The sequence below is a fragment of the Terrisporobacter mayombei genome, from assembly GCF_020748465.1.
GTDB lineage: Bacteria > Bacillota > Clostridia > Peptostreptococcales > Peptostreptococcaceae > Terrisporobacter > Terrisporobacter mayombei.
The window spans coordinates 57,672-115,342 of the sequence record NZ_JAHZMP010000001.1; the positions used below are offsets into that span (position 1 = coordinate 57,672).

Below are 57,671 nucleotides of genomic sequence, written 5' to 3' on the forward strand. Positions count from 1 at the left end.
TTTCCTCTCTATCACTAGGACTTTCAAGTTTTAGCATTTTGTTTTTTACTTCATTATAAAACTTAAATCTATTTCTATCTTTTGATAATGATACTAATATATCAAGTCCTCCCATTCTCACATCTTCCTTAGACGACTTTAAAAGTCTATCTATGGATTCATTTAAATAATCATCATCAGCTTTCATCATCAAAACTGTAACATTTGCTCTTATCTCACCTGTTTTTCTAGTGTAGAATTTTTCTAATTTTTCAAAGTCCTCTTTTTCCAGATCCAACTTCTTTAAAGTTTTAAATGCTTTATTAAACGTATAGGGATCTCTATCGCCTACAATAGAAATTAAAGCTTCTCTTTGTTTTTTATTTTGTGGGTTTTTAAGTAATAAATCCACAAACTTGTCTCTTTCATAAGAATCTATATTTTTTATAATTGAACAACATTCATTTATTAACTTTTCATCATTTAATATATAAGTAATATTACAAATTATATAAGCTAGTGTAGACTTAGATAACTCTATTTTTTCATAAGGAAAACTTTCTTTTGCATAAACTTCTTTGGATTTTTTCATATTTTTAAATATTTTATATAAAATATTATACTGAGATCTTGCTTCTTCTTCATTTTTAAATAATTTATTTAAATAAGTCTTTCTATCTTCATCAGATAAATATTTACTTATTCCTTTTTCACGCTTTGTAAAGAAATAATATACACTGGAAATTTCACCTTTATAAAAGTCTAAGTAAGATGCAATTAACTTCAAATTATGAGAATATTTTTTGACTATTTTCTTACTACATTCATAGTTATATTCGCATAACTGTATCATTCTTAAATAATGAGAAATCCCTATTAATTTTTCTTCATCTCCATCTTCCATGAGTTCATTTGCAAATTTGAAAACATCTTTTAAATCATAAAACCCCATGGCCCAAAGTCCCACCATAAACTCTATAGCGTCTTTACTTTCTAAAAGTTCTTTAATAACGTTTTCATCTTTCAGTGACTTTAGCATAAGTGAACATATCTTAGGTACTACCCTATGTACATTTTCTTCTTCGTAAAGTCCTATCCATGTACAAACTGCACGTTTCACCGAAGAAAACCTTATCAAATCATTTTCATCAATTATTTCTAAAAGATAAATAAATGACTCACTTACACCACAATCCATGTTTTCACAAATTGCTTGTCTAACACCTTCTTGAAGTCTTGCTGCAAGTAAAAAATCTCCAATAAGTTTGTGCATCTTTTTATTATCACTTTTTATAATCCCTCTAATTATATCAACACTTACTATGTAAGTATTATTTTCAGAAAGTATTACTTCTTCTAATGTATTTTCCAATTCTTCATTATTAAAATCTAAAGTGGCGGCTATTAAATCATCTACCTTTAAATTGTCTTTTAAAAACTCTCTTACACCATCGCTTACTTCATTTTTAATTATATCTATCAAAGGATACTCTACGAATGAGAATTTACTAAAATTACACATTATACGAAATACTTCACCAATCTTTGGTCCATAATCGCTAATTCTCATACTTATTCTGTAATAACTATCACCCAGTTGAAATTTATTTAACTTATCAATTATATGAAGGAATTTATCTTGTAACTTCTCTTCCACAAACAAATCAAGTATTATCTTATTTTCATCTCTAAATATATCACTTGGTTTTTCATAAATATTATTTTTGAATTTTTCTATGATAGTACTTTCTAAATTATCGTCACTTCTACTACTCCAATACTCAGTACAATAGGAATTATATATTCGTCTGCAAATCTTTTGATGTTTTTTATCCATATTTGCTATTTTTTTATTAATTTCTTCTTTATGTTGCTTTCTTATTTTATCTGATTGTTCCATATTATCACCACATTCCTCCACTTAACATTGTCATTTTTATAAAAGTTATATTGCTATTTTCTTTTAAATTTATTTTTTCATCTAAGTTTTTTAGCTCTTCATCCTCTAGAAATATCCTCACTATTTCATCTTCAAAGGACAACAAAGCATTTTCAATGGCACTTTGTAAGTCAGGAAGTCTATCATCAAAGTCACTATTGTTTGCTACTTTTCCTACCTGTGCTTTATCCTTTATTTCGTTTAACTCTAAGTAATCTATTAATTTTTCTTTTTCCTCAACGTAATTTTTTACTGAAGTTTTCACTACTTCTGTTATTAATTCCCTCGTAGTTTTTGGAGTATTTTCCAAATGAAACTCTTTTTTTTCTATTTTTTTATTTCTACCCCCAATTTTCTTTAAATTTACATAAATAACCATTTCCTCATATCCCTCTCCTTGCTTTCAAATCTCTTTCTTTCATATAATCTCATATTTATAAGCATTACTTAATTACAATTTTACTATATAGTAACAGTTTCTAAAACACTATTTTACAACTATTTTAAATCAACAAAAAAAAGGATAGAAAGATAACTTAATAGTTTCTTCTATCCTTTTATAACAACATTATTAGCTTTACTTTTTTAATAATTTATCATAGCAATAGAATGGTTTTTCTTTTCCTAGAAAACTCATTTCTCCCACAAGATTAAAGCCACATTTTTTAAACAAAGAATTCATTTTTGTATTTGTTGAATAAGTATCTGTTTTTAAATATACAACATTATTTTCTAGGGCTAATTCTTCTGCAAAATTCATTAACTTGGTAGCTACTCCCTGCTGTCTATGATTAGTGTTAACTGCCATTCTGTGTATTACCATGGCTTTATTTTTAGATCCCCAGCTTAAATCTTCATATTCTATTGGCTCTATATAGTTAATACAGATGAACCCTTTTATTTGACCATCTTCATCTTGTACATATAAATCTCCACTTTCTACATCTTCTGTAAAATCTTTAGCTTGAGGATAATTTTCATCCCATTGAGTATTATTGTAAGTTTTCATTTCTTTCACTGTTGATTTTATTATATCCATTATATTATTTACATCATTTAAACTAGCTTTTCTTATCATTTTAAATTCTCCCTCTTACCTTTTTTTATTTTTCCAATCTTCTTCTATATTTTTGCTCATTCTTTTTACTAACTTATTTACTACTATTTTTTCTTCTTTTGCAAATCCCTCTAAACAGACTTCTATATTTTTGTTTTCTTCTTCAATTATCAGATTGTATACTTCAAGCGACTTTTCTGTAAGAAACAATTTATATCCTCTTTTATCTGTTTCGTCTTGTTTCTTATCTACATATCCAGCTTCAATTAATTTTTGAACTGCTTTTGTTGTTGTAGTTTTATCTACTTTTAACATGTTTGATAAGTCTACAAAGTTAATGCCAGGATTCTCACATATCCTAGTCAAAAAAATAAACTGCCCTTTTTGTAATTTTAGCTCTTTGTATTTTATATCACTTATAGAATGTATTGCTCTAGATAAACTACCTATTTCTCTTAGTATGTCATTAGTTAATTTTTCTATTTTGTTCATCCTCCTCAAATTAGTTGAAAATTCAACTAATTACATTATACAAGGATATAGTTGAACTTTCAACTATATCCTTCGTAAATTTATTAACATATGTGTTTTTAAAATTTATTATTTTACTTATATAAATCTAATTCATAATAAGATAAATTTGCTCCAAAATGTTCTTGCATCCCTTTATATTGAAATCCAACTTTTTCAATAACATTACGAGACTTTCTATTATCAGGATATGCTATTGCTATTAACTTTTTTAAGTCAGTCTTGGTTTTAGCAAATTCAATTGCAGCTTTTGCAGATTCAGTAGCATAACCATTTCCCCAACTTGTTGGATCAAAAGCATATAGTAATTCTACGTCCTTAGTATTATCAATATTTTTTAATCCGCAATGTCCAATAAGATCATTGTTCTCTTTATTTATTACAGCCCATACACCATAATTGTTCTGTATCCAGTGATTTCCAATGACTTCAATCGTTTTTTTAACATCATCGTAACTTTTTCTTTTCCCTGTTCCTAACCACTTGGTAACCTGCTCTTGTTTTAAAATATTATAATAATTATTCAAATCATCTTTACTAAATCTTCTTAAAATTAATCTTTTTGTATGAATCTCATTTACTTTTTCAATACACATTTTAATTCACCTTCCATACTGTTATATAATTTTAATAACTAGAATTTTACTCTTTTATGCATTGGATGATTTTCTTTAAACTGAACTAAATCCCATAAGTTACCGTACAAATCTTTGAAAACAGCAACAGTTCCATATTCCTGTTCTTTAGGATCTCTAACAAATTCTATTCCTAACTTTATCATTTCATTATAATCACGCCAAAAATCATCAGTTCCTAAGAAAAGAAAAACTCTTCCCCCAGCTTGATTTCCTATAAAAGGCTCTTGTTCCTCTTTTGATGCTTTTGCAAGTAAAATTGTCGTTCCATTTGAACCAAGTGGAGATACTACTACCCATCTTTTATCTTGCTCAGGTTGGTATGTATCTTCTATTAATGTAAAATGAAGTTTTTGAGTATAAAATTCTATTGCTTCATCATAGTCTTTTACAACTAAAGCAATATGCACTATTGATTGAATCATTTTCTAATCCTCCTTCTTAAGCTATAAACAATTAATAACTTCTTAATTATATATTATATTAGAATAATTATTTTTTCACATTAAGTTATTCTTTTGATATATATTAATCTTTTTCATTAATTAATAATAGCAACTACTTTGGAATGTCCCAAAATAGTTGCTACTTTTAATTTTTTATACAACTTCTTTATACTTATTTTTCATCTTAATTAAGAATATGCTACTTATAATAAACACCACTAATTCAGTTATTACAAAAGAATACCAAATACCATCCATTTTAAAGATAATACTTAAAAATAAAACAGTAGGGATAAGGATTAAAGCACTTCTTAAAATAGATATAGTCATACCTTGTTTTGCATTTGATATTGAACTAAAGAATGCAGAAGATACTATATTAATTCCAGCAAATAAGTAACCTAAAAAGTATATTTTCATTCCTTGTGAAGCTATAATCATAAGTTTCATGTTGTGTTCACTATTAAATATAGCCACAATTTGATTTGTAAAAATATAAACAGTTGTATAAATTAAAACCGCAAATATTATAGTAGTTGTCATCGAGTAGCGTAAAATACGATTTACCAACATCATATCTCCCTTACCATAATACTCACTAGACAAGGGTTGGATTCCCTGAGATATTCCTGTAAATATGGATGTAGCAATAAGTGCCACATTTGCTACTATACCATATGCTGCTACACCTGTGTTTCCATCAATTCTTAGTATAATTAGATTAAATGTTATTAAAGATATTGCTGACGTCAGTTCTCCAATAAGTGATGAAAGTCCTAATGTCATAATATGATATATCTTTGAAAATAATATTTTACTTTTTACAAAATGAATGTTTTGATTTTTCTTAATAAAATGTATTGATAATATACATAAACTTATTATTGGTGAAAGTGATGTTGCCAATGCTGCCCCAAAAATCCCCATTGAAAAAGGAAACATAAAAACATAATCTAAAATTATATTTGCCAAACTACTAGTAAGCATGGCTATCATTGATAATTTAGGATTATTGTCATTACGAATAAAAGCCAGCAAAATATTGTTACAAATAAAAAATGGCGCAAATAACATTATGGTAGCCAAATAAGTCTTCGTCAATGAAAGTGTTGCTTCATCTGCACCTAGCAATGTACTTAATTCTTTTGCAAAGAAAGCACCTAACAATACAAATATAATAGACATTATTCCACCCAAATATAATGACTGAGTAAATGATGTATTATTACTGATCTTTTGTTGTTCATTAATCGAATAGTCAGTTGCGCCACCAATACCTATCATCAGTCCAATACCCTGTATAATACTAAAAACAGGTATTGAAAAGTTTAGTGATGCAAGACCTACAGTTCCAAGAGACTTGGAAACAAACAATGTGTCTGCAAGAATATAACATGAAATACCTATCATTCCCATAACATTTAAACTAACATACTTCATAAATTTAATTTTTAATTCTTTCATATTGCCTCCTAATAAAAAAGTATCAAAGCACTCCTTCTAAGACCTACGGAGAACCTTGATACATTCTTATACTCACCCGGTGGTGAATAATTATGATATTTTATTTTACTAATAAATTTATTAATTCTTTTGAAATTTCTTCATATCTTTCATCTTACAAAACTACATTATTGATATTTCTTTATTATTAACATCCATAATTGAAATCTTATATGTTCCACCTAAATTATCTTGAACTGTTTTTGCCAAGTCTTCTAAGGCATTTTCAAATTCTTTTACTCTATTTTCATCAACTAGTTCTATACACAAAAAAGCATTTTTTGTATTTTCTGTTATCATAGTTCTTACTGATTCACGCCAATTCCAACATCTACAAATGGTACCTTCATCATCTTTATATATTATTTCTCCTTCATATGGTGGTGTACTTTCATTTGAGCCTAAAGTAACAAATTTTTCACTACCAACTGCTTTGGTTAATCTTACATCTCCAGAAAATGTATCTATATCTTCACCTCCACAAGGCAGGGCATATTTTAGTGATATAGAATTATAAATATCAACTAAAGGATTTATTGTACCTATATGATATCCATTATAAACTATTTTTAATAATGCTTCTATAGAGGTTCTCACCACCTTTTTAGTTTTAAATTTTTTAAAAGCATCTCTCCATACTTTTATAACTTCATTGCTACTAAATTCCTCATTTGATAAATATTTTAAAGATTCTATTTCTGAATGTATAATCATCTCTTTATATTTAATTTCATCTTTTATACTGTTATCAATATTATAACAAGTTATTATACCTATCTTTGCATTTGGAAATAAATCACAAAAATCTTTTTCAATTATAAATTTTTTCATGAAATTATTCCTCCTTAAAAATAGTAATAAAAAAAGCCATAGGAATATTATTAAAAATATCTCCCAGGCTTTTATCCTTCCGTGTACACAATAACTGTGCGTTTTCTCTCGGACCAGCCAGTCATAAACTGCGGAACCCTAGAAAACTAAAATATAAAATTGAATTATATTGAAATCTTATCACAATATTAATATTAAATCAATTATATTTTTTTCATATATTAACATTAAGAGAAAACTATGAAATTTGTAATCTATCTCTATTAGTTTTTAAATACTGCTTATTTGTAATAATAAATCTAATAAATATTATTAATGTTATAGCTGTTAAAATTGTACCTACAACAAAGTTCATTTTAATATCAAAACTTGTTATAACAATTATTTTCTCATTTAAACTTCCATTAAAATAACTTATACTTGTAAAAATTCCTGCTAATAAATTGTTTACAACATGAACTGCCATTGGCACTAATAAGTTATTATATTTTATGTATAATAAACAACAAGCTACACCAAAGACTATAGCTCCTAATACACCTAAAAACTCATGCCCAATACCAAAAATCGAAGATGATATAATTGCAGAAATAATAAAGCTAAATCTCATATTTAATCTTTTAAAAACAATTCTTCTAAAAATTATTTCCTCTAAAAGAGGGGCTATTATTACTATAGAAATTAGGAATATTAACAATTCTGTATTATTAGTTGGGTTTCCAAAAGTATCATTTGCCACCTCTAAAGCTTTATTTTTATCAGTAATTGATACAAATCCTAAACTTAAATTAGAAAGGCCTATTGATAAAAATATCTGAGTTGCTACTACTATTATTATTTCTTTTATACTAGCAACTTTCTTAAAGTTATTAAACCTTTCTTTTGCTAATTTTATACCTACTCTACCTGATATTAAGGTAACCAGCAATACTGATAAAGATAAAATAAATGACAATTGTAAATCATTCATTTCTGGTATACCTTTTAAAAATGAATATATTATTACACCAAATGTAACTAAAAATGTAGTTCCAAGATAAATCAAAATCATTTTCCAAATTTTAATTTCTTTCATTATTTTCCCCCTATGCCTCTTACTTTTAAAATAATTTCTTGTAAGTTACTTTCACACCATAATTTTACTATAAAATATATTCTCATTCTACTTTATAAATATATCTTAAGATAATTTATTCTTATAATTTCTGTCTAATAATAAAAAGGATAGTACAATAACTTTAAAAATTTAAGTTATCACAACTATCCTTTTATTTGTAACCGTTTACATTTATGGGTCTATTCTATTCTTCGTTTACATTTATAAAGTCTATCCTATTTTTTCAGTTCCAAAATCCTTTACTCTTAATTTATCAAAATAATTATATATAGGTAAACCTAGTAAAGTTACTATAATACTACCAATTGCCAATGCTCTATTAAATGAACCTGCAAAAAATAATTGATTAATTAGTACAAATAATCCTCCACACATTGCAATAATAGGTATTAAAGGATACATTGGCACTTTATAAGGTCTATGTAAATTTGGGTTATTTTTTCTAAGTTTTATCACTCCATAAAAAGTTAACACATAGAAAGCCCACACAGAAAACATTGCTAAATCTGTAAGTAAATTAAATTGACCTGATATTGAGTACACAATTGAAATTGCTATGATAACACCTATTGAATATGAAGGAGTATCTTGTTTGTTAAGTTTTTTTATAAATTTACTTCCTGGCACCAATTCTTTCACACCTAAAGTGTATAAAGGTCTTGAACCAGTTAAAATATATCCATTAGCACATCCAAATAATGATATTAATATACCACATGTTATTAATTTCCCACCTGTTGGTCCTAGAATAACTTCGGCAACTGCAGAAGCTGGAGCGTCATAAGTTGCTAATTCACTTGCTGGCAATACACAAAGATATGATATATTTATTATAACATATACTGCCATTACAACAGATAAACCACCAACAATAGCCCTTGGTAAATCTTTACCTGGATTTTTCATTTCACCAGCTATAGCCCCTACGTTTATCCATCCATCATAAGCAAATAATACAGCTATCATAAGTTGGCCCATTATGCTCATAGGAGATAATCCTTCTCCAATCATTGGAGTCATTATAGATGCTGAAGATGGATTTCCTTTAACAAAACCTAATACGATTAATATAACTAGAGGTATTAGTTTGCAGACTGTAGATACTGTTTGTATTATACCACTAGTTTTTGAACCTAAATTATTCATAAAACCTAAAAATACCATTACACCTATTGTAAAAGGTAAACTTAATGAAGGATTAGCAAATAAATAAGCAACTTGCTGTCCAAACATTACTGATATAGCTGCTATCATTGCTGGAAAAAACAATAAACTTTGCATCCATCCAGTTAAAAAACCTAATTTTTCCCCATAAATTTCTTCTATGTATACCATCATACCACCTGTTTTAGGTATTGCTGCTGATATTTCAGCTGCCGTTAACCCACCAGCTATTGTAAGTACACCGGCTAATATCCAGGCTAAAATTCCCAGTCCCGGAGCTCCCCCTGTTAAGGTATAAACTGCTTGGGATTTAAAAAATACTCCACCTCCAATAACCGTACCAATAACTGTCGATAGTGCTGCTGACAGACCTAGATTTTTTTGTAAATTTTGTTCCATAACTATTCCTCCCTTTTTAATTGCAAACAATAATTATAATCACACCATATTTGCCATAGCTATAAAAAACATTACTTGATTATTGTAGTACAAAAAAACGTTTTCGCAATACTTTTAAAATTAATCAAAATTTTCACACATTTTTAAATTGATACATTTTTTGATAGTTTGTTTTCATATCATTCGTAATAATAAAAAAAATAGCAGTGATAACTTTAATAATTTAAGTTATCACTACTATTTTTTCGCTTGAAGTAGCTTTTATTTAATTTATACTATTTTTTTAGATCCGTGACCCTTTTCTTTTAATTTATTAAAATAATTATATATAGGTAAACCTAGTAAAGTTATTACAATACTACCAATTGCCATTCCTCTATTAAATGAACCTGCAAAGAATAATTGGTTTATAATTACAAATAATCCACCACTCATTGCAAGAATAGGTATAAAAGGATACATTGGTACTTTGTAAGGTCTATGTAAATTGGGGTTATCTTTTCTAAGTTTTATTACTCCATAAAAAGTTAATACATAGAAGGCCCATACAGAAAACATAGCTAAATCTGTCAGTAAATTAAATTGCCCTGATAAAGAGTATATAATTGAAATTACAACTATAACACCTATTGCATATGCAGGAGTATCTTGTTTATTAAGTTTTTTTATAAATTTATTTCCAGGTATTAATTCTTTAACACCTAAAGTATATAAAGATCTTGAACCAGTTAAAATATATCCGTTAACACATCCAAATAATGATATTAATATACCACACGTAATTAGTTTTCCTCCTATTGGCCCTAGAATAACTTCAGCTACTGCAGAGGCTGGAGATTCAAAAGTTGCTAGTGTGTTTGCAGGTAATACACAAAGATAAGCTATATTTATTATAATATATACTGACATTACAGCTGTTAATCCACCAACTATCGCTCTTGGTAAATCTTTTCCTGGGTTTTTCATTTCACCTGCTATCGCTCCAACGTTCATCCATCCATCATAAGCAAATAATACAGCTATCATAAGTTGTCCAACTATTCCCATAGGAGATACTCCTTCTCCTACCATTGGAGTCATTATAGATGCTGAAGATGGATTTCCTTTTACGAATCCTAATATCATTAGTATAATCAGAGGTATTAATTTACAAATTGTTGATACTGTTTGTATTACACCACTAGTTTTTGAACCAAGGTTGTTCATAAAAGCTAAAAACACTATTACACCTATTGTAAAAGGTAAGCTTAGTGATGGATTTCCAAATAAGTAAGCAACTTGTTGTCCAAACATTACTGATAAGGCCGCTATCATTGCTGGGAAAAATAATACACTCTGCATCCACCCAGTTAAAAATCCTAATTTTTCACCATAAATTTCTTCTATGTATACCATCATACCACCTGTTTTAGGTATTGCTGCTGATACTTCGGCTGCTGTTAATCCTCCAGCTATTGTAAGTATCCCTGCCAAGATCCATGATAGAATTCCAAGACCCGGAGCTCCTCCAGTCAAAGTATAAACTGCCTGAGGTTTAAAAAATACTCCTGCTCCTATAACCATACCAATAACTGTTGATAACGCTGCTGAAAGTCCTAAATTCTTTTGTAAATTTTGTCCCATAATTTTGCCTCCCTTTTCACATGCAAATAATATTAGTTATGATTTTGCGTTCATTTTCATAAGTATGAAAAAATCATTCCTTGATTATTGTAATACAAAAAAACGTTTTCGCAATACTTTTTAAAATAAATTATTATTTTTATGTATTTAAAAATATTTATTATAGGTAATTTAGTTTTTAACTTAATTATCTAAGATATTTTTCCATGGAATATATAATTTTCTTTAATTTATTGTTAAATAGATGACAACCGTTTTAATGTTTTATCCTATTTTGAAAAGTCAGTATTTATTTAATATACTAAATTTTTAGAATATTAAAACCTTTTAATTGCAACATTTATAAGTACTACAGGCTAAATTTTAACCATGTTTATCATATCTTTTTTATGATTTTGTAAGTCTTAGAAATCAATTTTTCGTTAATTATTTTTTTATCACATGATTTTTGAAATAAAAAAGCTAGGAAGGAATATATCCAACCTAGCCATTTTTACTTTTTCAACTCATTGCAAGCTTTTAATATTTTATCTATATTTTCTTTTGTATAATCAAAATCTCCATCTATAGCTAATACCCTATCTTCATATAAAATAATACGTTCCTTATTTTCGCCTATAAATAATTTCTTTGCACCCCAGTTTTTAAGCTCTTGTGAATTATTATCTTCTTTATATAAACTGTACTCATTTAATTCATTATAAATACTATCAAAACTTTTATTTAAAACCCACTTATTATCACTGAAAAAATACTCTATATCCAAGCGCCCTTTTACTAGTCGATCAGTATAGTACTTTTTGTCAATAGGATGATAAACAATCTGCTTCAAATAAATATCTTCTGCAAATATTGTTTTTCTTACATCTAATGAATTATCAATTTCACCTTCAATTTTATCATTTAGTTCTGTTAAATTTAAATTTAGGTTAACATTTGGCACCTTGTCTTTTGATAAAACGTTGGCACCTATTGTGATACTTAACCCTATAATAAATAAAGATAATAAAGTAATTGACACTACTTTTTCACACTTCATTTTTCTTTTTACTAGCTTTATTGGTATTATATACTCACTTTTATCACCTTGTATACTAACTCTATGTTTAAATAAATAATTTATTTCTCCAATGCATATTATTAAAAATATTATAATAAATAAATTAGCAAAACATAACATAAAAATTTTCCAGTAGCTTGTTACTGTATAGTAAAAGTCTACGTTGTAATTTAAATTAATACTTTTAATAAAAATTAGATACATTATAACAAATATAGAGCTAAAAGATAATTCATTTTTCATAAAGGTTTGAAAATACTTTCCATTTGGTTCTTCTTTTTCAAATATTATATTTTCACTATTTTCACTTTTTAGTTGCCATCCATAGTCCTTCTTTTGTTTTATATATCTTTCAATAGGATTTCTTTTTTTACCTCTTATCATTTCGTCTTTCACCCTAACATGATTAAAAATTTATTTGAAAATATGTTACTTTTGAGGTTGAAATAAATTCAGACCTGATAAGAAACAAATTAAAGCAGATGCTCCTATTCTCAGCCAATCCATAGAAAGCCAGAACTCCCCACCTAATACCACATCTGGAGATGTATTAAACTCATCTGCAAAAATGCTTAAATTCAAAAATAATTTACATGATATTATTAAACAAATAAGACTTAGTACAAATATACTCCCATTTATAAATTTATTATTTTTCATTCCTATTAATCCCCCTTAATAACTTCGAAACTATTTTTTAATTCTTATTAGATTTTATAGTATCCAAGATACTAAGTATTTAAATTTATCACTTTCTTTATCATTTAACACTTTAAACTCACCTTTAAGCCCTTTTTCTTTAGCACTTAAGTGAAAATGACATAGCGCAATACCCATATCAATTTTGCTCATTTCTATTTTACCTTCATTATATATATGGAAATTATCATTTTCCTTTACTATCCTCCAAGGCTGTTTGTTAACAGCAGATGGAGCTAATCTTACATTCTCCAAAACTTCACCAAAATCCCCTGCTTCTTCATAAGCAAGTGGCGTATCAAAATTATTCTTGAAAAATATTTCATTAAATGCTTTTCTTTTATCTGTATTACTACCAAATACTTTAGCAATAAAGGATTTCTTATCAGCTTCAACACCCACTGGAGATACTATTGGTAAAACTTCGTTATTTTTTAAATCTATGGCATTTGCAAATTTACCTTTATTAAAAGTTCCTCCTAGCCACACAGTTCCTAAATTTAGTGAGGTAGTGTATAATACAACTTTTTCAAATAAGTATCCTAAATCATAAAGTCCCATTTCACTTTTGTCATAAGCTGCTGTTAAGTAATAAGTAGCTCCTTTTATAACTCCATATGTTCCTAATTTAGTTTCATTGTCATCTTTTTCAATTAAATTGACTCTTATTTTCCCACCAAAGATTCCTTCACTATTATTAATTTCTTTTAAGTAAGATTCTATTTTTTCAATAATATCCTTCGATAATTCTATATCTTTGTAAGTTCTTACTGAATGTCTAGCTTTTATTATTTCTGTAATTGATTTATTAAAAGTATTATTCAAATTTATCCTCCTTTAGTCATCATGTAAGTTAACTACCATGATTCCTTCAACATTCTAAATTCTTTATAAACAGTATTACCAATTTTATATTCAAATGAATCTTTTTTATTAAAACCATATTTCTCATAAAGCTTCATGGCTACTTCGTTGTCTATTTCTACACTTGTATATAAATTTTCCTTTGGATATTTATTATGAAAAAACTCTAAAAACTTTTCCAGAGCTTTTGATCCATAGCCTTTGTTTTGAAAATTAATATCTATCATAAATCTAGAAAATGACCATCCTTCTAGTTCTTTGTCATAATCATATAATATAAATCCCACCATTTCTTCATTATTATAAATACCTATAGGATATAACTTTTCTTCATAAAAAGCTTGCACCAGAGAAACTGCATTACTTGCAACATAATTCTTTTGATGATCCCCTACCTTTAGATTTATACAAGTATTGTAATTTGATTTATCTATTTCTTTAAAATTAATATTCATATATTCTCCCCATAAAAACATTTTAATTTTCATATACATGTGTTTTTTTAGAATTTCTAAGTATCATAAGCCCTTGTATATAATCACAAGTAACTTTATTTTCTTTACTTCCATTAAATAAGTATTCCTTATGATAAAATGGACTTTTTTCTCTTGAAAGTTCAATAAACTTATCAGATTTAATATTATCAAAATAAGAATAATTGAAAAAATTCTTTGATGGAAAATTGCCTTCTTTGTTTTCATAAACGCATAACAAAGAATAAACTTTATTTTTTACTGGGGATGACTTACCATTGAGCAATGTGCCAAATCTTACTTCTTCCATAGTAAGAAAATCACTATTTATATAATCTTGATATATATGCTCACTTCCAAATTGTCCAAAGAATTTATCTCCTTTTTTTAGTGAATATATAAATGAAAAGTTCTTCATCATTACCTTATCACGCATATCTTCGCCTCCGCCAATTTGATACAAGTTCTTTATTCCATTTTCAAAATATATAAATTTGTCACCGAAATATTTTTCACAAGATTTTTTATCTTCTTCATAAGCCATTTTCAGGTATTTAGCAGACCCTGTATTTTCCTCTTTTAGAAGGTAAATTGATCTTTGAAGGGATTTTGGCACAGGTTTATTTTTATCTATTAAAGTTTTTATACCTTTTATTGCAGCCAATAAGTCGTGTTCCACATCAACGCCATACACATTTATTTTAGAATCTTCATCTAATTGTAAGTTGTATTTATATAGCCATTTATAAAATTCATATTTTTCTTTAGTATAGGCCATTGTACCTTTTAGTTGATTCATAAAAGATTTTAAATAATCTTCATTCCCACTTTGTATATACGCATTTAATAAAAGTACATTACAAAAACCTGCCTCTTCCATTATGTTTTTAACTCCAGCTTTCTTATTTAAGTATGTAAAAAATTCTTTTTTAAACTTATCACTTTTTTCCATGGTGTGAGTTTCACCAGAAAGAAATATTTCATAATTACTTGTATTTATTAAATCAAATGAATAGTTTTCTTTTATATATTGATTTATTCTTATACTTTTATAAAAAACACTTGTCAATATTACTACAATAATGACCAACACTATCATTAGTATTTTTATAAATTTCTTCATTGCTATTTCCCCCGTATTTTAATATAACTTATTCTAATTGTAGCACAAAGAAAAAAATGAAAATTCTATAATGCTAAGAAAATTTAACACTTCTATAATAAAGAAAGTAGTATAATTTTTTTATAATTCATAGTCCCTGTTAATTTGTAGGAAAAATTCCTACATTATGGAATAATGAAATTAAAAGAATTTTGATAAAAATGGAGGAATATAATATTTATGAAATCACCTGGTATGATGTCCATAGTTTTAGGAATAATAATTATTATTTTTACATCAGTAGAATACTATAAAGAAAAAACTGAAAAAATAAATTTATTTGTAGATATAGGAACCGGTATTTTTATTGTAATCCTTGGATTATTGCTATTACTTAATATAATTCCTATCGAATACATATCATTTATTGTTTTTCCAGCAATGATTATATATTTTCTTATTGATCAGAAGATTAAGTAAATTAATGATTTATTACAGAATTCTATTACAAAAATAAGCCTATATCTTACATTAAGATATAGGCTTATTTTACTTCTATTTCACCAATAAACCACAACTCTCCTTCATAGCATAAATCATCTTCATAAATCTCTTCTTTTTTAGGAAATTCTGAGGTTAATTCTATTATGTTATTTTCCATATCCTTAAATTTACGGCTTTGTCCTCTTATCTTTTTTTTATGTGATTTATCTGGATAAATATGATCCATTATAAGTCCTCCTTCGTTTCTGTCTAAAATTTGGTGTAATTATATTATAAGCAATGATTTATTTATTCTTCAGTGACAACACTTCTTGCACACAAAGAGGGATAAACATTATTAATGATAAAATCATTACAATTCCATAAATCATATCATTTATAGCAGTTAAGCGATTTACTATATTTAGCACTATAAAAATAAACATCCCCAAATAACCAATAATTTTTATATACGTCTTCATTATCATCTTCCTTTCATTTTCATAAGTATAAATTCCAAGCTATTTTATTATTTTTTATTTAGAGTATATATAATAATAAAGTTACATAATATTTAATAGGCTACAATTTATTTATTAACGGTGGATATTTATTGAATATAAAATCCAACCATAAATACTATCAATAGGCCTTAGGGTAGTGAGAGTCAAGAACTCATTTTGTTTAGGGCTACTTTATAAATAAATAAATTGTAGTTTTATATATAAAGGGTGTATCAAAATTGATACGCCCTTAAATAATTTATACTTATGTTATTAAATCAATAATCTCTTTTAGATTCTATTGTAAGTTATCTAACCTTTGATTTACTTAAAATTACGTCTACTAATGTTATTCCAATTATTAAACCAATAGATGTACTAATAAAAACTTGTTCAAAAAAAGGCACTTTATATATTGTTACATAAACTAGCCTTAAACATGTTAATAATACTAGAGTTAGTAAACATCTCAATCCTATCTTTTTCATAAAATTTTCTCCTTCCTTTTATATAAAGCCATTTATTATTTTAATTATTTATACAACTACATCATAAATAGTATTGTTAATATTTAATATCGTCAACAAACTTATGATATTTTACAAATTCTTAAGGTTTAAGCAAATTATAGGTGCTAAAAGGGTGTATCAAAATTGATACACCCTTTAATATTAGAATTTCCACATTCTATTTTATATCTAAGCAAGCGCTGCTTGATCTTCTTCTTCATAATTTTCAAATACTTCTCTATCTAAATCTCCATTTTGATGAGCAACTATAGCAGTACAAACAGCATCTCCTGTTATATTTACAGCAGTTCTAGTCATATCAAGTATTCTGTCTATACCCATAATTAATGCTATACCTTCCACTGGAAGTCCTACAGAGTTAAACACCATAGAAAGAGTAATTAAACCAACACCTGGAACTCCTGCTGTACCTATTGATGCTAATGTAGCTGTTGCAATAACAGTTAAATAATCAACAAATGTTAAATCCACATGGAATGCCTGGGCAACGAATACAACTGCCACACCTTGCATTATTGCTGTACCATCCATGTTTACAGTAGCTCCTAGAGGTATAGTAAATGAAGATATTTTCTTATTTACTCCAATTTTTTTCTCTAAAGTATCAATTGACATTGGTATTGTAGCATTTGATGTTGCTGTAGAAAATGCAAACCCCATAACTGGTGCAAATTTCTTTATAAATTTAACTGGATTTAAACCTGTAAATCCTTTAAACATTGACATGTAAACAACAAAACATTGTAAACCAAGGGCAAAGAACACACTAAACATATATTTTAACATTGGTACAAAAGCATCAAATCCTATGTTTGCAAATGTTTTAGATATTAAGCAAAAAACACCTATAGGAGCAACCTTCATAACTATCATTGTCATTTCCATCATTACATCGTTAAATTGTGCAAAAAATTTAGATACCACATCTACTTTCTTACCTAATTTTGCAAGTATTATACCAATTAATATGGCAAATAAAATTATTTGAAGCATATTTCCTTCTGCTAAACCTTGTATAGGGTTTTTAGGTATTATGTCTAATAAAGTATCAGCAAAGCCTGCAGTCTCTGCTATAGTAGTTTTTGTTTGTTCTATAGCTGATATATCAAGCCCTATTCCTGGATTAATTACTTTTGCCACAGATAAAGCAACTGCTACAGCAAGTGCAGTAGTTATTAAGTAAAATCCCATAGTTTTAATTCCTACTTTTCCTAGGGTTTTTGTATCACCAATTGCTGATGCTCCACATACTAAAGAGCAAAATACTAAAGGAACAACAAGCATTTGCATCAATCTTAAAAATCCGTTTCCTATTATATAAAATACTCCATCTACTAAGATCTTGTCTCTAAAAGTACTTGCCGGTACAAAGTAATGTAGAATTATACCAAATATTGCACCTAATATTAATGCTATAAAAATTTTCGTTGTTAAGTTAAATTTTTTCTTTGTAGTCTCCATTTCTGCCTCCATTTTTGATTAGAATTTTCATAGTCATAATATTTATCATTTAATTAATTGCAAGTTTTAATAAGATATATTCATTCATTATGACATCTTTCCATTCATTTTTTCTTTCATCATGATTTAATCCCCGGCATTTCATGTATTTCCGAGTTTTTTATTAATGTAATTATATCAGAAAATGAATAATTGTAAATATGAATATCTATATTCAGAATATTTAGTTTTATTCAATAAAAACCTAGTTCAAATTTATTATTATTTCTAATATTAATTAAAAATAATTGTTTGAAATTACATATGTCTTGGTATAAAATTAAAAGTACTGATTCAGTATTTATAAATTAATAATATTACGGAGGAATAATTATGGCAGGAAATAAAATAATATGTCATTGTAAAAATGTTTCTTATATAGATATAAGAATGGCAATGATAGATGGTGCAAGAACTTTAGAAGAAATCAAAGAAAAAACAGGAGCTGCTACTGGATGTGGTGGATGTGCTGGGGCAATAGAAGAAATATTAGCTTCAGTATGTGGATGTAAAAAAGTATCATTAGCGGATGTTGTAAGTGCAGTAAACAACGGTTGTGATACAGTTGAAAAAGTTGCAGAAGCTACTAAAGCAGGGTCTGGTTGTGGAAGATGTAGAGCTTTAGTTCAAAACGTTATAGATATAAAAAGATAGTTTTTAAATTATCTTTATAAATAGGAAAAGGAGTTTACTATTATTAATCATAGTAAATTCCTTTTTTATTGACAAAATTCTATTTATTTCCACATATTTTATTGTATAATATACTTAAAATTTAAAATTAGGGGGAACAAATGAATAAGTTAAGAAAAATAGTAATTACTTTCTCAATACTTACTTTTACTTTTATTTTTCTGAAAAATACAACAACTATAGCAGATGCAGATTCGCCACAAATGGAAAAAGTAGATAACTACGATGACCTTTCCAGTGAATTATCAAATCTTATAGAGGAAAATCAAGTAAAGCAATCTTCAAACTCAAAATATTCCAGTAAACGTTTAATAGTAAAATCAAAAATTGATAATTTAAATCTAGCTGACTTGGGTGCAAAAGACATTATATCAGGTCCTGATAATTTATATTTTTTACAGTTTGATAGTGAAAAGTCAACAAAGGAAGCTTTTGAAAAACTTAATTCAAATGTAAATGTAAAATATGTTGAGCCTGATATAGAATTGGAAATCGAAAATACACAAAGTTCAAAGAGCATTAATGAATCTACTTTATCAAAAAGCTCATTTAATTCTTGGGGTGTTGAACGTCTTCAAATAGATAAGTATGCCAATTATTTACCTAATAAGTCAAAGGAAATCACTGTAGGTGTGGTTGACTCTGGGATTGTAAATCATCCTTTTCTTAAGAATAGAATTTTATCTAATGGTTGGGATTTTTTAGACAATGATAATACTCCCAACGACCTAAATGGACATGGTACTGCCATGGCTGGTGTACTTGTAGACTGTACTCCAAATTTAAATGTTAAAATTTTGCCAGTAAAAACTTTTAATAGTGATGGTAAAGGTAGTACATCTAATATAGCACTAGGAATAAGATATGCCGTTGACAACGGTGCTGATGTATTAAATTTAAGTTTCGGTGGAGTTCACCATTCTTTTTTACATGATGCGGTAGAATATGCTCTTAAAAAAAATGTGGTTGTCGTTACTTCAGCTGGAAATGATAGTGAAAATGTGTCTTATTCATGTCCAGCAGATATGGATTCAGTAATAGTTACTTCAGCTTCCACTCAATCAGATGAAATAGCATACTTTTCAAACTATGGAAATACAGTTGATGTAGCTGCACCAGGTTATGAAATATTAACTTGTTCTTATAAAGGTGGTTATACTAAGGAAAATGGTACTTCTTTATCAGCTCCTCATATTTCTGCCATTGCTGCATTAATAAAGCTGGCTAACCCTAATATGACTCCTGCAAAAGTTGAATCATTAATAATTTCAAGTTCAGAAGATTTCGGTGCAAAAGGTTGGGATAAATATTACGGACATGGTATTCCTAATATGAGTAAGGCTTTAGCTTATCAAAAGATAACCTTAAACAAAAGCAGTATTAATTTAACTACAAATAATTCATCATTTAAATTAAATACTACTTTATATCCTTATCATGTTTTAGACAAGAATATTACCTGGTCTTCAAGTAATGAAAACATAGCAAAAGTAGATAATAATGGAACAGTGACTGGAGTTTCTCCTGGAAAAGCAATTATTACAGCTAAAACAAGTAATAATTTAACTGCCAAGTGTAGTGTAACTGTGTCTGACTATATAATAAGTTTAAATAAAACTTCTCTTAACTTAGACAAAGGAAATACTACAAATTTAAAAGCTACTATAACTCCTTCAGATTATGCCAGTAAAAAGATAACTTGGACTTCAAGTAATAAGAATATAGCTACTGTTGATTTAAATGGAAATGTAAAAGCAGTAGGTGCCGGAGAAGCCACTATCACAGCTAAATTAGACAATGATATATTTGATACATGTAAAATAAAAGTTTCAGAAAATATTAGTAAATTAAAGTATAAAACTATTTCCTCTCAAGTTTATACAGGTAACTATATAAAGCCTGATTTGGGAAATTTGTATTCATCAAAAACTAAATTAGTTAAAGGCGTAGATTACAAAGTAGAATATAGTAACAATAAATCTATAGGAACTGCATCTATCAAAATAACAGGTCTTGGTAAATATTATGGTGAACACACTATTAAATTTAAAATTATACCTAAGGCAGTTAATAGTTTTAAGGTGGAAAGTTATACTACTTCACAGGTAACTCTTTCTTGTAAACCTGTAAGAGGATCTTATGGTTATGCAATTTACAGATATAATGTTAAAACTAAAGAATATGATAAAATAACTACAATAAAAGAAAATCCAAAATCTAATTCTGTTCGTTACACTGATAAAAGCAGAGCTTCAGGAACCATTTATAATTATAGAATTAAAGTAATTAAGAAAGTTAACAATGAATATTATTATGGTGATTACTCAAAGGTTAGGGTTATAACAAAATTATATAAACCTACTGTTACTCTAAAATCATCTAAGTCAAATGTTAATCTGTCTTGGAATAAAGTTAACAGAGCAACTAAATATAAGATATATAGATCAACTTCTAAAAATGGTAATTATCACTATATAGGTTATGCAAAAGGTAATAAAACTACATATACAGATAAAAAAGTAACTAAGAAAAAAACATATTATTATAAAGTAAAAGCTGTGAGAACAGATAATAAAAAAGATTATTACAGCGATTACAGTACAATAAAAATTATAAAAGTCAAATAAAAAATTACTGGGTTCTTCCCAGTAATTTTTTTAAAAATATTTATCTATAGTAATTACACAATTATATAAAGGATTCATTTTCTTAATGGCTTCTATTAGATGACTTCTAAGTTCTTCTTCCTTGTTCTTTGTATTAATATTGTGAGCATCCACTTCAATATCAAATATTAGGTTTATCTTATTTTCTCCTTCTGTAATTCTAAAGTCATGCATAGATTTTACAGCATCAAATTTTGAGAGTATATTTTGAACTTTTCCTTTAACTTCATTTATTTTATCATCATGAATACACATTGGATCCATATGAATAACTAAATATATATTTAGCTTTTGTGAAATTTCTCTTTCTGCACTATCTATAATCTCATGAATTGTTATTAAATCAATATTCGAAGGTATTTCAGCATGAATAGATGCCATACATTTACCTACACCATAATTATGAATTATTAAATCATGAACACCCATTATATTATCATAAGATAAAACGCCTTGTTTAATTGCTTTTACCAATTCTTCATCTGGTGCTTCACCAAGAAGTGGGCTTATTGTCTCTTTAACTAAAGAATAACCTGCATATAGTATGGCTACTGAAACAACTAAACCTACATAACCATCTATTGGTAGTGTGGTAAATTTTGCAGCTAAAAATGAAATTAGTACACAACTAGAAGTAAACACATCTCCAAGGGCATCTACTGAAGCTGCTTTCAATGCTGAGGAATTTATTTTTTCTCCCACATATTTATTAAATCTACTAAGCCAAAACTTTATTATTAAAGATAAAAGTAATAAAATAAATGGTATCATTTCAAAAGTTATTGGTACAGGATTCATGATTCTATCTATAGATGTTTTTATAAATTGAGCACCTACAAGCATAACCATAAACGCTACCACTAATGCTGATAAATACTCTATTCTTCCATGACCAAATGGATGTTCTCTATCAGCTGGTCTATTTGCCATCTTAATACCTATCATAGTTATTACAGAAGACGCCATATCTGATAAGTTATTAAAACCATCTGCTGTAATAGAAACACTGCCACTTATAAATCCTACACTTATTTTAACAATAGATAATACTAAGTTACATATAATTCCTACTATACTGCCCATATATACATAGGCGTTTCTAGTTTTTGGATCTTCCGTATTTTCATGATTTATTATGAATTTTTTAGTTAAGTATTCTGAAATCATTTTTCTCTCCTTTTTAACAATACTTCTTCTCTTATATTATTGTGCTTATATTATAATAATATATATTAATGTTTTTTGTCAAAAATTAGAAAATTATTTTACTTATAGTATATAAAGCTTATTTTTCTCCATAGTAAGGTTCTATGTGAACGATAACTTCTGCACTTTGATTAATTTTTTCTCTTATTCTATTTTCAATATGATGACTTAAACTATGAGAATATTCCACTGTTATGGCAGGTTCAACCATAACATGCATATCAATATGAAGATTGCTTTCACTGCCTCTACTTCTTATGTCATGATAGCTCTTTATATCTTCAAATTCTTTGAGAATTTCCTTTATATCATCTTCATCAATTACTGCTTTGTCTACTAAAACATCAATTGTTGACTTAAATATCTCATAAGATGCATGAAATATAAAGCAAGCAACGATCAAAGATGCTATAGGGTCAATTATGGCTGGTAAACCTAATTTTACACCTATCAATGTTGCTAATACCCCAATAGTTACAAAAATATCACTTTTAGTGTGAAGAGAGTCTGAGACAAGTATATAACTGTTTAGCTTTTTACCCACTCTATATTCATAATTTGATATAAATATATTAATTATTAAAGTAACAATTAAAGCTATCAAGCTTTCAATAGTTATGTCTGGAGCAACTGGGTTTTTAAATGTGGAAATAGCATCGATAACTATTTTTCCACCTAAAAATAAAAGCATTGCACCAATAAAAAGCCCCGAGATGACTTCAAACTTATTATGCCCATATGGATGCTCTTTGTCCATTGGCTTTGAGGCTATACCAATTCCTATAAGCCCTACTATGTTAGATGTTCCATCTGATATTGAATGAAAACCATCAGCAGTCATACTAGCACTTTTTATAGACATTCCTACTACAATTTTCAGTATAGCTACACCAAAATTTGCAAACAATATTATCCATAAAACTTGCTTAACCTTTTTATAATTTGTGTCCATATTTTTCCTCCCTATTAAAATAAAAAAATCCATGGAAAGTTTTTAAACTATCCCATGGATTTTTTCCACTGCCTATTATAAGCCCAGTAATACAGCAAGTATCACCTGATTTTATTATATACAATTTAAATATTAATATTCATTGTAACAAGGGCTTTTACCTTAGTCAATACTATCAATATTAAATTTATGTTAAACAATTTATTCTTCAAATAATATATCAGTTAATTCTTCATCATACTTTTCAACCAGTTCTTCATTATCATGAATCACTGCCAACTTTAATTCTTCCAATAGCTTTTCTATTTTTCTATATTTAAAATTATCTTTATCTATTTTAGAGCTTTTAATTTTCTTTTCTGCCAGCTCAACAGTACTTTTAACTCCTGATGCCAAATCATATTCTAGCCATTCATCTACTTTAAATCTTTCATACAAATTTTCGTCTACTAATGCATCTTGTGGCAACTTAATCAATTTGAAATTGTCAATAATTTTATTGATTGAGCTGCCTGTACTCATTATAGTAGCCTTCACCTCTAGTATGCCATTTAAATCATAATCAAATTGAACTTCTATACTCTCTTCTCCTGCTCTACTCTTCGGCACACCTTTAAGTAAAAAGTCACCTATCTTTGTATTATCTTCTGCAAGCTCTTCATTTCCTTCATAAACCTCTATCCTTACCTCTTCCTGGTTATCTACTGCAGTGTAATACACTTTCTTTTTAGAACAAGGGATGCTACTGTCTATTGGAATTATACAATCAAAGGCACCATTAATTACTTTTCCATCTCCTATTTTTATTATACTTGTGCCTAAATTATGACTACATTTATCAGCTATAATAAGATTTTCTTCACAAGTAATTTGATTGCTTTTTATACCTGCTTGGATTGCAGCTCCCATGGAAACAGCTTCATCTGGATTTATTCCTGATATAATTTTTCCCTTAAACTTACTTTCCACCAACTCTTTTACAGCAGGTATTCTACTAGAACCACCAACTAAGAGCACTTTGTCAATGTCTTTTGCTTTTAAGTTGGCAGCTTTTAGAGCTTCACCAATTTTTTCTGTAGTTTTTTCAACTAAATCTTTTGTTAATTCATTGAATTTGTCTCTTTTCAATTCAATACTTATAGATACAGGTTTATTATCAATAACAGTAATAAACGGTATATTTATAGTTGTTGATAGTTGATTTGATAATTCTTTTTTTGCATTTATAGCAGCTTCTTTTACTCTTAATTTTATGCTTAATTTATTTTGGACATCTAGATTTTTATATAAATTTTGATTATAAATTCTTTCAAATTCTTTTTCTATGTATTTTTCTATTCTACTATCAAAATCCTTTCCACCGAGTCTATCATTACCCCTACTTGATTTAACATCTAATATTCCTTCAAACATTTCTAAAATAGATACGTCAAAAGTTCCCCCACCAAGGTCGTAAACAAGGATTTTTTCTTCTTTATCTGCATTATTAATACCATAAGCCATGGCTGCTGCTGTAGGTTCATTTATAATTCTTTCAACCTTAAGACCTGCCATTTCTCCTGAAAGCTTTGTTACCTTTCTTTGAGAGTTGTTAAAATTAGCAGGTACAGTTATAACCGCTTCCTCTACTTCTTCTCCCAAATAATCTTCTGCGTATTTTTTTAGCTCTTTTAAAATTAAACTAGATATTTCATGGGGCATATATTCCTTTTCTCCCATGGTAATTTTACTATCTGACCCCATAAGTCTTTTAACTTCTGCCACTGTTCTCTCAGGAGATGGTATTAGCTGGTTATAAGCCACCTGTCCCACAATAACAGTATTATCTTCTTTCTTTCCAACTACTGATGGAACAATTCTATTTCCAAAACAGTCTGGAATAATTTTCGGTTCATCATTTTCTATGTAAGCTATTTCCGAAGTAGTTGTCCCCAAGTCAATTCCAATTATCTTTCCCATTTCATCTTCTCCTTATCATATCATTTTAAGCAACGGATATATCTGCAGCGGTAGCGAATACATATCGTTGGCGTTATGAGTCTACCTTGCTATAATTACTGAAGCAGGTCTTATAACCTTGCCTCTAAGCATATATCCTTTTTCAATCACACCAATAATTTCTTTACTTTCTTTTAAAATATCTTCTTCCACTGCAATACATTTATGTAATTCTGGATTAAAAAACTCTCCCATAGATTTGATTTCAACTAAGTTGATTTCACTTGTTTCTTTACTAATAATTTTTTTCATTATATCCAAGTTATATAAAAACTCCTCATTATCCAAATCTGCTATAATCTTATGAAAAATATCTATTTGATCTAAAATTAAAATTATTTTTCTATAAATTTTTATCTCGTTACTTTTTCTTTCTTCAATTTCTTTTTTTAGTTTAAAATTTTCCTTATTATTCTTATTTAGATCTTCTTTTAAGGACTCAATAGACATTATGCTTTTTTTGCTATTTTTATTAATTATTCGTAAATCACTTTTCATATTCATAATAACTTGAATCAGATCTTCCATATTACACTCTTTCTTTACATCCTCACCCTCACTCAACATCTAATCCTCCTTATAAAATTCTTATACTTATTAACTTATTTAATATATATGATTGATGATGAAAATTATTTTATATATAATCTAATTAATTGAGAAATATTAAAATTTAAGGAGGTTTTATTATGGCTCTTATGGAAGATTTATTATTAAAAGGTTATATAGATGAAAATCTAGAGGAAAATGTGGAAAATGCCACAGCTGATTATTTAATTAGGCTATTTATTTATTGCGCTAAGGCAGACAAAGAAATATCGCCTAAAGAAAGAGATTATATAATAGATTATTTTGAATCTTTCGACATGAATAATGGTGAAGAGACTTGGTTATTTGCACAATACGATTATGGACGATTTCATGACTATAACAAAGAAACAATTATCTCTCTTAAAAAATCCATAGACAAACTTCTAGATAAGAAAAATCTTGATTTTAAAGTTCTTTCTCATCTCATAACTTTATGTTTAATAGACAACGAAGTATTAAACGACTCTCAAGCTGAAATAATAAGTGATTTTGTAAATGTATTTAACTTGGATCCTGATTCTTGTGACCAAATCTACAATAAAGTATTAAAAGAAAAAAATAAGAAAATTAAAGAAGATGAAATTGTAGATGACTTGAACGAATGTTATAAAATACTTGGTTTAAGTAAAAATTGCACAGAAGAAGACTTAAAAAAACAATACGCATATCTGACTAAAAGTTATCATCCTGACAAATACAACAAAGAAGAAATGCCAGCAGAAGTTAGAAAAGAATTAGAAGACACATATAAAAAAATAAATTTAGCTTATGATAGACTGAGAGATATTTTTTAATTTTTTAAGGGGGTTATAAATATGATCTTTAAAATTGGGGTAGCAGTAGCTATTCTACTTATAATTTTTATTTCTTATATTTTTTATAACAATAATAAAGGAAAACATAATAAAACCACTTCTAAAAAATCATCCAATTCTTATTATAGAGATGAACTAGATTCCTTTTCCATACTAAGCAAAGACTCCTTTGAAGATAAAAATATAAAAGAATTTTTAGTAAATGAAGATATTATTTTAGTTGAAGACAAATGCTTTGTTAATTGTACCAACTTAGCAAGTATAAAAGTAGAAGAAGGAAATAGTAATTACTGCTCTAAGCTAGGTGTACTTTTCTCAAGTGATATGAACACTATCATATGTTATCCTCCTTCAAAACAAACATCTACTTATTTTATACCTCAAGGTGTACAAAGCATAAATACACATGCTTTTTTCAATAATAATTTTATAAAATACGTAATAATTCCCACAAGCATGGAATATATAGGCGAAAATTCTTTTGTCAATTGCAAATATTTAAATCAAATAGTAATTCCAGAAAATGTTACTTATATTCATCCTAGAGCTTTTAATCTTTGTCCTAGACTTACTATTCGTTGTTACAAAAATTCCATTGCAGAAGATTATTGCAAAAAGTACTATATTCCTTGTGAACATTTAAGCAGTTAATATAATTTATATACTAAGTTTTGTAATAGGATAAGGTGAATTAATAATAAAGATAATGTTGAAATTTTTTAATAAAAAAGAACTCTAAATATATTCAGAGTTCTTTTTATTTTCTATGATCTACATTCAAATGTACCACAAGATGCATTTGCTGCCACTATTTGAACATCTTCTGCATTACAGTCTCCATTCTCATTATATACACAGTTACTTGCACTACATCTAATTGTTTCTGGCACAGTTTTTTTATTGTCATGAAGACTGGATAAATTATCGTGAACATGTGCACCTTCTTCTACAAAAGTATTACAATTTGTTTCTTGAACAGTTTTGGCAGTAAAACCTTTTACGGTGATTACCCCTGCCATGCAATCACAGCTTTTATTATGAACGCAATTAGTAGCTTTACAAGTTACACTAGTACTTTTCATATAATACCTCCTACATTTTTTTCATTCTTATTATGTGCTAAATATAGGTAAATAATTATTTATTTTGCAACTTTTAAGATTATTAAAATGTAGGTAATTAGTATTTGTATTTATTCTTCTAGTTTTATAAATTTATAGCCTTCTTCTCTCAATGCTATAAGAGCTTCTTTTAATCCTTCGTATGTATATCCATTTGGTTGATTAAAATGAGAAATTATAATATCTCCAGCCTTTGTTTTGCTAACTTCATTTATTACATCTTCTTTAGAAAAAGTTGCTCCACCGTCACCATTTATGCTAAATCCAGCTATTTTATATCCTAATTCATCTGCAATTTTTATAGCAACTTCATCGTAAAAAGCCGTACCAGATCTAAAGTATTTAGGTTTTTTACCTGTCAATTTATATATTTCATCTTCATTTAATTTTATTTCCTTTAAAACATCTTCCACATTTGATGTTCCTTCTATATTATAAACAGATTTTTTATTTACTGATAAAGGTTTATGACTATATCCATGATTTTCAATCTCAAAATTATTATTTTTAGATAAATTCATAAAAATATCTTTGTTAGCTTCTATCCATCTATAATTTATAAATAATGTGGCAGGAATTTTTTCTTTATCTAAAAAGTCTATTAATTCTTTGTCATATTTGCTTCCGTGTTTTCCTCCACAAGCATCTAAAGTTAAAGCTACTTCTTTATTTTTATAATCTAAATGACTTACTACTCCTTTTAAATCTTCACCCCACTCTTTTGGCTCAACATTTTTATAAGTTTTAATAATGCTTTTTATCTTATCATCTTCATTTTTCTCTTTTGCATCTCTTTCAACTCGTGACGTATCTACTTTAATATTATTTTCTTGTATAGTCTCCTCCTTTATACCTGACTTCTTACTACATCCTGTTGTACTTATTACTATACATAAAATAAAAAATATAATTTTCTTCATTTTCCATCCTCCAATGCATGACTTTTATTATATTTCACTCACTTCTTTACCCATATTTTCCCACCAACAATAATTATACTTTAATACTTCAATAAAATGTAAAAAAATCCCTCCTCTTTTATAATGAGGAAGGATTATTGTATTAAAACTTTCTATAAAGAAGTCATACTTTTTACATATGTGCTGCTGGCAGTTATATATAGTCCTGATTTTAGCTTATACATATAAGAATTATCTACTTTAACTTTTTTCATTACTGTAAAAACTTCACCTTTTTTTACAGTTCCAGCTATTGCGCCATCATCCCATGATGGACAATTTCTAACGTTTAACTCATCAACAATAACTTTTACATATTTTACATCTGTAGGAACTTCTACGTCTTTTTCTGTACAAACAAATTCTTCGTCTGGTTTTACATAAGTTACATCAAAAGTTTTACATATACCTTTACAAGTTGCCTCTGCATCATTTTTTTGAAATTCTGGGTCTAACATACACTTAGCTTCTATTATATTATCCATAAACCCTGATTCAGTTAAAATAGCAGGCATTTTTGTATTTCTAAGAACATAAAGACTATATCCTGAAATATCTATATCAGTTCTTACTCCATAATTTATGCAATCATGATCTTTATGCAATTTCCATAATTCTTCTTGTACATTTTTTGCTAATACTTTTGTTTTAGCTTGTGAAATGTAATGAATTATTGTTACCACACCTTTAGCCTTAGTTTGCCACTTTTCTCCCAGTGAATTATAATGCTTACTTACATATGCGTCTGCATTAGCTGTATTTGCACGACTAACTCTAGTTTGCAGTGATGTATCCACATCAGTTGGAGCAACTAAAAGTACATCGAAACCACATCTTTTTAGTGCTTCCTTCAAATATTTTACTACAGCTCTATTAAATTCATTTTCCTTAATTACTTCACCTTTTTTTCTTACTAGTTTACCATCAATATATAAATCTTCTTTTAATGGTGGCGTTCTTTTGCCCGCTGTTTCCATTCCATGACCATCATCAAGGGCAATTAAATATTTTTTCGCCATATAAACACCTCCTATGATTAATATATAAAGTTACGACATATTTTGACACACATTTGTACTATAAAAATTAAATAGTCTCCAAGACAACTTCTCATTAAAGATATCTTAGCCATTAATATCTATACAAACTAGTTAAATTATATTTTGAAATTTATATATATTTCCTTTATAATAAAATATATTAGAAATTTATGACAACTGGAGGATTTATGACAAAAGAAACTCACTCAAAGGGCGGTTATATTGTAGGGCTATTATTACTTCCTTACATACACAACACCTTCCTTTTGGGATATAACTTATCTTATCGTATAGTTCTCTTATTTATATATGCTTATTTTACACATTTCGGAGCATTACTTAGCGATATAGATATGAGAGGATCATATATTAGTAAGAGGTTTCCCATAATATATAAAATTTTTGGCAAAAGATTTAGGCATAGAAGTTTTACTCATAGTTTAATATTTGTAGGTCTAATAGCATTTATTGGAGAAATAGTTATAGTTTCAAGTAATGATAATATTGTATTTACTTGCATTTTCAGCGGGCTTTTGGCTGGAGTAATCTCTCATATTTGTTTAGATTTAATTACAAAGGAAGGAGTAGAGCTTTTTTATCCTGTGGGAATTAATTTTTCCATTCTACCAATAAAAACTAGTTCAAGAACTGAAAAGAACATTAGCAAAGCATTTAGTCTTTTAGTAGTATTTCTTATTGGTTATAGGTTTTATTTAATCACTTTGTAATAATTAATTTTGCTTAAGTTAATAAATTAGAAATTAAAAATAGGGTGTATCTTTTTTGATACACCCTATTATATCTAGGTATATATTTACAATTATTTCTTATCCAAAATTATAATTTAATCACTTTACTATAAGATTAATCCCATAAGAACAATATCAAAATATTCTCCATCTATATATGTTTCATTTTTTTGTATACCTTCTTCTTCAAATCCACAATTTTTATATAGTTGTATGGCTCTTGGATTATCTTTTCTTACAGATAAGCTTATTCTAGTAGTTATACCGTTTGACTTGCACCAATCTATTAGTTCGTCCATCATTATTTTTCCAAGTCCTAAGTTACAGTACTCTTCTTTGATAACTATACCTAATTCACCTACATGTTTACCTTTTTTCTTTTGGTTAGAAGATATAGTACCTATTGCAATTATTTTATCGTCTATTGTAGCAAGAATCATAGTATTATTATCCGACTCATTTACAGATGTGATTGCGCTTTCTTGTTGCTGGGCACTTACTTTGTATTCCCCTGCTCCAAAAGATAAGTATGTAGTTTCTCCACCTACTATATTATAAAATCCGATTATTTCTTTAGCGTCACTTTCTTTTGGACTTCTTAATACAACACTTAGATTATTTTTTGTTAAAACCGTTTTCACGATACATCCCACCCCGTCTTTTTAAATTTTTATTAATATTTAATTTATTATTTACTATAAATAATATAACACAAAATAATATAAATCAACATATAGTGACACAAATTTCCAATTAACCGCCTTATATATAATCTTTGTTAACTAATCCTTAGAAAGTTTGCATCCTTTACTTATATAACCATTTATTAAATTTACTATTATATTTAAACCATTTTTTAGTTCTTCTTCACTATGTGGTGCTGTTATACATAATCTTATACAAGATAATTCATCTTTATTTCCCACAACAAATCTTTCACTACAATATACTTGTACTCCTTTATCTTTGCAAAGTACTTCAAAATCCCTAGAATTAAAATTATTAGGTAGTTTCAACCATATTAAATTACCACCCTTATTGTAATTACAATTAGATTTTTTCAAAATATCTTCAGCTATTTTCATTCTATTTTTTATAACTTCTTTTCTTTCATTTATTATTAATTTATAAATTTCATTATGAATAATACTGCATAAAGCTTCAATTTGCAAATCTGACACTACAATATTCATATTGTATAAAGCAAGCTGAATTTCTTTTTTATATTTTTGTGGTGTAATTATCATTCCAACTCTCAAGCCTGGACAAATAATTTTTGACATACTTGCTGTATAAATAGTGTTATCACTTAATTCATATAAAGTTTTTGGTGGATTATCTAAAAGCAATCTGTGAATTCCATCTTCTATAATCAGTAAATTATGCTTTTGTGATATTATTCCTATTTCTTCTCTTCTTTTTTCACTCATTGTTTCAGCTGTAGGATTATGAATATCATTAATTAAATATATACCTGTAAGTTTTTCATTTTTACAAATATTATCTAAGGATTTAGGGCTCATACCCTCCCCATCTCTTCCAATGGGAATTAATTTAATTTTGCACATATTGGCACTATTTTTAAGTCCTGCATATATTAATGGATCCACCCCAATTTTATCTCCACTATTAAACAGTGATAATAATATAGAACACAAGGCATTTTGTCCACCAGCAGCAAAAAGTATATCATCTTCATTGCAATGTATTTTATATTCTTCATTTAAAAATTTACATACAACTCTTTTTTGATATGATGAACCATCCACCTCTTTGTATTCAAGTAACTTATATGCATCAGGTCTATTCATTATTTCTTGTATAACTTTAACAACATACTCATTTTGTTCAATAGTAGGATGGGCTACCCCCATATCTATCAAGTTTCCTCTTTTTAATGTTTCCATCATTGTATCTTTTATATGAACATCAGAAGATACAAAAGTTCCTCTTCCTATAGTTGCACAAATAAGACCTTCTTCTTCACATAATTTAAATGCTCTAGTAACTGTACTTAAATTTATATCTAAAAAATCTGCCAATTCTCTTTGAGGTGGTAACTTTGTTCCAGGACTTAATTTTCCATTTTCTATATCTTCTTCTAAAAGTTTTGCCAAACCTTTAGTAATAGGTCCTTTTATATTCTTCAAACTTGGTTTCCAGCTCATTGGATAATTTTCAAAGGAATTTACAGGCATTTTCTCACTCCTTATTACATTATTGTATTGCATACAATTATAATATTGATTGCAAAAATTATCAATGTTACAATTTTTTTAAGATTATATTTTAGGGGGTTTTAAGATGAATAAAATAAAAATTAAGCAAGTTGATGCCTTTACTTCTGTTCCTTTTGGAGGTAATCCAGCTGGTGTTGTAACAGATGCCAATAATATGGACGATTCTATAAAACAAAAGATTGCAAAAGAAATGAACCTTTCAGAAACTGCCTTTGTTTCTGCTTCTGACAAAGCAGATTTTAAAGTACAGTTTTTTACTCCAAAATTTGAAGTGGACTTATGTGGTCACGCTACTATTGCAACTTTTGATACTTTATATAAAGAAAATAAACTGGATTTAAGTAAAGATAAATTTTATCAAGAAACTAAAGCAGGAGTTTTACCCGTTGAAATTAGAAATATTGATGATAAAAAAATCTTTATGATGACTCAAGTAAATCCCAAGTTTATCAATCTAGATCATTTAAGATATGAGATTGCGCAGTCACTAAATATTAATAGGGATGATTTATTACCTTATCCAATGGAAAATGTCAGTACTGGTCTTTGGTGGCTTGTATTTGGTGTAAAGAACTTGGAAACATTAAAGAATATTACTCCAAATTTAGATAAAATATATAAATTAAGTGAAGAAAATAATTTTATTGGTATTTCTCTATTCACCATGGAAACTTTTGATGATGACTGCACTTATCATGTAAGAACCATTGCTCCATATTGTGGCGTAGCAGAAGATCCAGTATGTGGCACTGGCAATGGTAGCGTATCATCTTATATTGTTCATCATAAATTAATAAATGAAAATCAATCATCTTTAGTAGGGGAACAAGGTCATTTTGTTGAAAGACCTGGTAAAGTTTCTGCGGAAATAAAGATTGATAATGATGAAATTATAGATATAAAAATTGGCGGTGAAGCAAAAACTATTTTAGAAGGTGAAATTTTATACTAATATAAAAATAGGATAGTTATTTATAATAAATAACTATCCTTCTATAATTTAAGAAATTTAATTAGCAACTTTGTCTGTCACTTCTTTATTATCACTACAAAGAAGTTTTTTATAAGTGCTGTCTATTCCTATGGCCCCAAATGGTGCAGTTATAATTATGGCAAGAACTGCCACAGTTAAAACTATATTCCCACAAGCAAGACCCATAGCTAATGGCATACCTCCAATAGCTGCTTGTACTGTAGCCTTTGGCGTGTAAGCTATCATGCAGAATACTCTTTCCTTCTTAGAAAGCTTTGTTTTTATTAGACAAACAAAAACTCCAATCATTCTAATCATTAAGGCAAATAATATTACTATTACTACTGGTATTCCAGCTGTAATTGCATATTTTACATTTACAGTTGCTCCAACTAAAACAAATAATACTATTTCTGCAGCTAACCATAACTTGTTGTATTTATTTGATAACCTCTCTGCTAACACTTCATATTTTGCTTTAATTAATATTCCCATACTCATAATTGCCAGTAATCCGGACATAGGAATTACATTTTCCAAGCTATTTTGTAATTCTATCAATAAGAAAGAAACACTAAGTATTATTATTACCTTTATAGAATCTCTAAAATGAACTTTCTTAAATATTTTTATTAATACAATTCCCATAAGTACACCAACTAATATTCCCATTATTATGGAAATTGGTATTTGAGCAAAACTTGATAAAGACATGTCTCCACCCTTTGCCAAATCTGTAAAAGCAGTAAATAATACTATTACAAAAATATCATCAACTGATGCACCAGCCATAATTAATTGTGGAATACTATTTTCTTTTCCTATTTTTTGTTCTATTAAATTAATCATTCTAGGAACAATAATAGCTGGAGATACGGCTGCAACCACAGCTCCCATAATTGCTGCTTCTAATACTGTAACTCCTAGTAATTTTGGTGCAATCAAAACAACTGCCAAAATTTCAAAACATGCAGGCACAAAACACATTAATACAGCAGGACGACCTACTTTTTTCAAATCTTTTACATCTAGAGATAAGCCTGCTCTGGTTAAAATAATTACAAGAGCCAATTGTCTAAGATCTGGTGAAATACTTAATATTTTATCATCCAATAAATTAAATGCATAAGGGCTTAGTAAAATCCCTGTAAAGATCATTCCCATTAAGCTGGGTAATTTTAACTTATTAAATATACTTCCCATTAATAAGCCAAGTAAAAAAATAATTGCTAAACTTGTTAACATCTCTACCTCCTATTTTTTGCATAAAAAAAGCTGATAATTTCCGTGACAAAATAATCACAGAAGTCATCAGCATAAATGCGGTTTAAGTATAAACTTTGGGAGAACTTCATTCCCGTGTTTTTATTTTAACATGATTCGCATTTTTATTCAATCAATATTATTCTCTTTCACTTTTAATCCATTTTAAAGCATTTTTCAATTTTATAGGATTTCCATACATTAATGTAGCCATTCTATATATCTTAGCTCCACCCATTCCTGCTAATACCGTTGATGCTATTAATATTAGAGCAGATATTACGAATTCCGCTGACGTAACAGCACCTGTTGCAACCCTTACTATCATGGTCATTGGAGATGCAAATGGTATATATGAACAAACCTTTAATACTATACTATCTCCGTTAGTTAATCCAAATATACTTATGAAAAATACTACAACAAATATCATTGTAATAGGACCAACGCTTGTTCCTATATCTTCTGTCTTTGATACTAAAGCTCCTAATGCACCATATATAAATGAATAGAATAAGTAACCTAATATTCCAAATATAGCAAATGTGGCTAATAATTCTGAAGGAATTTTAAATACATTATCTAACATTCCATTCCACACTTCACTATTTGCCTTATATGCAATAAATGTTGATGACATTATTATTCCAACTTGTGCTATACTTGCTATTGCACCTGCAATAACTTTACCAAAGATTAAATTATTTGCATTTGTACTAGTAACTAGGACTTCTATTGCTCTATTACTCTTTTCTGCAGTTATTCCCATAGCAATTAATTGACCATACATTATAATCATCATATATATAATGAAAATTAATATGTATGCGTAGAAATAATTATTAGCACTATCTTTGCCTAATATTTCAACATTAGAAACTATTTGAGTATTATATATTCCATCTACCTTCTTAAAATCCATTCCTTCACTAGTAATTTGTTTTTCTCTATATATGCTTTTCAAAACTTCATCAAATATAATTTTATTTTCATCATCAAACTTAGTATTTTGAACAACATAGTTATATTCAGTTAAGCTGTTTATATCAAAACCTGCTTCTACATCTTGATTCTCAACTAACTTATTCAATTCATCTTGATTTTTTACCACTTTCCAATTTGAGTTTGGAAAATAAGCATTTAATATTTCTTTATTAGATATAATATTGTTTTCATCATATATTGCAAAATCAGTTTTATCTTCTTCTGCAGCATCTTCTACTTTAGTTTTATTGTTATCTACTTCTGGTAATATGGATGACATATCTATAAAGTTTGGTAGAGATAATCCAATTATCATCGCTAAGGCAATTATTACAGTACTTATTATAAAAGATTTCTTTTTGAAATAATTGCTAAGCTCAAATTTTAATACAGTAAGAAATTGTTTCATTATTCCTCACCTACTTTCTTTACAAATATATCTGTTAAATCTGGTTCATATGTGGAAAACTTCTCTATGTCTATATTTTCTTTTAATATTTTTTCTAAAAATTCATTTTTCGTTGCATCATTAAGTAGCTCTAATACTAAATAATCCTTTTTAACTTCATTTACAGTTACTAAATCCTTAAACTTATCTTCACACATAGATTTTAAATCATTCAATTTTAAGTTGCTTGCACTTAATATTAATCTATTGTTACCAAATTCTTTCTTTATTTCTTTAAGATTTCCACTTAAAGCAATCTCACCTTTATTTATTATAACTATATCTTCACAAAATTCTTCAACATAACTCATTTGATGGCTAGAGAATATAACTAGTTTATTTTGACTTATTAATTCTCTTACAGTATCTTTAAGTATTTGTGCATTAACTGGGTCTAGCCCACTAAAAGGTTCATCAAGTATAACTATTTCTGGATCACAAACTAAAGTTTGCGCTAATTGTACCTTTTGCTGATTCCCTTTTGACAAACTATCTAGTGTTCTATTTGCATATTCTTCTATGCCTAACTTTTTAAGCCATATCTTTGTACTTTCTTTTGCATTTTTTGCTGTCATGCCTCTTAGCTGCGCTAAATAAATTATCTGCTCTGTAACTTTCTTTTTAGGATATAAACCTCTTTCTTCTGGCAAATATCCAATTTGATAGTTTCTTGGTTCGAATTTCTTTCCATCTATTAATATTTCACCTGAGTTAGCTTTAAAAACATCCATTAATATACGAATTGTTGTCGTTTTTCCTGCTCCGTTTCTTCCTAATAACCCAAGTGCCTTCCCACTTTCAACTGAAAATGATATTCCGTGCAGTACTTCATTTTCTGAAAAACTTTTTCTTATCTCCCTTACATCTAACCTCATACATTCCTCCCTTAAAATAGTCATCTAGTAAATAATATATTAACATCATTCATGTTTCAAGTTAATTTTCCTTAAGAAACAAAATAAGAAAGATAGATTTTTTATAATTTTTATCTATCTTTATGGTACAATCATATCTCTTTTTACAATAAGTTTGTACGAAACCCCAATGAGTTAAAAGGACTTCATAAAGATAACATAAAAATAACCGTATCGCTTACTTGTGATACGGTTACTTATTTCACATACATCAATTACATTTCTTTATAAGTTTCTAGTAATCTAATATAATGATTTGCTTCTCTTAGTACATGATCTGCAAGAAGCGGTAGTATTATAGATTTAATTTTACAGCTAGCAATACCTTCTGTACCTGCTTGTTTAAAATTCTTAAGTTGAACAGTTTGATTTAAAGTTTGATTTGTAACACTGTTTATTGTCATATTTGTCATATTCTGAGCCTCTTTAATTAAATCCTTAAATGTATCTGCAAATTCATCTGCAGTTTCAATTAAGTTATCTTCTGAAGGGTCAAGTAATCCCCTTATAAAAAGTGAATGTTCCATCATAATTTGATCCCAGAATAATTCAGTTTCTCTAGTATCTTTAGAATCAATATCAACTCTATTTTGAAGATCATCTATTAATGAATAATATAACTCAGCTTCACGAATTATATGTTCAATAAGTAACGGGTAATTAACAGTAAATAAATTGCACGATAAAACACCATCTAATATTGTCTTTTTAAACTTAATAAGTCCGCTAAGAAGCATTTTTGCATTCGTATTAAGTTGATTTACATAGTTTACTAAATTAGAGCTAACATTAGGATTTTGTCCACTGTGTAGTTTCGATTCCATATTAGTTATATTTTGATTTATCTCTATACCTGTCAGTGCCTGAGTCTTTGCTTCTGTTCCTGATGTGAAATCAGTTATAATTTCTCCTGAGTCTAAAACAATAGGTCTTATTATTCCATTACTAGCACTAACTGTATACAATAATAATTTTTCAAATTCATTTTTATAATGTTCTGCTCTTTTAGCAAGCTCTGAGTCTTTAGGCGTGAATCCAGCCTCTAAAAAAAGTGAATGTTCTTTCATTATTCTTGAAAAAAACAAATGTAACTCAAGTGACAAAATAGCATATCTTTGATCGTTTATCATAATGCCCCCTTAAAATACTTTTTCTAAATTCTATGCATTACAATACTCATTAATGATAAAAGCTATATAATATTTTCTAATACTCCAGTTTAGTACATGATAGCAAAGTGACACAAGCAATGATTTATTATCTACTATATTTATAATGATAATATACTCCATATATTTTTTACATCTAAAACAAAAAAGACTTGAAGATACTCTCCAAGCCTTAATAATTTATTAAAGATCTAAAAGATTCAATTACATATTTTTTGACTTATAAGTACAAGCTTTCATCGCTTCCATAATAGCGCTTCTCATACCCTTATTTTCTAATACTCTTACAGCTTCTATTGTAGTACCTCCAGGAGAACAAACCATGTCCTTTAATTCCCCAGGATGCTTCTCAAGTTCTAGTACCATTTTAGCACTTCCATATACAGCTTGTGCTGCAAATTTATATGCTTGACTTCTTGGCATTCCATCCGCTACTGCTGCATCTGCCATAGCTTCTATAAGCATAAATACGTATGCTGGTGAACTTCCACTAACGGAAGTAACTACATCCATTAAATTCTCACTAACAACCTCAACTTTGCTAAAACCACTTAGTATATTACAAGTGTAGTCTAGTTCATCTTTTGAAACCTGATTATTACAGCATACAGCAGTCATACCCTCTAGAACCATAGCTGGTGTATTTGGCATTGTGCGGACAATTTTTATTTTCTTATCAAATTCTTCTTCTATCCATTGAATAGTTTTACCTGGTGCAATTGTTATTACAATTTGATTTTCCCTTATAATATCCTTTATATCATTAATAACATCTGCATAAAATTGAGGTTTTACTGCTAATACTATAACTTCAGATTTTTCAACTACCTCTCTATTGCTACATGTAGCAGATATATTAAAAGTTTCCTTTAATTTTTCACGACCTGCAGCAAATAAGTCAGAAGCAATAATTTCTTCTCCTTTAAAAATATTATTCTTTATAATCCCACTTATCATTGCAGTAGACATGTTTCCACATCCTATAAATCCTAACTTCATTTTGTCTTCTCCCTTATTCTCTAATTTTGTATTTTATAAAGTTTTATTATTTAGTTTCATCTAACTAAATTTCATCCATATGTTTACCTTTTATTTTAACTGCATTATTTACAATAGTTTTTTTGAATATTTCTGCAGTACTCTTGAGCTTTGACTCTTCTAGAGCCTTAATATTTTTTAATTCATACTCTTTTCCCAGCTTTTTATAAGTATCAATACCCAATGTATGATAAGGCAATAGCTCTACTTCCACAATATTTTCTAACTTTCCTAAAAAAATAGCTATTTCTTCCATATCTTTTTTATTAAAATTGACTGTTGGGATTACAGGTATTCTTATATGAATTCCTCCATTAAAATTCTTATTTAATCGTAGTAAATTCTCCTTAATCTTAGAGTTGGAAACTCCTGTATAAAAAATATGACTTTTTTCGTCTGCAAGTTTGAAGTCAACATAAATATCGTTCAAATATGGAAGAAGTTTTTCTATTTCACTATATTGAGAAAAAAAGCTAGTTTCAATTGCAGTATTAATGCCATGTTTTTGACATTCCATTAATATTTCTTTTGCAAAGTCTGCTTGAAGAAGGACTTCTCCTCCACTAATAGTCAATCCTCCTCCAGAGTGAAAGAAGAATACCTCATCTTTACATACTTCGGATACTACTTCATAAACTGTCATATCCTTTCCATATCCATACTCAATCTTTTTTTCCTGTGATTCAGGAGTTGAGCACCATTTACATCTAAGTGGACATCCCTTCAAAAATACTACTGTTCTTAATCCTTCTCCATCATGAATAGAGGCTCTCTCAATTCTAAGTACTATTCCTTTTTTAACCACAGCTACACTCATAGAAGTTTTTTTGCTCTGTTCTTCCAATAATTTCATCTTGCACATCCTTTCCAAGCTCAGTAAAGTATGCAGTATAACCAGCAACACGAATTAGTAAACCTCTATACTCTTCTGGATTCTCCTGTGCTTTAATTAGTGTTTCTCTATCAATTACATTAAATTGAACATGGAAAATCCCAAGGCTACACATACTCTTAAGTAGTGCCATCATCTGCTGTATTCCATTTTCACTATTAAGCATCTCTGGTTCTATTTTCATATTTAATAAGGTTCCTTGAACAAAACGATCATGAGGTAAATTGGCAACTGATTTTAAAACAGCTCCTGGTCCATTAAAGTCTGTGCCTCCATTTGGGCTTACTCCATCAGCCAATGGTTTCCATGCATTTCTTCCTGAAGGTAATGCTCCTACTTCTAGCCCAAAAGGTGTATTGCCTGATACAGGTAAAATTCCTGGAGTCATAGTTCCAAACTTACTCTTATATATTTCAATTTCATCTGCCATAAATGTAAACATTTCTGCTGCTATATCATCTACGGTTTTATCATCATTTCCATACTTTGGTGCATTGTCACAAATCGCTTTTATCTCTTCATAACCTTTAAAATCACTATCTAAGGCATTTATTAATTCTTCTATTTTTACTGATTTATTATCATATACTAAATTCTTAATAGCAGCCATACTGTTTACAAAATCTGCAATTCCAATAAGAATAATTCCATTTCCTGTATTATACTTAGCTCCACCCCAAGCATAATCCATACCTTTGTCAACACATTCCTTAAAAGTTAAAGAAAGTGCTGGAACAACTCTATCCATACAAACATCGTCAATTACATGACTTCCCTTTACAACTGCTCGGATTACATATCTAAGTTGTTCTTTAACAGCTTCTTCGAATTCTTCATAACTCTTAAAGTTATTAACTTCTCCAGTCTGCACAGATACAAACTTTCCACTTTTTCTATTTATACCATTTGTCATAACAAATTCAATAATACCACCAAGATTAATGTCTGCAAGAGCAGTATAATGTTTAAGTCTTCCCTCTAAATTTGTTTCAACACACCCACACGGATTCCAGTCAAAGGCTTCTCTAAGTGGAATTCCCTTATTCATAAGCATTCGTGTTCCTATATCATCATTATGGAATGCAGGAAATCCTGTCCCAAGACCAATAAGTTCTACAATTTGGCGTAAAAACTTATTTGGATTTTTTGCAAGACTATATCTCACAGATAAAGATGGTTGATATAACTGTACATCCATAGTTGCTTGTAAAATTAAATAAGATAAATCATTTACCGCATCTCTACCACAGATATCTACTCCTCCAACACACACATTTTGAAACATTGGATATCCTGCCGCAAATTCAGCTGTAACAGCATCTTGGAATAAGCATGGCTCAGAAAACTTTACCCAAAGACAATCTAATAATTCTTGTGCTTCTTCTTCTGTAATCACACCTTTTTCCATGTCAGCTTTGTAATATTGATATAAGTATTGATCCATACGTCCAGGATTGTAACTTGCCGCATTTTGTTCCATAAAAATACAAATCTGATAAATATACAAAGATTGTAAAGCTTCTCTAAAAGATCTTGCAGGATATCTTGGTACATGGTAACATGCACTTGAAATATCTAAAAGTTCTCTTTTTCTATCCTCATCATCTTCTATTTCAGCTAGTCTCTTTGCCTCAAGAGCATATCTATCTGCAAGAATACAAATTCCTTCAGCAGAAATTAGTAAAGCTTGTAGATAGTTATCCTTTTCAATGTTACCTGGAACTGTTAAATCTAAAACTTCTCTTTTTTCTTTTATCGTTTTAGTAATTCCTTCTATTCCTTCTTCAATTACCTGGGTATATCCGGCTGTAACTTCTCCAAATCCTCTAACTGCCTTTCGATTAATATAAACCTGGCCAACATCCCTTAACTCTTTACAATCTTTTGGTATTTGCTTTAGCCAAGCTTCGTAAGTAGATCTTCCCTTCCAAAAAGGTTTTATTTCATTTAAAAATATTTCTTTATCCTCTGAACGTAAATAAAAAGGATCATATCTTCTATTATTAATAGTCTCTAGTTCCTCATCTAAGATAGACCAACAAGTATCTGCGCAAAGAATACCTCCTCGCATTTTACTCCCTGAGCACCCTACAATTAATTCTTTATCCCATATTTTCACTGTTTTTTCCATGCATTGCTTTCTAAATGCTTTTGCTTTTTGAATGCAAAGTGGTTCTCCTTCTGTCTCCCTAAAACTAGATGTTAAAATTCTTGCATTCTCCAAATCCATCTCAGGTTTTGTATTAACAACTCTATCTTTCATAAACTTAATACGTTCTAAATATTTTGGCTCCATTGGTGCCCCCCCTTTTCATTATTTATAAATAGTTTACCAATATCCTTTTCCTCAAACTATTAAATATCAATCTAAAAATATAAGATTCTTAACATCTTTTATTTTGATAACCTGTAATTTTATGTAACTAAAAAAAGAATCGGATATTTCTTAAGAAATTTCCGATTCTTTATTTTCCTATTTTTCTATATTTATTTGGCGTCATATTATTTCTTTTTTTAAAACATTGTATAAAATGACTAGTATCATTAAATCCCACTTGAAATGCTATTTCTGTTATTGATGCTTGTGTATTACTTAAAAGTTCCATACTTCTAGCTATCCTATAACTAAGTAAATATTGTAGGGGGCTTTCATGAATCATATTATTAAAGCATCTACAACACTCTCCTTCACTAACGTTTGCTATACCAGCTATATCTGCTAGATGAATATCTTTTGTATAGTTCTCATGAATATATGAAAGCATTGTATATATTCTTTCTTTTTTCATAATATAATTTTTCGTATGAGATTGTAGCTTATTACCAGAATTATCAATTAATATGTACCATATATTAACAAGTTTTAAAGATATTAAGTACTCCCACATTTTCTTTTTTTCACTAAGCATTAACTCTTGAAGCTCCCATAAAATCACAAGAATTTGATTTTGCCAATTCACATTAGAAGCTAATACAGTTGCAGGTAAAGCATAATTATTAGTATATGGACGTACATTGTCTTGTTCCATTCTACTACCAGCAAAAAATCCCAATATTTTTTCTGGAAAATTAAAGCTAACATACATTCCATTCTCAGTTAAATCTGTAGTTATATGTAGTAAATTTCTATTAATAAAAATCGCCTGACCACTTTCTAAAACGTAATTAACACCATTAACTTGCATTTCCACCTTTCCCTGAGTTACCAATGTAAATTGAAGCTCTTCGTGCCAGTGAAGATCAAAAAATCCTCTTCCCCTTGGAATAATTTGATTTCTATTTACAATATACATTCCAACAGGAAATGCATTATCATTGTATTGATTAATTTCGTGAAGTTCTTTATTTCCTCTTTGATTATCCATCTAAACTCTCCAATATTTAAACTTACTTTATAAATTAAACATAATTATACCATATTCTCTAGTGCGAAAAAATAAGCAAAGTTTAATATATGAAACTGTATTTAAAACTTAATTTTTAAATACTTATCTATAATTTTGTAATACTTCTTAATCGAATTTGTATGATATCCTGCTCAGGAAAATCTCTTGTTTATTTATTAAACATAAAAATAGAGTAACAATTTTCAATATTATTACCCTAATTTCTATCTATTCAAAAATATTATAAGCTGAACTGCTATTTCAATTTCATATGCAGTATAGGGAATGGATTACCTTGTTCATCAAATTCTGATCTTTTAAATATATCGAATCCCATATGTTTATAGAAGCCTACTGCTTTTATATTTTGTTCATTTACATCTACATATTTTATGTTCAATATGTTTACTGCATATTCTATAAGTTTTTTGCCGATACCACTACCTCTATTGTCATTACTTATAAATAACATTTCAATTTTATCATCATATACCCCCATAAAAGCTTTTATAATACCTTTTTCATTCCTTACACATAAAAGTTTACTAACATAATTAACGCCTTCAATAACTTGAGGTTTTATTGAGGTAATATCCTCTTCACTTAAAAAATCATGTGTTGATCTTACTGATGATTCCCAAACATCTAGTATATTATCCATATCATTTTTATCAATACTATGTAAATTTTCTATTTTTATCAATTTGTAATTCCTCCTAAGTATATCTGATACTCTATATTATATTTCTTTGCTGTAATCTATTCCTAATACGGAATTTTTATGTATATCTTCAAGATCATCATTCTTGAACTCACCACCATATGATAACCATACTCTAAAGTTACCTTGATCAGATTTATAATAGATATATTCCTTATTAACTTCTTTATCTAGCACATAATCCACTTTTTCTATATCATCTGGAAGTACTTTTTTTACTAATTTTATGGCCTCATCATAAGTCAAATTAATTGGACTACCTTCTGAAAAATATGTAAAGCCTTCTAAAATACTTTTATAAAAAACATCATTCTTTATTGATTCAGCAGGATATACAATAACTTCATTTTCTGTTGTTTTTTCAGAACTATTATAAGTCAACTCTTCTTTTTTTACATTTTCATATCTCCTGTTAATAACAGAATTGTCAATTTCACCACTACTAGCATCTACATATGGTATATGATTTTCTATATCACTAGTATTTGAATTATCTACGGTTATTTCTTCTGTATATTCCAATGATTTTGAGTCTGTACTTTTTTCATCATTCTTACTTTTATTCCTGCATCCCATTAACAAAATAGATGACACACACATAATTATAATAGCATTTTTACTAATTTTCATATTTACCTTCCTTCTATAATATTTCTATGGTTTTATTGATTCTTTATTAGAGTACAAGTACTTATTTATCTATATTATATTTGAATAATATTTGTTTTGCATTATATTTCATTTTCCCAACTACACCTTAAAATACTTCTAACAATATTTATAGAATCATGTTTATTTAGCATAATAAAAAAGCTGACTAATACTTCGTATATAAATCAGCTTTTATCTAGGTAAAAGTATTCTTTTTTAATATTTTTGAGAACTATCTATTTAATTAGTCTATCTTAATAATTTATTGCACTTGTCTTGCCATACTATTACTTATTTACGATTCTCTTATATCCTCTATATGTTCCATAGAAATATACACAATAAACAGCACATATAATACATACTGAAATTATATTATTGCCTAAAGTATCGTAATCTCCAAATATTTTTATCACATCATTTGCTACCTGTATTCCAAATATACTATGAACTAAAGCTAGAAGTATGGGTATAGCAAAGTATAATAAAACTTGTATAAATATTGATCTATTTATCATATTTGAACTAACGCCTAGCTTTCTTAATATTTCATATCTACCAACACTTTCTATTGCCCCTGACAATTGACTAAGTCCAAGAACTGCCGCACTGGCTATTAAGAAAATTATTCCTATATATAACCCAACATATAAATACATACTAGATGAAGCCATATTTCCCTCTAATGATATAATTCTTGTCATTGCACTTATTTTCACTGCTTTATTTTCTTCATATTTTTTGCCTTCAGTCATGCATTTTTTAAGATCTTTCACTGCTTTATTTTCTGTTTCCTTCTTATCACCAGTATAATTTAAACTTAAACACTTTTTAACCAAACTATAATTATTAATATTTTCATCCTTAACTACTAGTGTTGCAAAATTTCCACTATTTAAAGTGTCTTCTATTGAATTAAATCCATATTGGCTATTAACTTCAAAGTCCTCTTCTCCAATTTTCATAGTCTTATTTTTGTTCACATATTCTTTAATTGAAGGTTCTATTGTAGACATATCAGTAAAAAGAAATACTTCTTTGTCTTTTAAATTTATGGTCTCTTTATTTTGCATTTTCATTAATTTATTATAATCTGATAATTTTACAATAGGTACATTAAAATCTCTCATACTATTTATTTGTCTAGATAAAAAATCATCTGTAGTGCTTTTAAACAACTGTTTAAATTTTACTTGTGAATTATATATGTTGTAATCCAAATATTCATTTGTATAATCTTTTATGTTAAATCCTATTTCTTTTACTGTTTCACTTATCTTTTCTTTTGAGGCTTTTAAATTTTCTTGTTTTTCATATGTGTGTGTCAAAGTCATATCATAAGGCGCTAAGAATTGTGCTGTGTTTTCCATTGCACTTTTTGTTCCTATGGACGCTGTATACATTCCTATGGAAACAAATAGCATTAAACAAATAACACTCATAGAGATATAATTTGTATTTATTTTGCTATTTAGTTGTCTCAAAGTAAATGTGTTAAGGTTTTTTAAATATTGGTTTTTGCTACTTTGTATTACTTTTATTAAAAAGCCTGCCAAAGCTCTAAAAAACAATACAGTTCCAACTATTCCTAGTACAATTGATAATTTGAATTTATCATTTATATTTGTTAATCCATTTTCTAAAATTAATTTATATGCCACTGCCAAGCAAATCACTGATATAACAAATAAAATCACTGATAAAATTAAATTTGTACCTTTTAATTTTTCATTATTTCTATCACCGTTTATAAGGTTTATCAACTTACATCTTGATACTAGAATAAAGTTAAATACCATAGAAATAAAATACATAATCCCAAAATAAAAAATAGTTTTTAGACATGCATCTTTTGAAAAAATAAATTTATATTCAGTCATGTCTATAGCAAATAGTTTGTCTGTAACTCCTGCTAGTCCTTGGGATAAAAACACACCAATAAATATTCCAACTACTAAGGATAATATGCCCACTATAATTGTTTCATAAAATAACATAAAAGCTATTTTACTTCTACTAATACCTAGTGTCAGATATATTCCAAACTCTTTATTTCTTTTCTTTATCAAAAAATTATTTGCATATAATATTAAAAACCCAAGTACAAATGACACAAATACAGATACCATGGATATTATCTTATTAAGAGCATCAAGAAAAATCTTCTGTGTGTCTGATAAATCCATCATTATAGTTTGAGATTCTATGGAATTAAAAATATAAAATATACAAATACCCAATGCCAATGTGAAAAAATATATACTATAATCTTTTATACTTCTTTGTACATTTCTTCGTGATAGCTTAAATAACATTGCTAGTGTCACCTCCAAGAAATGTAACTACTTCTATAATTCTTTTGAAAAATTCTTTTCTATCATCATTTCCTCTTATTAATTCGTTGAATATCTTTCCATCTTTTATAAATAAAATTCTTTTACAATAACTAGCTGTAAAAGCATCATGAGTTACCATCATTATTGTTGAATTTAAACTTTCATTTAAATTAGACAAGTTTTCAAGCAGTACTCTTGCAGATTTTGAATCAAGTGATCCTGTTGGCTCATCTGCTAAAATTAAAGATGGGTTAGTTATTATAGCCCTACCACAAGCTACCCTTTGCTTTTGACCTCCTGATATTTCATAAGGGAATTTATGTAATATATCTGAAATATTTAATTTATTTCCAATTGATTTTACTTTTTCATCAATGTTAACACCTTTCTCCCCAATTACTGATAAAGCTAAAGATATATTTTCGTAAACTGTTAAGGTATCTAATAAATTAAATTCTTGGAATATAAATCCTAAATGTTCTCTTCTAAATTTCTCTACATTTTTTCTTGAGAAAGTAGTTATATCTTTATTTTCTATTAATATAGTTCCTGTAGTTGGCTTGTCAATGGTGGCTATACAATTTAAAAGTGTTGTTTTACCACTACCACTAGGACCCATAATACCTATAAATTCTCCTTCATCCACTTGAAAAGAGATATTGTTTATTGCTTTTGTTAAATTTCTTTTATTACCATAATATTTTTCTATGTTTTTAACTTGTAAAACTGTGTTCATTGTCCTTACCTCCATAACCAATTTATACTTATATTATATAAGCCTTAGAGGTTTGCATTAATAACATAACCTTACGACAATCTTACAAAAAGGTAAGTTTACATTATCTCTCTGTAATATTTCACCAAATCAGAACTTCTTTAATTTATCTGAGTCATACTCCCCTTAGGAAATGTTATTTTTACTGTTGTTTCTTCATTTAATTTTGAATCTATTTCTAATCCTAGATACATCTTATCTGCCAGTTTTTTAGATATATAAAGCCCCATACCTGTTGATTTCTTAAACTCTCTACCATTAATTCCTGTAAAGCCTTTATTAAATACTTTTTTCAAATCTTTCTCATCTATACCTATTCCATTATCCTTTATAAAAAATTCTATATAGTTTTTACTTTCCTTTGTGTATATAGTAATTTTACCAGGTTCACATTTTAACTTTTCATTTATATCTTCATTGCTTATATACTTTATAGAATTTGTTATTATTTGGTTAAGGACATATTCTAACCATTTTTTATCACAGTACACATTGCTGTGAAAGTCTTGCAAATCTATAATTATTTTATTTTCTCTTATAAGCTTCTTATTTCTTCTTATTGTATTACTTATACATTTTTTTAGATCTGTTTCTTTTATTATGTAATCTAGCTCTACTTCATTACTTTTAGAATAATAAAGTGCTTGTTCTATAAAGTTTTCTATTTTTTCTATTTCTTCTAAAACACTTAATGTATGTTCATTTTTGTTATTCTCTATAATCAGTTTGCTAGCTGATATAGGTAATTTTACTTCATGTATCCACAAATCCAGATATTCCTTATATTCTTCTTGATTAAATTTATATAAATTTACTTCTTCATTCATTGCTTTATCTGTAACACTTAAGACATTATATAGAAATTTCCCCTCTAAAAAAGAAGGTTCTTCCATTACCACTGACAGCAAATATTTTTTATCAAGTTCCCTTAGAGATGTTTCTACCTTAGTATAGTAAGCATTTTTTCTTATATAATCATGTGCAAATTCTATAGAAGTTAATACTATCCATAGAGTTATAATAAAATTTATAGCTATATTTTCAATTCTAGATAAGTGCAGGATATATATTACAAAAACTAGAAATATTAGCCTTAAAATTATAGATAAGCTTTTATCTTTTATATAATCTTTTATTTTCATAATTATGGCATTATATAGCCTCTTCCCCTCCTAGTTTCTATATATCCTTCGCATTTTATTTCTTCTAATTTTTTTCTAAGCCTATTAATATTTACAGTTAGTGTATTATCATCTATAAACAAATCCAAGTCCCATAAATAATCCATCAAGTCTCCTCTTGAAACTATTTTTCCTTTATTTTTCATCATACAATTTAATATTCTAAATTCATTTTTCGTCAACTCTATTTCTTTGCTTTCAAATGTAACAGTGTTTCTAGATAAATCTAATTCTAGTCCTTTATATATAATTACATCTGTATTTTCTTTATCATAAGTCCTTTTTAAAATTGAGTTTATTCTTGCTAATAATATTTGTGTATTATAGGGCTTTGTAATAAAATCATCTGCTCCCAAATTAATACTCATAAGCTCATCCATTTCTGTATCTCTACTAGTAACTACTATTATTGGTACATTAGATTTTTTTCTTATTTCACTACAAATATAATATCCATCGTATATAGGTAAATTTATATCTAACAATACTAAATGTGCATTTTCTTTTAAAATATCCCCTACTATATTTTCAAATTTTGATAAACAAATCACTTCGTAATTGTAGTTAACTAAGAAGTTCTTAAGCTCTGCTCTTATTTTTTCTTCATCTTCTACTATAATAATTTTTTTCATTATTTTAAAACTCCCCCTAGTAACAAATATTGCATGTTAATTTTCCTATACTATAAATTTAACAATTTTTCTTTTATAAAATTAATTTTACTCTTATTATAATCGCCTTCTATATTTAAAATTAAAATCACATTATCATAAACTATTATTCTCTCCTCTGTTGAATTATCAATATAAATCTCCTTTGCTCCCCAATTATTGAATTCTTCACCACTTGTATATTTTTCATATTTGCTTCCCATATTAGCATAATTTGTTTTCATATATTGCAGTGCATTATTCATTATATTTTTATGTTTACTTTCAAATACTTCATAACTAATAAACCCGCCATTATTTTCATTTTCTATATAAGTACCATCATCACTATAAGTTTCATAATAATATGTTGAATCACTAAAAGAGTAATATTTTCCTAAAAATGATTTATATTTAGTTGTACTACAATCACGCTCAGATTGAATTTTTATATTATAATCTTCAAGGACTATTGGCAAACTTTCTTTTGAGAATGAAGTTCTTGGAGATATTTCAAACCCATCAAGAAAACCAATTATTAAATTTAATATAAGTAAAGTCATAATTAAAAAATTTAATCCCACATCAAAAGTAGATCTTATTTTTATCTGCTTTAAGCTTTTATATTTAAATTCTTTTTTTATAAAATAATTAATATACCAAATTATGCTTAAAATTAAATCTATTCCTAAATATATTAATGATAAAATTACTATAACATAAAAGCCAACCCATCTATTATTAGTCACAGATTCCATATAGGATCCACCTAAATAAAAATCATCACATTTAAAAATAAAATAAAATAATAGTATAAATGCTACTAATGAAATAACTTCTTTTATAACTAAAGATTTTATACTTTATACAGATTTACTTTTAATTTTTTTATTGTTACTTTCTTCTGAAATACTTATTTGAAAAATATTATTACCACAAACAAATTCCCAGTTATGCTCTTTGCAATATTTTATATATGTCATCTTATCTATATAACTATCACCATCAAAATTCTTTCCAAGTGGGTCAACATTATATTTAAAATTACTTTTATCTGTTTTTACAAAAGTCAAATGGTAATTTTTTATCTTATTCAACAACCATCCTTTCTTTGCCATTTCATTTAGATAGTTTTCTAAAGTTTCACAATCTGCTTCATCAAAGCATAAAAACACTATTTTTTTATTTCCCCCAATTTTCATATACTTTTCTCCACTTAATTTATTTTCTACTCTATTTATAATGATAATATACTTGATTTGTTTTTTCCATTTAAAACAAAAGACCTGAAGATATTCTCCAAGTCTTAATAATTTATTCAAGATTTAATTTTTTATTTAATATCCAATTAGTTAATAAGAACAGTACTGTTACTATAGCAAGACCTATTATTAAGTCTAGTGCTATATATTTGAAGTTTGAAACTATAAAATTACTTGTAATTTCTAGACCTGCAACTGATCCTAAAAGATTATTAGTCACAAAATTATAAATATTAGTTATAATTAGATTTATTATAAAGAATAACACTACTCCTGCTGCCACTCTATGCTTGCTAAGCTGCGGTAATTGACCAACAGATAAAGATAAATAAATTATTAATACAAATATACTATAATTTATTAATATACCTAAAATCATATAAACAATAGACTGTATCCCTTCAGCCAAAAATCCTGAATGTGTAAATACCTTGAATAATTCTAATATATTAATATCTCCACCGATTGAACCCATTATTATATATGATAATGATGCCACAATAGCACTAATAATTGCATATATTAAAGCTACTAAAAGTTTAGATAATATTAAAGAGCTACTTTTTACAGGTAGTGTAAACATTAAATACCCTTCTTCATCAAGTAAATTTTTCTTAAATCTTTGAATTGTAAGAACTATAGTAATTACAAATAAAGCGACAAATAAGGCAACTAGTATTAATGATAATATCCCTTGAGTGTTGTATGCACTAGGGTCCATAGGAAGTCCATCTACTGCTTCATTTTTAAAATTTACACCGAGATTTACTCCATTTATTGCTGCTAATATCAGTATCCCTAAGTACAATGGAAAAAATATTCTTCCACAAGCTTTAAATTCATATTTCATTAATTTACCTAACATTTAAATTCCTCCCTAAATAAAGCATCTATTGATTTACCTTTTTCTTCTCTTATTTCATCCACATTTCCTTGAAGTAATATTTCACCATTTGAAATAAATATTACATCATCACAAATATTTTCTATTTCACTAATTAAATGTGTTGCAATTAATAAAGTAGAATTTTCATTGTAATTTGCTAAAATAGTCTTAAGTATATAACTTCTTGCTGCTGGATCCACACCACCTATTGGTTCATCAAGTATATATAAATCAGCATTTCTTGACATTACTAAAATCAACTGAACTTTTTCCTTTGTACCCTTAGACATGGTTTTTAACTTTTCATTTTTATCTATTTTTAAGCTTTCAATCATTTGGTCTGCTTTTTCCATATCAAAATCTGAATAAAAGTCTTTAAAAAATCCTAATATATCTTTAACTTTCATCCAATCATTTAAATAAGTTTTTTCTGGTAAATATGAAACTATCTTTTTAGTTTCTATAGAAGGCTTCATACCCTTTATTTCTATACTACCTTCATCTGCTTGAAGCAAACTATTCATTAACTTTATCATAGTAGTTTTTCCACTACCATTAGGTCCAAGTAATCCCACAATCTTTCCCTTTGGTATATTTAAGTTTACACCTTTTAAAGCTTCTTTGTTACTGTAACTTTTATATACATTATTAAACTCTACCATATTTTCCATTTAGTCTTCCTCCTTTATATTAGAAATTACAAGATTAATTATTTCATCTTTAGTAAAACCAAGTCTTTCCAAATTTATTTTTAAATTTCTTATTTCCTCATTAGCAACTTCTTCCATCATAGATTTAATTCTCTCCTTATTATCAGTAACAAATCTTCCACTAGTTCTTTTACTGTAAACCAGTCCCTCTCTTTCCAACTCCACCAAGGCTTTTTGCATTGTATTTGGATTTACTTGTGCATCTTCTGCCAAACTTCTTACTGAATCTATTTTTTCTCCTGCCTTAAACTCACCAGAGATTATTTTAGATTTTAATTGCTCCACCAGTTGTATATATACAGGCTTATTATTATCTATATTCCAACTCATTTTTTCACCACCTCATTGTATTAATACTTTAATACAATAGTACAGTAATACAATATATTTATCAAGTACTTTTTTGTGAAAAAGTTCTATTTCGGAAATAAAAAAGCCCTAAGATAAGCTTATTTACTTATTTTTAGGACTTAAATTTATATTAGTTATTTTAGCTAATTTTAATAAAATTCATAAATTTCGATTTTGTATTATTACAGCAATACAATTTGTTTTCATGAAATTTATATGTATTTTATTTATTATTATCTAATAAAGTTTGTCGCTACTCTTTCTTCTTGTTGTGGTAATTCTACCTTAGAGTTTTTCATTGTTTTTAACATCCAAGCCATATTATTTCCTAAAGTTCTCATAACTTGAAGACCTTCTAAATCTTGTTTTGCTTCTTCTGGTGTGTTACCATGAATAGAATTCCAGTACTGAGATGAAACTACTGGCATTTGATTTATTGTAAAATATTTGTTTAAACGATCAAAGGCCGCACTTGCTCCTCCTCTTCTACAACTTACTACTGCAGCTGCAGGTTTATTCTTCATTAAATAAGATGCAGAATAAAATAGTCTATCTAGTAAAGCACATAGAGAGCCATTTGGACCTGCATAGTAAACTGGCGAACCTACAACTATTCCATCAGCTTCTTTTATCTTTTCAAATAAGTTATTATAAAGTTCATCTGCAAATGCACACTTTCTAGTTTCATAACATTTATGACAAGCTATACATCCTTGTATTGGCTTCATTCCAATATGCAAAATTTCACTTTCCACATTGTTATTGTTTAAAGCTTTCGACACCTCACTTAAAGCAGTGTATGTACATCCATTTTTATGTGGGCTTCCATTTATTAATAATACTTTCATCCTAAATCTCCTTTTTAACTTTTATTCTTACTTATTAATTTTAGTATATTTTTTCATAATAATCTTTATATATTTATGAAATTTTTAATAAAAAAATTACTAGGTATTTTTTAAAATTCATCTTCAGTTAAAGTTTCATCTTCCTTAGTTAAGAGCCCTATGGAGTTAAAATAATACTGAGGAAGTTTTCCTCTTTGTGCCCACTTAAGTTCTATATTAAATAAATCTTTGCTTAATTTGTCTACATTTCCTCCCAATGACTCAATAGAATATCTCAAGTCATTTTCATATCTACATTTTTTAGACTGCTTTCTTGTGCACTCATCGCATTTATAGCATTTACCCCATGCTAAACTCACAGAGCCTTCGTATTTTTCTTCTAAATATTTTGTCTTCTCATAAAAGAACTCCATCTGTTTTCTAAACAGCTCTTTAATAAATAAATTAAGTTCTTCTTCATCATAAATTTTTGAAACTACATCTTCCTCAAAAGTAATTTTATATCCTAATACATGTAGGCATTTGTAATTTTTCCAATAATCAATTACATCAAAATCATAAGGTGGACAGCTCCATCTTGTATCATAATTAGGACATTGCTTACAACATTCTAAAAATGTATCCACATCTATGTAATCATTTAAAATATCCTCCACCTTTATTTTTTTATAAAAAACTTCTGTACTATAACTATTATTTAAATAAGATAGTTCATTCAAAATAATTCCCTCCAATCATAATCTCTCTAATACTATTTTAATATATAATTATGCTTTTATATTTATATAATTAAAATTTATATAAAAAAGGTATGGCACTATTTTAGTGCCACACCTCTTTTTACTAATCTACTTTTTCAGCCTTTGTTCCGTTCAACGAGCTGTGCTTGTAACCATAAAATGCATATACTACAAATCCTATAGCAATCCAAATTAGAAATGCAACTTTAGTGAAAGTTGGAAGTTGTAAGATTAAGAATAAACAAAATACAACTGCGAGCATTGGAACTACAGGTACAAAAGGAACTTTAAAAGGTCTATTTAAGTCTGGTCTAGATTTTCTAAGAAGAATAACTGATAATGATACTATAACAAATGCTGCCAATGTACCCATATTAGTTAATTCTGCAACCTTACCTATTGGTAAAAATCCGGCCACTAGAGCTGTTGCAATAAACACTAATACTATACTCTTGTTAGGTGTTCCTCTAGTTTTAGAAACTTGACTAAATCCTTTTGGAAGTAATCCATCTCTTGATAGAGCATAGAATAATCTTGTACTACCATACATCATAACAAGTACAACTGAAGTTATACCACAGATTGCTCCTACTGAAACTAAAGCTGATCCCCAACTAATTCCTACTTTTGCTAAAGCATATGCTACTGGTGCCGCATTGTCTTTAAATTCTAAATAAGGAACCATTCCAGTTAATATAGCAGAAACTACTATATATAAAACTGTACATATTATTAAAGAACCTATTATTCCTTTTGGTAAATCTTTTTGAGGGTTTTTAACCTCTTCAGCTGCTGTTGATACTGCATCGAATCCAATATATGCAAAGAATACTATTGCAGCTCCTGAGAATACTCCACTCCAACCATAAGGCATAAATGGATGCCAGTTTGCAGGTTCAACATGGCTAAATCCTAATATTATAAATAATAATACAACTGCTATTTTTATTGCCACTAATATATTGTTAAGTTTTGCACTTTCTTTTGCACCAAGTAATAATAATCCTGCTATTAATGCTAAGATTAAAATTGCCGGTAAGTTAATTATACCTCCACTTCCAGGTGCTGCTATTATTGCAGTTGGTAGATGAATACCTACTATATTTAAAATATTCACCATATATCCTGACCACCCAATGGAAACGGCAGCAACGGCAACACAATATTCCAAAATTAAATCCCATCCAATTATCCAGCCCCATATCTCTCCTAGACCTACATATCCAAAAGTATATGCACTTCCTGAAATAGGTATCATAGCCGATAATTCTGCATAACACAGTGCTGCAAATGCACATGCTAGACCTGATATTATAAATGATAATACTAATGCTGGTCCAGCATAGTCTGCTGCTGCTACACCTGTTAATACAAATATTCCTGTACCTATTATTGCCCCAATTCCTAGCATCGTTAGTTCAAATGCACCTAAAACTTTTTTCAAACCTTTGCCTTCTTGGTTATGACTCATTAAATTCTCTACTGGCATTTTCCTAAAAATATCTGCTTTCATAATTAACCTCCTTCACCATTTTTTTCTTCAATCTTTGGGATTTTGGAAATTTTTAGGTTACCTTTTTTAAATTTTAATTAATTATATGGATTTTTTATTAAGATATAGTTAAGGACAGGTTAAAAATACGTTAATTTTCTGATAATTCAAATAATTTATTTTTCATAATTTCCCTACAAAATTCATCATAGTTTAAATTTCTAAATTCTAGACTATTCGCCATATACACATAAAATCTAACGAAGTTTATTGTAATAATCTAACAAAATATATTCCAATCAATATTTAAAAAATCTAAAATATTGATAGAAATGTAAGGGATTCTTAACATCAAATTATGTAAAAAATTATTAACCTTAGGTGTAACTATGTCTATGAAAGCTATAACTTATGTAAACTCATATTCTTATTTGAATAAATATCATAAAAATGCCACTGCTCATGAAATGAGAGATAAGTGCCTTGTAAAGCTTGTTATTAGAAATTTAAAAACTGACACTTATATATAAGTG

59 protein-coding genes and 2 riboswitches (1 of these 61 only partly in view) are annotated in these 57,671 nt (G+C 27.9%); of the genes, 8 read left to right on the plus strand and 51 right to left on the minus strand.

All coding sequences use genetic code 11. The annotated features are described in order from the left end of the window. The 16 genes from K0039_RS00365 to K0039_RS00440 form a co-directional block, all read right to left on the minus strand. Positions 1-1,879, minus strand: the start of a protein-coding gene (locus K0039_RS00365) for a DUF4132 domain-containing protein (RefSeq protein ID WP_228103076.1). It extends 3,104 nt beyond the left edge of the window; only the first 1,879 of its 4,983 coding nucleotides appear in the window; the start codon lies at positions 1,877-1,879; its stop codon lies off the left edge, out of view. Positions 1,880-1,883: 4 nt separating this feature from the next. After that, positions 1,884-2,297, minus strand: coding sequence for a hypothetical protein (locus K0039_RS00370; protein ID WP_228103077.1), 414 nt, complete (start codon positions 2,295-2,297; stop codon positions 1,884-1,886). Positions 2,298-2,495: 198 nt separating this feature from the next. Then, a complete protein-coding gene (locus K0039_RS00375) occupies positions 2,496-2,996 on the minus strand; it encodes a GNAT family N-acetyltransferase (protein WP_228103078.1) in 501 nt (166 codons plus the stop codon). Between the two features lie 15 nt (positions 2,997-3,011). Then, the gene (locus K0039_RS00380) at positions 3,012-3,467 is read right to left on the minus strand and encodes a MarR family winged helix-turn-helix transcriptional regulator (protein WP_228103079.1); all 456 of its coding nucleotides are present in this window, start codon (positions 3,465-3,467) and stop codon (positions 3,012-3,014) included. Positions 3,468-3,580: 113 nt separating this feature from the next. Continuing rightward, the gene (locus K0039_RS00385) at positions 3,581-4,102 is read right to left on the minus strand and encodes a GNAT family N-acetyltransferase (protein WP_228103080.1); all 522 of its coding nucleotides are present in this window, start codon (positions 4,100-4,102) and stop codon (positions 3,581-3,583) included. 38 nt (positions 4,103-4,140) lie between these two features. Continuing rightward, positions 4,141-4,566, minus strand: a complete 426-nt coding sequence (locus tag K0039_RS00390; protein WP_228103081.1) for a VOC family protein — start codon at positions 4,564-4,566, stop codon at positions 4,141-4,143. Positions 4,567-4,740: 174 nt separating this feature from the next. Beyond that, a complete protein-coding gene (locus K0039_RS00395) occupies positions 4,741-6,051 on the minus strand; it encodes an MATE family efflux transporter (protein ID WP_228103082.1) in 1,311 nt (436 codons plus the stop codon). Between the two features lie 162 nt (positions 6,052-6,213). Next, positions 6,214-6,921, minus strand: a complete 708-nt coding sequence (locus K0039_RS00400; protein WP_228103083.1) for a B3/B4 domain-containing protein — start codon at positions 6,919-6,921, stop codon at positions 6,214-6,216. 58 nt (positions 6,922-6,979) lie between these two features. Then, a riboswitch (guanidine-I (ykkC/yxkD leader) is annotated at positions 6,980-7,074 on the minus strand. A gap of 85 nt (positions 7,075-7,159) precedes the next feature. Continuing rightward, positions 7,160-7,996, minus strand: a complete 837-nt coding sequence (locus K0039_RS00405; RefSeq protein ID WP_228103084.1) for a CPBP family intramembrane glutamic endopeptidase — start codon at positions 7,994-7,996, stop codon at positions 7,160-7,162. Positions 7,997-8,248: 252 nt separating this feature from the next. Then, positions 8,249-9,601, minus strand: a complete 1,353-nt coding sequence (locus K0039_RS00410) for an APC family permease (RefSeq protein WP_228103085.1) — start codon at positions 9,599-9,601, stop codon at positions 8,249-8,251. Positions 9,602-9,871: 270 nt separating this feature from the next. Then, positions 9,872-11,224, minus strand: a complete 1,353-nt coding sequence (locus tag K0039_RS00415) for an APC family permease (RefSeq protein WP_228103086.1) — start codon at positions 11,222-11,224, stop codon at positions 9,872-9,874. Positions 11,225-11,717: 493 nt separating this feature from the next. Next, positions 11,718-12,668: a hypothetical protein gene (locus tag K0039_RS00420; RefSeq protein ID WP_228103087.1), complete on the minus strand. Its 951-nt coding sequence runs from the start codon at positions 12,666-12,668 to the stop codon at positions 11,718-11,720. 45 nt (positions 12,669-12,713) lie between these two features. Beyond that, on the minus strand, positions 12,714-12,944 hold the full coding sequence (locus tag K0039_RS00425) for a hypothetical protein (RefSeq protein WP_228103088.1): 231 nt from the start codon (positions 12,942-12,944) through the stop codon (positions 12,714-12,716). Positions 12,945-12,998: 54 nt separating this feature from the next. Next, positions 12,999-13,808 (minus strand): nitroreductase family protein, encoded by an 810-nt coding sequence (locus K0039_RS00430; protein ID WP_228103089.1) that lies wholly within the window; start codon positions 13,806-13,808, stop codon positions 12,999-13,001. Between the two features lie 32 nt (positions 13,809-13,840). Further along, positions 13,841-14,302 (minus strand): GNAT family N-acetyltransferase, encoded by a 462-nt coding sequence (locus K0039_RS00435; RefSeq protein ID WP_228103090.1) that lies wholly within the window; start codon positions 14,300-14,302, stop codon positions 13,841-13,843. A 22-nt stretch (positions 14,303-14,324) separates the two neighbouring features. After that, entirely contained in the window at positions 14,325-15,443 is a 1,119-nt protein-coding gene (locus K0039_RS00440) for an erythromycin esterase family protein (protein ID WP_228103091.1), read from the minus strand. Positions 15,444-15,662: 219 nt separating this feature from the next. Here K0039_RS00440 and K0039_RS00445 point away from each other — a divergent pair, with 219 nt between their 5' ends. After that, positions 15,663-15,902, plus strand: a complete 240-nt coding sequence (locus K0039_RS00445; RefSeq protein WP_228103092.1) for a hypothetical protein — start codon at positions 15,663-15,665, stop codon at positions 15,900-15,902. Between the two features lie 64 nt (positions 15,903-15,966). On the opposite strand, the gene K0039_RS00450 is transcribed toward K0039_RS00445, so the two are convergent. From K0039_RS00450 to K0039_RS00465, 4 genes are all read right to left on the minus strand, one after another. Next, entirely contained in the window at positions 15,967-16,152 is a 186-nt protein-coding gene (locus tag K0039_RS00450; RefSeq protein ID WP_228103093.1) for a hypothetical protein, read from the minus strand. 58 nt (positions 16,153-16,210) lie between these two features. After that, positions 16,211-16,387, minus strand: coding sequence for a hypothetical protein (locus K0039_RS00455; protein WP_228103094.1), 177 nt, complete (start codon positions 16,385-16,387; stop codon positions 16,211-16,213). A gap of 329 nt (positions 16,388-16,716) precedes the next feature. Beyond that, positions 16,717-16,896: a hypothetical protein gene (locus K0039_RS00460; RefSeq protein ID WP_228103095.1), complete on the minus strand. Its 180-nt coding sequence runs from the start codon at positions 16,894-16,896 to the stop codon at positions 16,717-16,719. A gap of 210 nt (positions 16,897-17,106) precedes the next feature. Next, positions 17,107-18,399 carry a dicarboxylate/amino acid:cation symporter gene (locus K0039_RS00465; RefSeq protein WP_228103096.1) on the minus strand — a complete coding sequence of 431 codons (1,293 nt, stop codon included), beginning with the start codon at positions 18,397-18,399 and terminating at the stop codon, positions 17,107-17,109. A gap of 372 nt (positions 18,400-18,771) precedes the next feature. Between K0039_RS00465 and K0039_RS00470 the strand changes: the two genes are divergently transcribed. After that, complete coding sequence (locus K0039_RS00470; RefSeq protein ID WP_228103097.1) at positions 18,772-19,092, plus strand: (2Fe-2S)-binding protein; 321 nt, start codon at positions 18,772-18,774, stop codon at positions 19,090-19,092. A gap of 140 nt (positions 19,093-19,232) precedes the next feature. Further along, positions 19,233-21,758, plus strand: coding sequence for a S8 family serine peptidase (locus K0039_RS00475; RefSeq protein WP_228103098.1), 2,526 nt, complete (start codon positions 19,233-19,235; stop codon positions 21,756-21,758). Between the two features lie 30 nt (positions 21,759-21,788). Here K0039_RS00475 and K0039_RS00480 read toward each other — a convergent pair whose 3' ends face one another. The 4 genes from K0039_RS00480 to K0039_RS00495 form a co-directional block, all read right to left on the minus strand. After that, positions 21,789-22,964: a cation diffusion facilitator family transporter gene (locus tag K0039_RS00480; protein WP_228103099.1), complete on the minus strand. Its 1,176-nt coding sequence runs from the start codon at positions 22,962-22,964 to the stop codon at positions 21,789-21,791. A 118-nt stretch (positions 22,965-23,082) separates the two neighbouring features. Continuing rightward, the gene (locus K0039_RS00485; protein WP_228103100.1) at positions 23,083-23,955 is read right to left on the minus strand and encodes a cation diffusion facilitator family transporter; all 873 of its coding nucleotides are present in this window, start codon (positions 23,953-23,955) and stop codon (positions 23,083-23,085) included. Positions 23,956-24,156: 201 nt separating this feature from the next. Next, positions 24,157-25,914, minus strand: coding sequence for an Hsp70 family protein (locus K0039_RS00490; protein ID WP_228103101.1), 1,758 nt, complete (start codon positions 25,912-25,914; stop codon positions 24,157-24,159). A gap of 81 nt (positions 25,915-25,995) precedes the next feature. Continuing rightward, complete coding sequence (locus K0039_RS00495; protein WP_228103102.1) at positions 25,996-26,520, minus strand: nucleotide exchange factor GrpE; 525 nt, start codon at positions 26,518-26,520, stop codon at positions 25,996-25,998. 122 nt (positions 26,521-26,642) lie between these two features. Here K0039_RS00495 and K0039_RS00500 point away from each other — a divergent pair, with 122 nt between their 5' ends. Continuing rightward, positions 26,643-27,338: a DnaJ domain-containing protein gene (locus K0039_RS00500; protein WP_228103103.1), complete on the plus strand. Its 696-nt coding sequence runs from the start codon at positions 26,643-26,645 to the stop codon at positions 27,336-27,338. A 21-nt stretch (positions 27,339-27,359) separates the two neighbouring features. Continuing rightward, positions 27,360-28,010 (plus strand): leucine-rich repeat protein, encoded by a 651-nt coding sequence (locus K0039_RS00505; RefSeq protein WP_228103104.1) that lies wholly within the window; start codon positions 27,360-27,362, stop codon positions 28,008-28,010. A 113-nt stretch (positions 28,011-28,123) separates the two neighbouring features. On the opposite strand, the gene K0039_RS00510 is transcribed toward K0039_RS00505, so the two are convergent. From K0039_RS00510 to K0039_RS00520, 3 genes are all read right to left on the minus strand, one after another. Then, positions 28,124-28,441, minus strand: coding sequence for a DUF1540 domain-containing protein (locus K0039_RS00510; protein WP_228103105.1), 318 nt, complete (start codon positions 28,439-28,441; stop codon positions 28,124-28,126). A 110-nt stretch (positions 28,442-28,551) separates the two neighbouring features. Next, positions 28,552-29,400, minus strand: a complete 849-nt coding sequence (locus K0039_RS00515) for a polysaccharide deacetylase family protein (RefSeq protein ID WP_228103106.1) — start codon at positions 29,398-29,400, stop codon at positions 28,552-28,554. A gap of 152 nt (positions 29,401-29,552) precedes the next feature. After that, positions 29,553-30,458, minus strand: a complete 906-nt coding sequence (locus K0039_RS00520; RefSeq protein WP_228103107.1) for an N-acetylmuramoyl-L-alanine amidase — start codon at positions 30,456-30,458, stop codon at positions 29,553-29,555. Between the two features lie 209 nt (positions 30,459-30,667). Between K0039_RS00520 and K0039_RS00525 the strand changes: the two genes are divergently transcribed. Further along, positions 30,668-31,207 carry a metal-dependent hydrolase gene (locus tag K0039_RS00525; protein WP_228103108.1) on the plus strand — a complete coding sequence of 180 codons (540 nt, stop codon included), beginning with the start codon at positions 30,668-30,670 and terminating at the stop codon, positions 31,205-31,207. A gap of 128 nt (positions 31,208-31,335) precedes the next feature. Here K0039_RS00525 and K0039_RS00530 read toward each other — a convergent pair whose 3' ends face one another. Together K0039_RS00530 and K0039_RS00535 are read right to left on the minus strand one after the other, a co-directional pair. Next, a complete protein-coding gene (locus K0039_RS00530) occupies positions 31,336-31,869 on the minus strand; it encodes a GNAT family N-acetyltransferase (RefSeq protein WP_228103109.1) in 534 nt (177 codons plus the stop codon). A gap of 141 nt (positions 31,870-32,010) precedes the next feature. Beyond that, the gene (locus K0039_RS00535) at positions 32,011-33,426 is read right to left on the minus strand and encodes an aminotransferase-like domain-containing protein (RefSeq protein ID WP_228103110.1); all 1,416 of its coding nucleotides are present in this window, start codon (positions 33,424-33,426) and stop codon (positions 32,011-32,013) included. A gap of 106 nt (positions 33,427-33,532) precedes the next feature. Here K0039_RS00535 and K0039_RS00540 point away from each other — a divergent pair, with 106 nt between their 5' ends. Beyond that, complete coding sequence (locus tag K0039_RS00540) at positions 33,533-34,420, plus strand: PhzF family phenazine biosynthesis protein (protein WP_228103111.1); 888 nt, start codon at positions 33,533-33,535, stop codon at positions 34,418-34,420. 57 nt (positions 34,421-34,477) lie between these two features. Here K0039_RS00540 and K0039_RS00545 read toward each other — a convergent pair whose 3' ends face one another. From K0039_RS00545 to bcaP, 22 genes are all read right to left on the minus strand, one after another. Beyond that, on the minus strand, positions 34,478-35,686 hold the full coding sequence (locus K0039_RS00545; RefSeq protein ID WP_228103112.1) for a cation:proton antiporter: 1,209 nt from the start codon (positions 35,684-35,686) through the stop codon (positions 34,478-34,480). 50 nt (positions 35,687-35,736) lie between these two features. Continuing rightward, positions 35,737-35,809, minus strand: a riboswitch (Fluoride riboswitch). A 34-nt stretch (positions 35,810-35,843) separates the two neighbouring features. After that, positions 35,844-37,097, minus strand: a complete 1,254-nt coding sequence (locus tag K0039_RS00550) for an ABC transporter permease (protein WP_228103113.1) — start codon at positions 37,095-37,097, stop codon at positions 35,844-35,846. Then, a complete protein-coding gene (locus K0039_RS00555; RefSeq protein ID WP_228103114.1) occupies positions 37,097-38,011 on the minus strand; it encodes an ABC transporter ATP-binding protein in 915 nt (304 codons plus the stop codon). Before K0039_RS00555 ends, K0039_RS00550 begins: the two co-directional genes overlap by 1 nt. Before the next feature lie 254 nt (positions 38,012-38,265). Then, entirely contained in the window at positions 38,266-39,180 is a 915-nt protein-coding gene (locus K0039_RS00560; protein WP_228103115.1) for a DUF2935 domain-containing protein, read from the minus strand. A 243-nt stretch (positions 39,181-39,423) separates the two neighbouring features. Then, positions 39,424-40,218 carry a pyrroline-5-carboxylate reductase gene (gene proC, locus K0039_RS00565; protein ID WP_228103116.1) on the minus strand — a complete coding sequence of 265 codons (795 nt, stop codon included), beginning with the start codon at positions 40,216-40,218 and terminating at the stop codon, positions 39,424-39,426. A 64-nt stretch (positions 40,219-40,282) separates the two neighbouring features. Further along, positions 40,283-41,110, minus strand: a complete 828-nt coding sequence (locus K0039_RS00570) for a glycyl-radical enzyme activating protein (protein WP_228103117.1) — start codon at positions 41,108-41,110, stop codon at positions 40,283-40,285. Then, positions 41,055-43,445, minus strand: coding sequence for a glycyl radical protein (locus K0039_RS00575; RefSeq protein WP_228103118.1), 2,391 nt, complete (start codon positions 43,443-43,445; stop codon positions 41,055-41,057). Before K0039_RS00575 ends, K0039_RS00570 begins: the two co-directional genes overlap by 56 nt. Before the next feature lie 169 nt (positions 43,446-43,614). Beyond that, positions 43,615-44,514, minus strand: a complete 900-nt coding sequence (locus K0039_RS00580; protein WP_228103119.1) for an AraC family transcriptional regulator — start codon at positions 44,512-44,514, stop codon at positions 43,615-43,617. Between the two features lie 277 nt (positions 44,515-44,791). After that, positions 44,792-45,238 carry a GNAT family N-acetyltransferase gene (locus K0039_RS00585; RefSeq protein ID WP_228103120.1) on the minus strand — a complete coding sequence of 149 codons (447 nt, stop codon included), beginning with the start codon at positions 45,236-45,238 and terminating at the stop codon, positions 44,792-44,794. Between the two features lie 36 nt (positions 45,239-45,274). Further along, entirely contained in the window at positions 45,275-45,886 is a 612-nt protein-coding gene (locus K0039_RS00590) for a hypothetical protein (RefSeq protein WP_228103121.1), read from the minus strand. A gap of 308 nt (positions 45,887-46,194) precedes the next feature. Beyond that, complete coding sequence (locus tag K0039_RS00595) at positions 46,195-48,222, minus strand: ABC transporter permease (RefSeq protein ID WP_228103122.1); 2,028 nt, start codon at positions 48,220-48,222, stop codon at positions 46,195-46,197. Continuing rightward, positions 48,212-48,979, minus strand: coding sequence for an ABC transporter ATP-binding protein (locus K0039_RS00600; RefSeq protein ID WP_228103123.1), 768 nt, complete (start codon positions 48,977-48,979; stop codon positions 48,212-48,214). Before K0039_RS00600 ends, K0039_RS00595 begins: the two co-directional genes overlap by 11 nt. 140 nt (positions 48,980-49,119) lie before the next feature. Then, positions 49,120-50,160 carry a sensor histidine kinase gene (locus K0039_RS00605; RefSeq protein WP_228103124.1) on the minus strand — a complete coding sequence of 347 codons (1,041 nt, stop codon included), beginning with the start codon at positions 50,158-50,160 and terminating at the stop codon, positions 49,120-49,122. Positions 50,161-50,162: 2 nt separating this feature from the next. Further along, positions 50,163-50,831 carry a response regulator transcription factor gene (locus tag K0039_RS00610; RefSeq protein ID WP_228103125.1) on the minus strand — a complete coding sequence of 223 codons (669 nt, stop codon included), beginning with the start codon at positions 50,829-50,831 and terminating at the stop codon, positions 50,163-50,165. Positions 50,832-50,881: 50 nt separating this feature from the next. Continuing rightward, the gene (locus K0039_RS00615) at positions 50,882-51,607 is read right to left on the minus strand and encodes a hypothetical protein (protein ID WP_228103126.1); all 726 of its coding nucleotides are present in this window, start codon (positions 51,605-51,607) and stop codon (positions 50,882-50,884) included. Positions 51,608-51,712: 105 nt separating this feature from the next. Then, complete coding sequence (locus tag K0039_RS00620) at positions 51,713-52,051, minus strand: DUF2812 domain-containing protein (protein ID WP_228103127.1); 339 nt, start codon at positions 52,049-52,051, stop codon at positions 51,713-51,715. Positions 52,052-52,163: 112 nt separating this feature from the next. Further along, positions 52,164-52,976 carry an ABC transporter permease gene (locus K0039_RS00625; RefSeq protein ID WP_228103128.1) on the minus strand — a complete coding sequence of 271 codons (813 nt, stop codon included), beginning with the start codon at positions 52,974-52,976 and terminating at the stop codon, positions 52,164-52,166. Beyond that, a complete protein-coding gene (locus K0039_RS00630) occupies positions 52,970-53,668 on the minus strand; it encodes an ABC transporter ATP-binding protein (protein ID WP_228103129.1) in 699 nt (232 codons plus the stop codon). The genes K0039_RS00625 and K0039_RS00630 overlap by 7 nt, the downstream gene beginning before the upstream one ends. Then, on the minus strand, positions 53,669-54,037 hold the full coding sequence (locus K0039_RS00635) for a GntR family transcriptional regulator (protein WP_228103130.1): 369 nt from the start codon (positions 54,035-54,037) through the stop codon (positions 53,669-53,671). 254 nt (positions 54,038-54,291) lie between these two features. Continuing rightward, positions 54,292-54,906 carry a flavodoxin family protein gene (locus K0039_RS00640; RefSeq protein WP_228103131.1) on the minus strand — a complete coding sequence of 205 codons (615 nt, stop codon included), beginning with the start codon at positions 54,904-54,906 and terminating at the stop codon, positions 54,292-54,294. Between the two features lie 110 nt (positions 54,907-55,016). Then, complete coding sequence (locus tag K0039_RS00645; protein ID WP_228103132.1) at positions 55,017-55,625, minus strand: DUF2284 domain-containing protein; 609 nt, start codon at positions 55,623-55,625, stop codon at positions 55,017-55,019. 124 nt (positions 55,626-55,749) lie between these two features. After that, positions 55,750-57,159 (minus strand): branched-chain amino acid transporter BcaP, encoded by a 1,410-nt coding sequence (bcaP, locus tag K0039_RS00650; RefSeq protein ID WP_228103133.1) that lies wholly within the window; start codon positions 57,157-57,159, stop codon positions 55,750-55,752. 368 nt (positions 57,160-57,527) lie between these two features. Between bcaP and K0039_RS00655 the strand changes: the two genes are divergently transcribed. Then, positions 57,528-57,668 carry a hypothetical protein gene (locus K0039_RS00655; RefSeq protein ID WP_228103134.1) on the plus strand — a complete coding sequence of 47 codons (141 nt, stop codon included), beginning with the start codon at positions 57,528-57,530 and terminating at the stop codon, positions 57,666-57,668. Positions 57,669-57,671: the final 3 nt, after the last annotated feature.

Bases quoted from the DNA above. Each gene is read 5' to 3' on its own strand.
- K0039_RS00375 (WP_228103078.1), bottom strand. From the start codon at position 2,996: ATGATAAGAAAAGCTAGTTTAAATGATGTAAATAATATAATGGATATA.
- K0039_RS00485 (WP_228103100.1), bottom strand. From the start codon at position 23,955: ATGGACACAAATTATAAAAAGGTTAAGCAAGTTTTATGGATAATATTG.
- K0039_RS00465 (WP_228103096.1), bottom strand. From the start codon at position 18,399: ATGGAGACTACAAAGAAAAAATTTAACTTAACAACGAAAATTTTTATA.
- K0039_RS00570 (WP_228103117.1), bottom strand. From the start codon at position 41,110: ATGAAATTATTGGAAGAACAGAGCAAAAAAACTTCTATGAGTGTAGCT.
- K0039_RS00590 (WP_228103121.1), bottom strand. From the start codon at position 45,886: ATGAAAATTAGTAAAAATGCTATTATAATTATGTGTGTGTCATCTATT.
- K0039_RS00425 (WP_228103088.1), bottom strand. From the start codon at position 12,944: ATGAAAAATAATAAATTTATAAATGGGAGTATATTTGTACTAAGTCTT.
- K0039_RS00455 (WP_228103094.1), bottom strand. From the start codon at position 16,387: ATGAAGACGTATATAAAAATTATTGGTTATTTGGGGATGTTTATTTTT.
- K0039_RS00385 (WP_228103080.1), bottom strand. From the start codon at position 4,102: ATGTGTATTGAAAAAGTAAATGAGATTCATACAAAAAGATTAATTTTA.
- K0039_RS00405 (WP_228103084.1), bottom strand. From the start codon at position 7,996: ATGAAAGAAATTAAAATTTGGAAAATGATTTTGATTTATCTTGGAACT.
- K0039_RS00640 (WP_228103131.1), bottom strand. From the start codon at position 54,906: ATGAAAGTATTATTAATAAATGGAAGCCCACATAAAAATGGATGTACA.
- K0039_RS00435 (WP_228103090.1), bottom strand. From the start codon at position 14,302: ATGAATATTAATTTTAAAGAAATAGATAAATCAAATTACAATACTTGT.
- K0039_RS00490 (WP_228103101.1), bottom strand. From the start codon at position 25,914: ATGGGAAAGATAATTGGAATTGACTTGGGGACAACTACTTCGGAAATA.
- K0039_RS00540 (WP_228103111.1), top strand. From the start codon at position 33,533: ATGAATAAAATAAAAATTAAGCAAGTTGATGCCTTTACTTCTGTTCCT.
- K0039_RS00575 (WP_228103118.1), bottom strand. From the start codon at position 43,445: ATGGAGCCAAAATATTTAGAACGTATTAAGTTTATGAAAGATAGAGTT.
- K0039_RS00415 (WP_228103086.1), bottom strand. From the start codon at position 11,224: ATGGGACAAAATTTACAAAAGAATTTAGGACTTTCAGCAGCGTTATCA.
- K0039_RS00605 (WP_228103124.1), bottom strand. From the start codon at position 50,160: ATGAAAATAAAAGATTATATAAAAGATAAAAGCTTATCTATAATTTTA.
- K0039_RS00510 (WP_228103105.1), bottom strand. From the start codon at position 28,441: ATGAAAAGTACTAGTGTAACTTGTAAAGCTACTAATTGCGTTCATAAT.
- K0039_RS00505 (WP_228103104.1), top strand. From the start codon at position 27,360: ATGATCTTTAAAATTGGGGTAGCAGTAGCTATTCTACTTATAATTTTT.
- K0039_RS00615 (WP_228103126.1), bottom strand. From the start codon at position 51,607: ATGGAATCTGTGACTAATAATAGATGGGTTGGCTTTTATGTTATAGTA.
- K0039_RS00370 (WP_228103077.1), bottom strand. From the start codon at position 2,297: ATGGTTATTTATGTAAATTTAAAGAAAATTGGGGGTAGAAATAAAAAA.
- K0039_RS00555 (WP_228103114.1), bottom strand. From the start codon at position 38,011: ATGAGGTTAGATGTAAGGGAGATAAGAAAAAGTTTTTCAGAAAATGAA.
- K0039_RS00470 (WP_228103097.1), top strand. From the start codon at position 18,772: ATGGCAGGAAATAAAATAATATGTCATTGTAAAAATGTTTCTTATATA.
- K0039_RS00580 (WP_228103119.1), bottom strand. From the start codon at position 44,514: ATGGATAATCAAAGAGGAAATAAAGAACTTCACGAAATTAATCAATAC.
- K0039_RS00620 (WP_228103127.1), bottom strand. From the start codon at position 52,051: ATGAAAATTGGGGGAAATAAAAAAATAGTGTTTTTATGCTTTGATGAA.
- K0039_RS00500 (WP_228103103.1), top strand. From the start codon at position 26,643: ATGGCTCTTATGGAAGATTTATTATTAAAAGGTTATATAGATGAAAAT.
- proC (WP_228103116.1), bottom strand. From the start codon at position 40,218: ATGAAGTTAGGATTTATAGGATGTGGAAACATGTCTACTGCAATGATA.
- K0039_RS00550 (WP_228103113.1), bottom strand. From the start codon at position 37,097: ATGAAACAATTTCTTACTGTATTAAAATTTGAGCTTAGCAATTATTTC.
- K0039_RS00480 (WP_228103099.1), bottom strand. From the start codon at position 22,964: ATGATTTCAGAATACTTAACTAAAAAATTCATAATAAATCATGAAAAT.
- K0039_RS00560 (WP_228103115.1), bottom strand. From the start codon at position 39,180: ATGATAAACGATCAAAGATATGCTATTTTGTCACTTGAGTTACATTTG.
- K0039_RS00610 (WP_228103125.1), bottom strand. From the start codon at position 50,831: ATGAAAAAAATTATTATAGTAGAAGATGAAGAAAAAATAAGAGCAGAG.
- K0039_RS00495 (WP_228103102.1), bottom strand. From the start codon at position 26,520: ATGTTGAGTGAGGGTGAGGATGTAAAGAAAGAGTGTAATATGGAAGAT.
- K0039_RS00410 (WP_228103085.1), bottom strand. From the start codon at position 9,601: ATGGAACAAAATTTACAAAAAAATCTAGGTCTGTCAGCAGCACTATCG.
- K0039_RS00535 (WP_228103110.1), bottom strand. From the start codon at position 33,426: ATGCCTGTAAATTCCTTTGAAAATTATCCAATGAGCTGGAAACCAAGT.
- K0039_RS00600 (WP_228103123.1), bottom strand. From the start codon at position 48,979: ATGAACACAGTTTTACAAGTTAAAAACATAGAAAAATATTATGGTAAT.
- K0039_RS00400 (WP_228103083.1), bottom strand. From the start codon at position 6,921: ATGAAAAAATTTATAATTGAAAAAGATTTTTGTGATTTATTTCCAAAT.
- K0039_RS00445 (WP_228103092.1), top strand. From the start codon at position 15,663: ATGAAATCACCTGGTATGATGTCCATAGTTTTAGGAATAATAATTATT.
- K0039_RS00395 (WP_228103082.1), bottom strand. From the start codon at position 6,051: ATGAAAGAATTAAAAATTAAATTTATGAAGTATGTTAGTTTAAATGTT.
- K0039_RS00595 (WP_228103122.1), bottom strand. From the start codon at position 48,222: ATGTTATTTAAGCTATCACGAAGAAATGTACAAAGAAGTATAAAAGAT.
- K0039_RS00440 (WP_228103091.1), bottom strand. From the start codon at position 15,443: ATGAAGAAATTTATAAAAATACTAATGATAGTGTTGGTCATTATTGTA.
- K0039_RS00380 (WP_228103079.1), bottom strand. From the start codon at position 3,467: ATGAACAAAATAGAAAAATTAACTAATGACATACTAAGAGAAATAGGT.
- K0039_RS00390 (WP_228103081.1), bottom strand. From the start codon at position 4,566: ATGATTCAATCAATAGTGCATATTGCTTTAGTTGTAAAAGACTATGAT.
- K0039_RS00655 (WP_228103134.1), top strand. From the start codon at position 57,528: ATGTCTATGAAAGCTATAACTTATGTAAACTCATATTCTTATTTGAAT.
- K0039_RS00450 (WP_228103093.1), bottom strand. From the start codon at position 16,152: ATGGATCATATTTATCCAGATAAATCACATAAAAAAAAGATAAGAGGA.
- K0039_RS00625 (WP_228103128.1), bottom strand. From the start codon at position 52,976: ATGTTAGGTAAATTAATGAAATATGAATTTAAAGCTTGTGGAAGAATA.
- K0039_RS00520 (WP_228103107.1), bottom strand. From the start codon at position 30,458: ATGGCGAAAAAATATTTAATTGCCCTTGATGATGGTCATGGAATGGAA.
- bcaP (WP_228103133.1), bottom strand. From the start codon at position 57,159: ATGAAAGCAGATATTTTTAGGAAAATGCCAGTAGAGAATTTAATGAGT.
- K0039_RS00635 (WP_228103130.1), bottom strand. From the start codon at position 54,037: ATGAGTTGGAATATAGATAATAATAAGCCTGTATATATACAACTGGTG.
- K0039_RS00525 (WP_228103108.1), top strand. From the start codon at position 30,668: ATGACAAAAGAAACTCACTCAAAGGGCGGTTATATTGTAGGGCTATTA.
- K0039_RS00630 (WP_228103129.1), bottom strand. From the start codon at position 53,668: ATGGAAAATATGGTAGAGTTTAATAATGTATATAAAAGTTACAGTAAC.
- K0039_RS00545 (WP_228103112.1), bottom strand. From the start codon at position 35,686: ATGTTAACAAGTTTAGCAATTATTTTTTTACTTGGCTTATTAATGGGA.
- K0039_RS00515 (WP_228103106.1), bottom strand. From the start codon at position 29,400: ATGAAGAAAATTATATTTTTTATTTTATGTATAGTAATAAGTACAACA.
- K0039_RS00460 (WP_228103095.1), bottom strand. From the start codon at position 16,896: ATGAAAAAGATAGGATTGAGATGTTTACTAACTCTAGTATTATTAACA.
- K0039_RS00475 (WP_228103098.1), top strand. From the start codon at position 19,233: ATGAATAAGTTAAGAAAAATAGTAATTACTTTCTCAATACTTACTTTT.
- K0039_RS00420 (WP_228103087.1), bottom strand. From the start codon at position 12,668: ATGATAAGAGGTAAAAAAAGAAATCCTATTGAAAGATATATAAAACAA.